Below are 57,671 nucleotides of genomic sequence, written 5' to 3'. Positions count from 1 at the left end.
CGCCGCACTGTTCACCTATTACCCGCAGCACCCGGAAATTCCGGTCACCCCGCGCACGCCGAATTGCAGATCGTTGGGATTCACCGAACGTGACCACGCCCGCAGCTGGTTCGCCGCCGAGTTCGCCAACCTGATGGCCCTGATCCGCCACGCACCCGTTGTAGGACAGCACATTGTCGGTTGGCAACTGCCTAACGCTGTCGACGGATATGAAGAACGTCCTGACGCAGATCGGATCGAGATGCACCAGCTCGGACTCGCCGCCGCCCAGCACCTAGGCGACAAGCTCGGTGAACGATGGGCCTACGGCCACCTCGGTGAAGCACTCAACGGCGCCCGTCGATTCGACGAGGCCATCACCTGCCATCAGCAAGCGTTGCAGATTGCAGCACTGATCGGCGACAAATTCGGAGAAGGTGCCGCTCTAGGCGCACTCGCCAGAACCTTCAACGACCTTGGCCGCTTCACAGAAGCGGCGGACCACAGCAAGCAAGCTCTGACCAGATACCGGGCCATAAGCCACCAGCGCAACGAAGGACTCATGCTGATCGAACTCGGGCGTGCCCGTCATGGAATGGGGCAACTCGACCAAGCTATCACTTGCTTCAAACAAGGATTGGATATTGTCAGCTCCATTGGCGCGATAGAACTAAAGGCCATCGGCCTGCGTTTTCTGGCGAAAGCCTACCATCAGCGAGGGCACAGCGACGACGCAATAAGCCACCTTAATCAGGCCGCCGCTCTCCTCCGAAACCATCACACGGACCGCGCTAACGCAGAGGTTCTGAACGATCTCGGGACGATCTTCCACGACGTCAACTTGCCGGACAGAGCACAGGAAACGTGGCGCGAAGCCCACATCGTCCTAGCGGATCTCGATCCCCACCTGGCAGCCCAGATCCGCAGGCAGCTCGAGCTTCTCGACTCGTCAAGCTCTGATGAACGCGACGCTCGTGCCGATCGAAATGACTTCGCCTAGGGCGCAAGGCTTCAACGGCGGCCCTGAAATATCCTTGGCAACAGCCCGCCCAGCACAACCACACTCCACGCTGGGCATTCGGAGACTTCTTTCGCCGGGAGAAAATGGACCCGAGAAGCATCTACGTCCGATAGAGCCCATGAACGATGTCCTCCCCAGCAAGCGACTTGCGACTCTACGATGTCGTGATGACTTTCCGCTGGAACGACGTGCAGACTTGGGTTGCCGCGCTCGGCGGCTCTGGGGCAGCCGCCGCCGCGTTACGGCAACTGGCGTTGCAACGCAAACAGCTTGCTAACCAGCAAAGGCCGTCTCGGCCGAGACCGAGCGAAACCGCAAACGCGACGAACTCGTGGAGCGCCATCTCCGCGAGTTCGACCAGCGAGCACAAATATGGGAGCGAAGGCAGGCAGAAAAGATCATCGCCGAGTTCGACGCCTCCGCGATGCCGCCACACGAGGTCGCCATCGGCGAAAGTGACCGTGTGTTCGCGGCGCTCGTCGCCAACGCTCCGGTAGGCCCATACGCGAGGGCGCCTGCAGCGGTCCTAGCTCGGATGCGTGCCCTCGATCTGCAAGACTGACGGCGTGGAGCTTGAGGATCTGCTGAACGCCATGGACCGGACCGCGGCCAATCTCACCAAGCTTGAGGACGTATGGCGGCGTGCCCAGCCGTTCGTGCCCACCTCGCCCGCACGGGGCTCGGATCCCGAGTACGACGACCTTCGGCGCGCGTGGTCAGACCTGCTGGCCGGCCTGCCGCAGATCGACGGCTGGACCATCACCGACGAGCTGCCCGACATCGACGAACTCGGGCAGGCGTACATCGACTATTTCGAGATCAGTGAACCCCCGATCCGTGCGGACGAGGCCGGGGAGAAGCCGGCCAAGGACCTCGCCGAGTACCGGTATCTGCTCAACCGCGCCCGCCGCCGTGCTGCCCGTGAACGGCTCGCCCAACTCACGACGGTCATCGATACCTCGCTGCCTCGCATCATCGCTGGCGTGGCGCGCGACTCCATGACACCGCTCGCAGGTCCCGAGGTCGATAACGTCACCGCCGCTGTTGATGAGATCGAGCGGCTGCTCGGCGACACGGCTCAGCGCCGGGGTCGCTGGAGTGACCTCCACCGCCACCTGCACTTCGGGCAGGGACACGACTGGCACGACATCGCCGAGTTCGACTGGCCCAGCATCCGTCCTGACGTCGAAGCGGGTGCACTCGCAGACAGCGACCCGCTCACCGTCCCTGACATCGATCTCGGCCATGCCGCCGGCGGTCGCCTCACGGGAGCCGCCACCACAGCTCTGCCCTGGGAACGCCTCGACGACGACGGTTTCGAACGCCTCCTCTACGACCTGCTCCGCAGCTTTCCCGAACACGAGAACGTGCAATGGCTCATGAAGACCCGAGCCGCCGACCGCGGTCGAGACCTCTCTCTGGACCGCAAACTTCGCGACAGCGCCGGCGGAGTACGCAATGAGCGAGTCATCGTCCAAGCCAAACACTGGCTCGCACGGTCCGTCGGACCCGCCGAGGTATCCGAGACTCTGGCCATCGTGAAGCTGTGGGAACCGCCGCTGATCCGCGGCCTCATCATCGCGACCACCGGCCGCTTCACCGCAGACGCCGTGAGCTTGGCCGAGAAACACAACAACAGCGGTGCCGCACCCCACGTCGACCTCTGGCCCGACAGCAGGCTGGAAACGCTCCTCGCCCAGAAGCCCCACCTGGCAGCAGGCCACGGCCTCCGCTGACCTACTGATCCCGGCACCCACCGCGCTCGGTAGTTATGAGGAATCGTTGGCGTAGCGCGGTTTTTCGACCGGACGTAGCTGTGGGTCCCGTACCGGTGGCTCAAGTTTGAGCAGCTGGTAGAGCTTTTCGCGCAACGCGCCACTGTAGGATGCCGTCGTTGGGTCATCGAGTCGCGGCGTCGAATCACCTCCGGTTTGCGCGGCTCGGACGATCGCGGACTCCAACTGCTCGGACAGATCCCCCGCCGGGTCCAGCGCCCCTGTGGTGTCGAACGCTGGGGCCAAGTCCGTTGCGTGGTTGCCGAGCGTGAGAACGGGGTGTCCCAGGGCTGCTGCGTAATAAGTCATCGCCCCGTGATCGCCGAGCACGCAGTCCGCGGCGACGAGAGTCGCTCGCTCGCCCTGAAGCGGTGGAACCAGCAGCAGGCCGTCAGCAATCGCGTCCCGTAGCCATGACGTGACCTGCCATGCCCCGTGGCCTGTCCACACAGTCGAGTGCAGGATCAACGCCACCCGATACTTCTCGCGCGGCAGTTCGGCGAGCAACTGGTTGACCAACTGCGGGTCCCGCGCGAACAGCGATCTCATTCCCCACGTGGAACACGCGACGATCAGCCGCTGATTCGCGTCAACGCCGAGAACCTGGCGATACGCGGAACGCTCGGGCCAGCTCGCCATCATGCGGTCGAAATACGGATCGCCCACGGTCGCTACGTGATCGGCCAGGCCAGGCAGCCGTTCCGTGATGCGCTGGCGGCCGGTGTCGTCGGCTGCCCCCACGAAATCCGGTCGGCGAAACGCGTGAGGCCGGAGCTGGTTGCCCACGGCCGGCTGTCGGAGTCGCGTGACCGAAGACTGCGCCACACTGGGATTCTCCGCCATTGTCGCGATGAGGGACTTGTCAGCCGACGGCGGCAGGATGACCGCCAACGGCCCGGATACCTGAGCTGCCTCCGCGCTGTAGTGCATGGCCAGCACCAAATCGAACGATCGCCGCCGCGCTTCAGCCCACGGAATCTCCACCATTCCCAGCTCCGCCAAGACACTGGACGTCTGGCGGAAAAACGCGAACCCTCCCTCCACCGTGGTCACGACCTGTGTCCGCAAGTCAGACCCGAACAGCTCGACCACATCCAGCGCCCGAACCACGGACGCAACCGAGCCGACGACCACCAGGACCGTGCGGACCGGCTGCACCGTCAACCAAGTGCTGCCGTCCCGCAACGACTGGGAATACCGCCGCGTCGCGCGCTCAGCCGTCTGGTGCTCGAGCGCGACCTGCTTGGCCACCCACTCCGCTTCGTCGCCGCCCCAGGCGTGCGCGAACGCGGCGACTGTCTCCCGGCTCGGCAACCGGGTTCCCTTCAACGCCGCGTACAACGTCGAACGCGGAATCTTCTCAGCAGCGCTGATCTGGTCGACCGTCGGCGCATCCCGTCCCAACGTTGCGCGCAGGGCGCGCAGCTCAGCAGCGAACTCCGCCAGCGGCCCATTCGCAGGATCAACCGAGGTCGTGCGACGAACCATGCCCGCCCCTCCGGTCGTCCGGGATCTCACGCAGCCGTCCGTCCCAGGACAGCACGGACGGTATGAACACCATACGGCAATCTACATGCTATCTCGCTTAGTCTCGCGTGATGGTAGTCTCTCAGCGCTGCTCAGCCTGTCTCGCTGAACTCCCGTGAAGGAGCCCACCGCCGCATGGACAAGCAAGCACCCCCACGGGTGCTCCTCGTCATCATCGCCGTCCTGCTCGGCGTCATCGTCGCCCTCGTCGCCGGCATCCTCGCCTCCGCCAGCGGAGCCACCATCACCGCCGCGATCACCAGCGGCGGCATCGCTTTCGCCGGCACCGTCACCCTGACCCTGCTGATCATGAACGCCCTGCGCGCCCTCTGACCCGAGCAAAGCGTCAGAACGCCTTTGCAGCCGGGGAGCAGATACAGCTCAACGATTGGCTCAGCGTCGCATCGGGCACTATCGCGGCGAGGTCGTCGCTGCTGCCGCGTTCCGCTCACGCCGGGATCGTGCATCTCCCACTGGGAGCGGATGTCGATGGCCAAGCGTGCCGAACACTGTCGCAGGCTAGTTCGCAGTTGAGCACGGTGCTGCATCCAGGGCCGCCAGGTCGCGTTGGATCGTGGTCACCCGGCGTGCTGCGGCGTCGGCCTTCGTCTTCGCACGGTCACGCTCCGGCTGGGCTTGCTCTAACTCCCTCATCAACCGCTCCTGGTGGTCGCGACGCCGTATCTCGCTGGCGGGCAGTTTCTCTTTCTCTACGATGCCGCGGGTCTGCTGGCAGTCCTCGCACGTTGCCGTGCTCCCGATCCAGTAGCTGTTCGAGCGATGCTGCTGCTTCTCCACCGCGTGGCCGCAGGTGAACGTCAGCCGCCACGTGTCCAGGTCCCCTGGTCGCGGCTGCGGCATGTTCCGAACGGCTGCCGACAGCCTTTCGAGAACACGGTCGCTGACCGGCAGCGGTGGACAGCAGTACCTGCAGTGCGACACCCGAGAGCCCTGCAAGCTACGGCAAGCACGCTCCGTCACGCAGCGTCTGAGGCCGCCTCCAAGCAGAGCTGTCTGCACCGCACTACAGCGCAGAGACCCTGACCAGCCCTTCTACCAGTTCCCCGAGTATCGATCAGATGGCATGATCGATATCAACTGGTGACGCGCAGGGGGGCGTATGCACACAGAGTGGGTCAGCTGGGCGTCGGTCGCGATCGCGCTCGTGTCGGTGCTCTACGCCCGGAGGAGCGCTCGCACAGGCATCCGATCACTCGACGTTGCCAGCACCATCGGCCAAGTCAACTACGAAGACGCCCGCGCGAACCACACACCAATTGCGACGCTCACGCTTACCGAGGTAGAGCACCGAACAGCGACCGCACAGTATCATGACGGGCTCCTCGGAGCCGAAGCACACAGCTGGGCTGAACGACACGAGTCGGACAACCTGGAGGTCGTCGCGCGCGGCAAACTGGTCAACAACACCGACCACGAACTGCTCCTGACCCTCCATGATCACCCCCAGGCCCGCCGCCGCAGCTGGGCTTTCCATCGCAACCAATCCATCATGGTTCTGGACGGCGCTCCAGCCGACCTCAATCGGGCTGTTCTGCCAGCCGGCGCTACGACTTCATTCGACTGGATAGACCGGCGCACTCAGCAAGAATGGATATCCATTCAAGAACTGGACGGCGCCCACGACGGGACCAGCTCACCATTCCAGCGACCCCTGTCGTGGCGCGACTATATTAAAGCCCCTTTCGACCTTCATTCCACCAGGCGCATAAAGGAACGCAAGATATCCCGGTCAGGCTTTTATTTGGTTTGCGAGTCACGTGCCAACGAACGAGTCGCCACCATCTGGTATGCCGAAGTCGTCGAAGCCCCGGTCGCCGTAGACGAATACTTGGACGTTGATCGGACGAGCTACAAGCCGATGCTCCGGACCATCCCCGGCCCCATCGACGACGACATCATCCGCTACCGGGTCACCTTCGACCCCGTGCTTGCCCTCCTCCGTCCGCCCAAGCTGCGGCGACTTCGAGGCCGAAACTAGCCAGGATGCCACGACAAAACATCTTAACTCCGCATCACGGCCGAACACCGAAAGTCACCTCGCAACCCGACGTCATCCCCATCGAGTACCGCCGATTTAGACGGACAGACAAGATCAATCTGCGACCCTCCTATTTGATGATTTCCGCTCATCGTCGACCAGGCGCTATACTGGTGTAGCACTGCGCTTAGCCGTTCCCGCTTTGGGAGCGGAGGGTCGCAGGTTCAAATCCTGTCATCCCGACTCGCGTTGAGGGGCTGGACCTGCGGGTTCAGCCCCTTTTTCGTGCCGTGGGGCGCGGGGCGGGTGCTGGGGCGGAGCTTGGGGGGCTCCTGGTTGAGGATTTTCGCCTGCGCGCGCGAGCACTGACTTTGACTCCGCCAGCCTGGCAGGTCTTGAGCAACGAGTGGGCTATGTCACTCAAGACTGAGACAAGAGCCCGCGCACGATCCGCGACTGCTGCAACTCCGTGCGCTTCTTCCACATCTGGCTCGCCGACCCGATCGCGCCGCTGGAAGCCGAGGACCCCGACGCGTGGCCGTCTTCGGCTCCCCGAACCGAAGGCTACGAACCGAACCACGTCAAACGACGGACAGCCTATCGGGCTCGCCGCCACCAGTCCCGGCAAAGCGAGCAACAACTACCGGTCTCCGAGCGCCTGACGCAACTGATGTCTGGCAGAAGAAGAGAACGAGCACCACCTGACAGCCCACATGGATCCGTCGCACAACCCGGACCCAGCCGATCCCCCGTCACACCAGTGGAATTCATCAAACAGACGCTCAGGAGCTGCACTCGGTACCAGTCATGCAGGCCGCGGACAGTGCCCGGTGACAACAGGCGTCGTGTTTGGTTTCTTGTTTGACGGGGACAGGGAAGGGGAAAGGCCTCGGTTCAGAAGTCGTCGGCAGTCGCACGGGAGCATATCGACGCCGCACCGGCAGCGGAACGGACTGCGGCGTCGTCGGATTTATCGCCAGCCTAGCTATTCTCTCTTCTAAAGAAGAAGCTTGCCGCCTGGGCGATCGCGGCGACGAAAAATCCAATTCCAACATACTGCATGAATTCTGCGCCGGGTACGGAAAGGGCTATCACAACTGCGACGGCTGCGAACGCCACGAGTATCGCAAACGGCAACCACGCGAACTTCTTCGCTCCTGGCATGGGATCGCCCTCCTACGGGATCATTGTAGTGCGCGGCGGGTGTGCTGTCGTGAGTGCCAGCACACCCGCCGCCGAGCCATGGTCAACTTATTTGTTGAAAGGTGATTTCAGTGCCTTGGACCAACTGCCGAATCCCTTGCCGATGACTCCTGTGGCGACGCCGATCCCGCATCCCGCTGCCAAGTTCGCGTGGTCGAGAGCTGCGGTGACCAGTCCGCCGACACAGCCTCCGACGACGGCGCCACCCCACGGTCCCAACGGGCTCGCGCTGACGATAAGAGTGACGGCGCCGCCGATGAGCGCCCCGGCGAGTGCGTGCCCGAGGCTCAAACCTCCGGTGGGGTCTGCGTTGTTGATGGGGTCGTTGTGGGCGTAGGCGTAGTGGTTGGTTTCTTGTCCGGTGGGGTCGGGGGTGAGGAAGCGGCCCCAGCCGGGAAAGTACCAGCGGTAGCCCAGGAGCAGGTCGACGCCGTATTGGTAGTGGCCGAGGTAGTGGAATGGGTTGTCGGCGGCGTTGGGGCCGGTGGCGGTGGTGCCGCCGTAGGGGTCGTAGCGGTAGGTCGCGGCGACGGTGCCGGTGGTGGAGATGAGGGCGACGACGCTGCCCTGGTAGTCGGTGACGACGTTGTAGCGTGCGCCGGTCCCGGTCTTCTCGGTGACGATCGCCCCCTTCGGCTCTCGGGTCAGGCTCGTGCGTGCCCCGTTGTGGACGGCCTGGGTCATGCCCAGCGCCGTCGTGGTGAACCGGTTGGTGGTGGTTCCGCTGCTGGTCGTGTATTTCAACTGGTGGGGTTGGGTTTGGTCGAGGGTGTCGTAGGTGGCGGTGAAGCTGTTGCCGGCGGCGTCGCTGCCGGAGACGAACTGGCCGGTGTCGCTGTAGTTGTTGGTTTCGTCGGGGTTGGTCGAGCCGGTGAGGTTGCCGGCGGTGTCGTAACTGCGGGTGCGGCCGTCGTTGACGAGCTGGTCGGCGGCGTTGTAGGTCAAGGTGGCGGCGCCGAGTTTGGTCATGTTGCCGGCGTTGTCGTACTCGTAGCCGGTGGGACCGGCGGTCTTCAGGCGTTGCAGTGCGTCGTAGGCGTAGTTGGTGGTGCCGGTGGCGTCGGTTGTGGACTGCATCTGGTCGGAGTCCGCGCCGCCGCTGCGGGTGAAGCTGTAGGTGGTCTGCAGCAGCTGGGTTCCGGCGGCGTTTTTTACCGTCAGGCTGGTTTGGCGGCCGGAGTTGTCGTAGGCGTTGGTCTGGGTTCCGGCTCCGGGCCAGGTGGTGCTGGTGCGGCGGTCGGCGTTGTCGTAGCCGAACGTCGTGGTCTGCCCGAACGGGTCCGCCAGCGAGGTGAGCCGGTTCGCCGCGTCGTAGCCGTAGACGCTCTGGCCGCCGGGATCAGTGACGGAGGTGAGGTTCCCAGCGAGGTCGTACCCGTACGCGAGGTGCTCGTCGGGGCTGCTGTCGTCGGTGCGGGTGTCGGTGAGCAGCTGCCCGCCGGTGTCGTAGCCGAAGACATGGGTGGCGGTGGCGGTGTCGCGGCGAGTGAGGCTGCCGTTGTTGTCGTAAGCCGCGGCCTGCAGCACAACGCCGTCGCTGTGCCTCGTGACGGACACGACGCGGTCGAGTTTGTCGTAGCCGTAGTCCAGCCGGATCCCGCGCCCATCGGTCACCGAGGACACCCGCGACAGCGAGTCGTAGGTGTAGCGGGTGGCGCCGAGCGGGGTGGGCGGGGTGACGGTGGTGAGGTTTCCGGCATTGTCGTAGCTGTAGCGGGTGACGTGGCCGTTGCCGTCGACGCTGGTCGACACCAGTCCCAGCGGCTGGGTGTAGGTCAGCGTCTGCAGATCCGTGTTCAGGCCGTCGGAGTGGATCTTCGTGACGTTCCCGGCGTTGTCGTAGCTGCGGGAGATCTTGTCCCCGGCCGGGTTCGTGACAGTCGTGGGCAGATGCGGGTGGGCGGCGTCGGTGTAACCGACGCTGGCTTTCGCAGTCGTGGGCAGCTGAGTGCCGATCAGGTTGTTGAGCGGGTCGTAGCTGTTGGTGGTGGTGTTGTTGAGCCCGTCGACGGAGGTCTGCAGGTCGCTGTTGGCGGTCCAAGTCTGCGCGAGGGTGTGCCCGAGCGCGTCGGTGGCCGAGGTCTGCCGCCCCTGGGTGTCGTATTTGTAGGTCGCGGAGTGCGAGTTGGGGTCGGTTTCGGTGGTCTGCCCGCTGCCGTAACCGAACATGGTCTTGACCTGTCCGGTCTGGCGGGGGAATTTCACTTCGGTGCCCCGGTGCGCACCGTCGTAGGCGAAGCTGTAGGTGGTGCCGTTGGGGTCCTGAATCGAGGCGAGATCCCCGGTGCCGGTCCACGTGAGGTGCATCGACGTGCCGGACCGGTCAGTGAAGTCGGTCAGTTGTCCGGCGTTGTTGTAGCGGTAGGTCGCTGCGGTGGTGCCGGTCGGGTCGGTGATCGCCGAGACCAGCCCGTTGCTGTAGCCGAAGGTGGTGACGCGGCCTTGGGTGTCGGTGATCGAGGCGGTGGTGCCGTCGGAGTTGTAGCGCGGGGTGACGGTGTTGCCGTTGCGGTCGGCCTCCGACAGCAGCCAGCCCGCCGGGCTGAACGTCCAGCGCTCGTTGGAACTGTCGAAGATCAGGCTGTGCTTGCCGTCGGAGCCCTTGCTCAACGCGGCGTGCACGCCGGGGGCTGGGGTGTAGCTGCCGTCGGCTTTGCGCGTGAAGGTGGCGCAGTAGCCCGAATCGCCGTGCAGGACCACGTCTGCGCCGGTGAAGGTCAGGCCGACGTCCTGGCCGTGGCTGAGCGTCCAGCCGGTGCCGAAGCTGCCGTTGCCCGGACGCTGGTTGTTGTACACCTGCGACAGCGACAGGTTCTCGCCGGCGCCCTTGACCGTCAGCTGCCGTTGCGTGATGGTCAGGTTTCCGTCGTGAGTGTTGACCAGCGCTTCCATCCGGTCCGAAATCTTGAACCGCTCCAACGGATACTGCGGCAGCAACCCCGTCTCGTTCGCCCCGCACGAGGACACCGCGGCGATCCCCGGCTTGTAACCTGGCTGCCACGCCGCAGCCGGAGGCTGGCCGCCGGTCGGAGTTTTGTTCACTGTCGCCGGTGGAGTCCACACCGTGGTCGGCGGTGCCACTCTGTGCGGCGCGGCGGACGCGGTGTGCGGTACTGCGACCACCAGCGCCCCTAACGTCACGGCGGAGACCGCCAACGCAGATCTGTGCCTCATATTCTTCCCCTCGAACGAACTGAGTGCAGCACGAACCGCGCCGGAAACACTCGGACCCGAGGTCTACAGGCCCTGGACGACACCAGACGGCGCGGCAGAACACGATCATGCAAACAGCTTCATCGCCGACAACGCCTGCTTTGTAACAACAACCAGCCCGAAAGCCCGAAAAACCTCTTCAGGTCACCCTGGTGGCGCAACGACAGCGGACTGGACCTATCCGGCCGGTGAAACACCCACGAACCGGGACGGTGTCGACGTGGCTAAGGATTCCGCATGAGAAAGAGGATTTCGCTGCTTTTGCCGCCGGTTCAGAGACGAGGACCGGCATCGGCCGGACGGAACCGGGCTCCGCCGGGGGCCACCGATGCCGAGCTTGGATTCGGCGGTGGTTCAGTCGGCCAGCATGGCCTTCTGGGCCGTGGCCAGGGTGGCCTTCTTAGCACACACGGCCTTCTTCATTGCGTTCTCGACCGAGTCCTTGCTGGCGGAGTTCTCGTTGCCGGATTCCGGTTCGGGCCAGAGGTTCTTCCGGGTATTTCAGCGCGGAAACACGCAGCAGCCGCAAGCGAAAGTCGCCGCCGCAACACACCGCTCTCGCCGAACTGCATAAAGATCATGCTCCGCCGGCTTCCGGACCGAAGCTCCGACGGGAGGGCACTCTCGCCAGGCGGATCCGCGGAAACAAGCGCAAACCGGCCGCGAATCCATTCTGACGGGGCCGACAAGCGCGAATGTCAGCGCGGATGAATGCGCGCAGGTGAGACATGCTAAATCGTCACGGCTCCCCGAAATCGGTTCTCCAAGCAGTTTCTCTTCTGGTTTTTGACTGACTGTCCCGCGCGCGACGGACCGATTCGAAACAGCCGACGAACGGCCGCGATGTTCACTCGTCTATGGTGCGCCGACCATCCTTGCGCCGGTCATGGCAGTTGTGGAAATGTCAGGGTCGCAGAGCTTGGTCGGGAGAATCAGCTGCATGCAGGGGGGATTTATTCGCCTCACCGCTGCGAATATGCGGTGTCAGCGTCACCGCAGGGGCGTGGATCGGCGCACGCCATCCGGTGCTTCGCGCCCGCTCGCATGTACTCGATTCCTTGAGCAATGGGGAGAATAGCTGTGATCGGAACAATTATCGGCGAAGAGCCACCCTGGCGGCGCTCGCTGGCCGCGGCGCTTGCGGCATCGCTTGCGCACGGCACCGTGTCCGCGCAGGAATTACGTGGCTGACACCAGCGAGGATTTTTTCGACATCGGTTTTTCCTTGAGAGGGCCGGAAACTGCGCATCGACCATCAGTCCGCGGCATCGGCAGATGCCCCTCACCCCGGCCTCAGACCAAATGCTCCCCCGCGCGCCGGAGAGCGGGCAGACTGACGCCGCGCACCGGCGGCTGCGCTCGTTCCTGAACCTGCCCGCCGCCAGATGATTTCAAGCGACCGCCGTGCGACCGGAATGGGGACAGGAGCATCGCAAGAACTCCTGCCGACGCGGGATCAGTTAGGCCCGCCCAGGGTCACGACGTTGATCTGATCATTCGCCCGGGAGAACAGACGGACACCTGCCCGGAAAACTGGTGTCCAACCGGTCAGGGAGAATTGCGCCATGACTGATGACGTCACGTTCGAATTCCGCTCGGCTTGGTGCAGGCTGACGATGGGCTCCGGCACTCAACGGCAAACCTTCCACGCAACGGGGCTCAACGACGCCTTCGGAGACCTCGCGCAGGCCGTCGCGAACCTCGCACGCCCGAGACCGGTGGTGGAGTTGCAGTCCGTGCTGTGGGGCGATGAACCAGGCGGAGTTTTCCTGGACTTCGCCTCGCCAGTAGCGGATCACCTCGCGCTGGTGGTGCACGCGGTGGCGATCCGCACCTGGATCACCGCGCCGGACTGGACGCCCGAACGAGGCGAAGTGCTGCTACGACAGGTCGCGCCGCGCCATGAACTCGCCAGCGCCTTCCTGCGCGGCTTCGAGACCGTCAGCGCGGCAACGAAACCGGGAGGCATCGTCCCGGGCTGGCCGCACCCATTCCCAGACACAGCTGTCACCGAACTCCGCCGCGCGCTCAGCTGACATCCCCCGGAAACCGCAATGCTTCGTCCACGTTGCCAGGAAGGATTCGGGAAATATCATGAGATCGCCGGGCTTTGCCGACATTTTCAGATGCCTCGGAATGCTGGCCATCATCACGACAGGGGCGCTGCTCGCAGCGAACACCGCCGCGACCGCGGCCGCGCCGATCAAGGGATATCAGGACTGCTTCAAATCTGCCGCCTGATGTGTGAAGCTCCGTTGAAGCAGATCACGCAGTAGGTCGAGATCTGCAGGTGCTTGCCTGGCAGGGCGGGGCGTCAACGACGGTGCCAAGGTCGGCCAATGCGTGTGCCGGGCCAGTGGTTCCTCATGTGTGGCAGGGTCCTCTACGCGGGCACATTCGACGAAGCTCTTTCGGCGGAGCACAAGAACCCGCGAGCCAGCGGACGGTCTGTCGGTATTCCCGCAGCCCACGTAGAAAGCGCTGGTCTTCTGTGCGCTCACGAACCTTCCGACTGCCGATGTCCGTCCAAACGCTCCGCCAATCTCGGGTACAAGGTGAGGGCGTTGTGACCGATTGCCTCGCGCTCAGCCACCGACAGATGCTCGTATCCGAGAACGGCCGCGAGGTTGGCGTCCATCGTGGCGTCGGTCGTGCACGGCACACCGCAGTCGGACCCGTAGATCAGGTGGTCCGCGCCGACCATGGCAACCGCCGGCCCCAGCGCCGTCGGCGCGGTCGCCGCTGTATCGACGTAGAGCCGCTTCAGATGGCGGTCCATTTCGTCGGCGGTCAGGTGCTGCGGGTTCGGAACCCATTGTTCGAGACCGAGCAGGCGAAGGCGGCCGGAGAGCACTGGTAGCGCTCCGCCGCAGTGGGCGATCACAAAAGTGATGCCGGGGTAACGGCGGAACACGGCCCGGTAGAGCATGTCCGTCACTGTGCGCGCGGTCTCGAAGGCGACGTCGATGATCACCGGCGGCCGCCCCATTTCGCCCATGGCATAGGCGTCCGGATGGACGAAAACGGTGGCCCGCCGCCGATCGAGTTCGGCCCACAGCGGCTCGAGCGACGGATCGCTCAAATACACGCCGTTGTAGTGGCAGGTCACCGCGTAGCCGTCCGCGTGGAGGTCGGTGTCGGCTCGCTCCACTTCGGACAGAGCTGCGTCGCAGTCGTCGGTGGGAAGCGCGGCCAGGAGACCGAACCGGGTCGGATACCGGTTGACCAGCGAAGCGCCGTAATCGTTCGAGAGCCGAAGCGCTGCCGTGGATTTGGGGATATTGCTCAGCAGTTGCGTCGCGATACCGGTTCGATCCATGTACGCGAGCGTGCTGTCCGGGTCCCACTCCGGCGGCGCCGGTGTCTGCCAATCGGCCTGTTTCATCAGTTCCCAGCGCGCCGAACGCTGCTGCGGGTTTTCCGGGGGATAGAAATGGGCGTGGGTGTCAATCCATCCGTCGACGAGCATGGTCGTCCTTTCGGTACTGTTCTGCCGGATCCTCGCCCAGCTGACGGCGAAGGTTGGCCACGAGGATCCGGTCGAGGGCTTCGACCGAATCGATCCCGGCCGCGGTGACCGCGGCCTGCTGGCGCCGGAGCAAACCGGAGCACATCCGGAGTTCCTCGCCGAACCAGAGCACGTCCCCGGTCGATTCGTCGAACCGGGCCCAGTCCGCGCCTGGCTCGCCGTGGTGGATGAACCGGCGGTAATGCTCTCCCATCTCACGCGAGACGCGGCCCAGCCGGGCCCGGTCGATGCCTTCGAAGGCCGGCCAGCGGGCCAGATCGGCTTCGCTGTAGTTGCGGAACAGGAACGGCGTGTCACCCGTGTGCACCGCCCGCAGCTCCCCCTGCAATCCGGGCAGGTCCCAGGAGAACTGGAACACCCAGACCGGAATCTCCGCCCGGGCCAGGTTTGCGGCGATCGCCAGCGACGACATCGCGAAGAACTCGAACGACATGAGATCCGACAACGTCACCCCTGGCACCGTGCCGGGTGGCCGGAGAGCCTGGAACTCCTCGAGAACGCCGCCGGCCCGGTCGCCGAAGACCTGTTCCGCCACCGCGTGAACAGCCTGCTCGGTGCCGTGCCGAGCGGTCGGCGAGTGGCCTCGGAAGAACTGCCACTCGTCGCGGGCGAAGCCGACGATGACCTCCAGCGACTTCTCCGCGCCGATCCGGTCGAGCTCGGACTGGGGCGTGGACAAGTAGGAGGCTGGCTGTTCGTGGACCCACGCACCGTCGACGACCGCACCGAGCGGGCGCCAGGCGACGTTGGCGTCCGCGGGCACGTACCGGGTCATGATGTTCTGGACGGCGAGCAGGCGCTCGACCTCCACCGTCGCCAGAGCGCCCGGGTCGTCTATGCCGAGCAGATCGAGGTACAGGCGAGCCACCTGCTCGGCTTCCGGCCGCCACTGGGTGCACCAGTTGTTGAACGGCGACAGCGACTGCAGCACCGCCCGGCGGATGAGCGGCCTGGTGCCGGGGTTGGCCAGCAGGTGCGAGACCGCGGTCGCGCCCGCCGATTCCCCCGCGGCCGTGATCCGGTCCGGGTCACCGCCGAACGCCGCGATGTTGTCGTGCACCCACCGCAGGGCCGCAATTTGGTCCTGGAGCCCAAGATTCACCGCCTCGCCGAGGGAGCCGCCCAGCAGTCCGAAATGGACCCAGCCGAGCGCGCCCATCCGATAGTTGGGGCGGACGACGACAACCTGCGCTTCGCGCGCGAGGTTCGCCCCGCGTTCGAGGTGGAACGACCCGGAACTGACCGCATTGGCCCCGCCGTGGAAGTACAGGTAGACGGGCATCGGTCCCTCGACGCCGGCGGGAACCCAGATGTCGAGGTAGAGGCAGTCCTCGCTCGCGTTCGGCTGGTCGTAGGTGGCCGGGGTGTACGGCGGCCAGGACACGATTCCGGGCACCCCGGGATCGAGTTCGGCGATCAGCTGCCGGACGCGGTCCGCGTTCGACGAATTGATCTGCGCCGACGCGGGTCCGGAGCGGGAGGCATCTCGCACCCCCGGCCAGCTCGGCACAGGCGCCGGAGGCCGGAACCTCAGCTCGCCGACTGGCGGCGCGGCGAACGGCACGCCCCGGTAGACGTAGTTCCCCTCTTCGCAGACGCCCTGCAGCGTTCCGAAACGGGTTTCGACCACAGCGCGCCGATCGGCGAAATCCGCGGCCGGAGAAGTCATGCGGCCCTGGTTGAGTTCGATGAAACCGCTGCTACGCCTGGCATCCATGCGTGACTCTTCTCTTCGCGGCCAACCTGTTCGACCTTACTTTGCACTGCACTGTGCAGTGCAATCAAGGATCGCGGCGATGACGTGGACTAGGTCACATCGCGACGCGGGACCGACGCCGCGAGCGCCACCCGCTCCGCGTACCGCCGTCTAGCGGCCCAGCGCAGCCCCGCGCTGGGCCATCTCGCCGATCGTTGCCGTATCCCGTGCAGCGGAGCGCGTGCCGGATCTCGCGCTCGTCGGCGCAGGGTTCTCCGAGAGCAGCTGCCGCCCCGCCCTCCTCGAGCCTGCTACGGTGCACTACACAGTGCAGTGCACCGTTCGGGCGAACCGGGGAACGCGGGGACAACATGGCAGAGGCAGGTGCGGCCGTGTCGCCGGCCAGGCAAAAGGTGCTGGACGCGGCGGTGACCGTCTTCCTCGAGTGCGGCTTCGAACAGTCCTCGATGGAACAGATCGGTGCGGCCGCCGGAGTTGTCCGGCGGACCGTGTTCAATCTGTTCGAGTCCAAGGAGGCGCTGTTCCGGGCGGCCGTCGAACAGGCATGGGCTTCCATGCCGATCGCCGAGATCGGCATGGACGAGGAGGCGTTCACCGATCCCGTGGCCGGTTTGACCAGGATGGGCTTGGCCATCAGCGACTTCTGGGCCCCGCCTGAGGCGGTAGCCATGGTGCGCCTCGTCATCAGCGAGAGCAGGCGCTTCCCACAGCTGGCCGAGGACTACCTGTCGCTCGGCAAGCTGCCCGCGCTGAGCGCGTTGATCGAATACCTCGGAGAGTGGAACCGGCGCGGGGAACTGGCCGTGCCCGACCCGGATCTGGCCGCCCGGCAATTCGTGGGGATGATCAACGAGCCGTTGCTGTGGTTTCGCGTGCTCGGACAGCCGGGCGTCCCGACCAAGAAACGACGGGCCCATACCGTGGACGAGGCCGTGAACACGTTCCTGGCCCGGTATCGGCCGCACTGAGCCATGGCGGGTCGCAGCGAGCGTGACCGCGAACCCGGGACTTGGACCGCGCCGGGGAACGCCACTTTCCAGTGACCGGCGGTGAGTCCTCGGTGGCGGATCGTCCCGCTCCCCCATCCGGCCGGACGCGATCACATGCGCGGATCGGCAACCCGCCGTTGTTCACGATGCTCCGCGTCTTTCCCTGCCTTGCTGCGGAGTTCGAACTTCTGGATCTTGCCCGCTGACATGTTCGGCAGTTCGCCGAAGGCCGCGGTCTTTGGGCCTTTGAACCACGCCGACCGGCTCTTCACGTGCTCGATGACCCGCCGTCCGAGGCGTAGCCGCGCAGTCGCCAGCGGGACGGCGCAGGCCGATGTCGTGATGCGCCAAGCGGTCGAGCACGAGCAGTGGGAACCACAGAACTGGAGCACGGTCGTTGACTCGCCAGCCTGCTCAATGCGGGCCAGAAGCCGGACGCGAACATCGCGTCGCACTCGCATAACAACAAACCCGCCTGATGCCGGCGAAAACCTGCCCGGCAGCTTGATCGTGACCGGTTTCCGCCTTCCGGCCGACAAAATCATCGGTCGGCACCAGGCAACGGGACACCTCCATCGGGAACGCCGAGCACCACGACAACCTCAGCAGGCTCTGCAGCGTCGTCTCCATAGACCGATATCGCGTTGAAGTCGCGTTCCACGGGAAATTCCAGACGAAGCTGACCATTCGGGTCATAGATCAATATCGACGCTCGAGCCAACTCGATCACGCCACGATGCAGCAGTTCACGGCCCTCCGGAAGGAAAGGATGTTCGGCACAAGCGACAGCTACCGCACCGCTAGCCGACTGGCGGACGGCCACATGCAATGAGTCCCTGCCAGCGTGCACACTTTCACGCGCGGGATCCCAATCCGAGTGGTCGTCGACACTGTCCGGGGAAGAAACCACCAGCAGACCGAACGAAAACCGAGCTACTCCACCTCCGCAGAAGAGATCCCCATAGCTGTCGAAATCCGAAAAGCTAGTCAATTTCAGTACCACTCCCGGCCCAGTTCGTTGACGAAGCCGCCCCGTCGGAGGGAGCAGGCTCGACAATGAGGATAGAGCACTCAGGGGCAATTCGGGGCGAGCCTGTACGACGGGTTGTGATCGCCGGTCCAGCGGCCGTCCCGATACCCTGTGGCAGCACCTTGTCACCGCGTTGCACCGAAACTCCTTCTATTCGACATCAGACTGCCGACTCGCTCGCTGTTTCCAGGCTTCAAAAAGGGCGAGCGCCAGCCAGTGACCGTAGCTCCGAGCCATCTCCTCTGCCGTCACCTGTTCAAAATCAGTGGTCCGACGAAGCGGGTCGGCTCCACGAGCGAGCAGGTAAGCCGTGAGATCGACATGCAACGGATTACCTGTCTGCACATGACCATCGCCTTCGACATCAATGGCATGATGCAAGAGCGTCATGCCATTGCACTCTTCGTCGACATCGACACCTTGATCCAGAAGGTCCCGAAGAGCGGAGAGATCACTCATCTCGACCGCAATATGCGCAGGCGTCATATACTCGACCACAACAACACCCCATCTGCCGCTCGTGACATCTGCTTTAATTCCGGAAATTCTTCACCGAACTGCGGCAACCCAGGATGCAGACTGACCGCACTCCCGGATTTTAGCAGAGGGAACCCCTAGCCGATCGGCGACACAGGTCCGGCTTTTTAAGCCCGGCATCCGGTTCCCAATCGTTTTCCCGGCTGGGAATGCCAATTCATCTGCACCCGGTGCGGGAACCAGCGTGCCCGAAGATGCTGGCTCCGAGCGACCGGTTCCGCGGAACGTCCTGGTCAAGAACGCACGCAACGTTGCTTGTCGACGTCCCAGCTCCCACCGCTGCCCAAGCAATCGGTGAACTCGCGCTGACCTTCCACCCACGCCTTATGCCCCGCGCAGACCTCGTACTTCAGCTCGTCACCGTCCCGGCATTGGTACCCGTACTGGGGAGGTTTTCGCGTCGGGGTCTTTCGCGTCGGGACAGTCTTGGTAGTCGCGGGGATTCGCACAGCCGGTGCCTTCGCCGAGGTGCTAGGCGGTGTCGTTGTTGTCGCCAGTGGGCTGGACGGTCCAGGAGGGGACGTGGAGCTGGTTGCGGCAGGCGAATTCGCCGGTGTCGGCGAAGAGGGCGCCGACGGCGTGCCGCCGCAGCCGGTCACCGCCAAGCCCGCAGCAAGCAGGATTCCGCATAACCGCGACCTTGTCATGGTGCGACCTCGAACAACTCGACAACAGAACTGACCGGTGAGTCGTCCACGGCACGAGCAGTGCAACAGCACCGAGTGCTACGTCACCCGACCGCAATCAAGACGACAGCGTTACGGAACCGACTATCGCCGCCTCACGGTTCGACAGGTTCGGGACGATGAAGTTTCTCGGTGAGCCCTTCGGCCGGCTTGGCGAGGTACGGGTCGCGTTCAATCCACCGCTTTCCCTCCGCGGCAATGCCCTCCAGGATGTGCAGCGTGTGCGTGAAGCCGGTGACTTCGAGGTTCATTTTCGCGATCGCGTCGAGGTTCTCGCCGGGATCGATCTTGTCGCCGGTGGCGTCGGTGACGTGGATGCCTCGGGGTTCTCCGTTCATGAGAGTCAGTTCGAGGTCGCAGCTGAGATCGGTTGGTGTCGCGACGTAGACCGAGGAGACCGCGTCGAAGCGGAAGTTGTTGCGTTCGATGTCGGTGAGGGTCATGTGCTCGAAGTCGATCGAGGTGCCCAGCTCGCGTACTCCGTCGAGGGTGATGAGAAAGAGCCGGGCGTCGTACTGCGAGTAACGCAGCGGGCCGCCGCGGACCCGCGCGTACTTGCTGCCCTTGCGTGGTGTTTGGAGGAGCGCGTGAGCGAGCACGTCGCGCCAGGCGAGGCGGTAGTGGCGCAGCGCCCGCTCGACGACGACCGTCCGGTCGGCGGCCAGCCACGTCTCCATTTCGGTCTCCGATGGCCGGATCGCGTTCAGTTTGCCCGTCCAACGCTCGTATTCGCGTCGACGCGCTTCCTCGGCCCGCACAAACTCTCGCTTGTCTTCCTTTGCCCGCAAGCGTTCGCCGAGGATGTCCGACCAGCATCGGAGCGCGTATAACGCTCCGAGAAGCATGACCGCGGCCGCGGCTGCGGTCATGAGGCTTTCGGCTTCGAACGCCGCCGTTACCACCCACGATGCGAACACTAGGAAGGCCATTGTGGTCAGTACACAGAGGAGCTTCGTCGAGGCGGCGACCCGATACTTCGCGCGGTACGCGAACAGTTCGCCGCTGCTCCACTTGTCGCGCGTGTCTCGCGCGAGGAAACGGACCAGCCATTTGACCCGCCCGGACGAGATCCGGCTTTCGCGGTACAGTTCGACGATTTCGTTGCGCAGTGATGCTCGGACACCTGCGGATGCGCTCGTCCACTGGGCGGGGTCCATGCCGGCTGGCGGATAACGGTTGAAGTAGTAATCGAATTGCCGTGTCACGCTGGCTGCGAAGCCTTTGTCGGTCGCTTCGGCATTCCCGACCCGGCCCGAGTACCGCAGCTCTCGGTCGACGAGGCACCTGGTGAGGACGCGCCACCGGACCCCTGTCCGAGTCGCGTAAACCGCTGCGAGGGCAGCGAGCAGGCAAGCCACCATCGGCAGCGGTTTCGCAGTGAGGATGGCTTCCTTGACAAGGTATCCGGCGGCAAGCGCCGCCACCACCGAAGCCAGGCCGGCCCGGACTCGGTCTCCCGCGGCAGTCGTATCGGGCAGCGGCTGGCGGGTCCGCGGGCCGCTCGGATACGGCTCGAAGTAAGCCCACACACGCTGATGCCGATCGTGGCTTGTGCGGGTTTCGTGCGCGTGCCGGCGGATGTCCGCCCAGAACCGGTCCTTCAGCCCGCCGGTCAGCACCAGGTCGAGATGGTGGACGATCTGCTCTCGTTGCGCTGTCGGCAACTCGGCCAGCTGGGCGAGCGCGCGCTCGGGATCCTTGTCGGTGCCGCCGAGGTAGTCGAGCAGATCGTGCACCGCCGAGAGCGCGCGGCCCCACGCGTCGGGTCGCCGGTCGTCGCACCGGTACACCTCGCTGGCCAGCCGCTTCCGCTCGTCCGGGGCGAGATCGCGGTAGGAACGCTTGCTGAGCATCGCGAGCGCCCAGTAAAACCTGACTTCAGCGTTGTCGTGTCCATGGGCTCTGGCCTCGTCGATGAGTTCGCGAGCGCGGGTCGGCACGCCGTCCCGCAGGTACGCGAGACCGACCTCGTACTTCTTCTCGGGCGGAGAGCCGGGCAGGACTTGGTAGACCGTCGAGTTGTGGATTTCCCCCGCCTGCATACCGACGGTCGAGCCGGATTCCGCTGTATTCGACGTATGCTCCGGCGGTATCACAGGAGCCCCTTCGCCGCCGCCACGAGCGCGGCGAGCTTCGCCGCGAAACCGGCCAGGTCCGCGACCAATCCGCCGAGCCGCTTGAGTGCCAGGACGAAAGTCTTTCGCCCCTCCGGCGTGTCGGATGCCAGTGCCTTGTCCGCGACATCGAGTTCGCTGCGGGCGGCGTCATAGGTGTCGTCGTCGAGCCTTCCGAGCGAATGTTCCCGTTCCAGATCGCGACGCAGCCTCGACAGTTCGGCGGCGAAGTCCTGGGGCTCTCCGGGACGGGAGGAGATGTTCTGCACAACAGTGCTGTCGGAGATGGTCCCGGCTTGCATCCCGATCGTGCCGGCCCCTCTGATGTGGACGGTGTTGCGATCTGAGGCGCTCGCGTTGCGCATGACGGTTTGTCCCCCTTCTTTGAGCAGCTCGATGGCGAGGTGGGTCGCGAAGGCCGCGGCGTTCGCGGCGGCGCGCGGCTGCCAGTCCCGGTCCGCGGCGGTGTTCTTCGTTCCGTCAGCCTTGTCGCTGATGCCGCGCACGATCGCGACGTGGGTGCCGTTGAGATGTCCGGCCTGTGCGACGCCCGCGGCCTCCATCTCGATCGCCAACGCGTCGTTGAAATGGTCGCGGATCCACCGTGCCTCGGCGGAAATGGTCGAGTTCTGCACGATTTCGCCGGCGGCGATGAGTCCGAAGTGGACGTTCGTCTCCGCGCGAACATTCTCCTTCCATTTTCCGCTTCGTGCGACATGTTGCGCGATCTGCGCCACCTCGTGCGCGGTTTCCCACGCCCGCGGGCGTGCTTTGAGCCCGTCGTCCTCGCTCGTACCGCCGTGATAGGCGTAGACATGAGTCGCGAAGACCACGTCGCCGAGCGGCGTGTCCCACAACGCTCCGGCGACGCCGACGAACATCAGCGCAGCTGGGGAGAAAAGAGAGATGGCACGTTCGGCCAGTATCCCGGCCGAGTGATTTCCCTTGCCAGTGAGTCCCAGCGCGACGCGACACGACGTGCCGCGGATTGTGCCGATCTCGAAGCGGGTCCCCCGTTCACGCTTAACTGGCTGCACGTCGTCGAGCAGGCTGCTGACCGCTTGATATTCGTCGTTGAAGGCGGTCAGCATCACCACCACCGGCTGGTCTGTCATGAGTTCCCCTCTCGTGTTTCCGCGGCAGGTCGTACCAGCGGAGGATTTATCGTGGTGCTGTCGCCTGCCTTGAACAGCCGGGCCGGACGGCCCCTGCCCGCGCGGCGTTCGGCACCGGCAGGCGCGAGGAAACCCGCCGCGGCCTGGACTTTCCGGTAGAAGTTCCGCGGATCCAGCCGGAGCCCCCACACCGCCTCGTAAACCTGCTGCAGCTCGTTGATAGTGAAGGTTTCCCGGCAGAACGCCGTAGCGAGCGCGGACCGTTCGAGTTTCGAACGAGCCCGCTCCAGCCCGTCGCCGAAGATCTTGCGATGGTCGAACGCCAGCCGGACGCGCCCGCCCAGGATGTCCGGCACCGGCGTCCAGGTCGCGCGAGCGGCGTCGGTGCCGGCCTGCGGCTCGGGCAGGCCGGGAGCGATGGCCAGGTACGCCACTGAGAGCACCCGGCCTCGCGGATCCCGGTCCGGCTCGCCGTAAGCCCCCAGCTGCTCCAGGTGCAGACGGGACGCGTCGAGGTCCGCTTCTTCCTTCAGCTCGCGATGGGCGGCGGCGAGCACGTCTTCCCTGTCGTCGGCCAAGAAACCGCCGGGCAGCGCCCAGGAGCCCTGGAACGGCTCGATGCCGCGTTCGACGAGCAGCACGTGGAGCACCGAGTCGCGCAACGTGAAGATCACGAGGTCAACAGCCACCAGTACGGGCGGTGGAGTCCAGTCGTCGTCCGGCATGTCCGCGACTCTATTTACTGTCTATCTGACAGTAAATAGAGCGTTCAGGTGACTTGCGATCGCGGCGCGCGACCATTGGCGCGCCAGTGGCGTCCGGCCTCCGAGCCGAGCGGCGAGACAATCGACGTCGTCACGGCGTACGGCAAGAGGTTGAAGGTGCATCTCGATGGATGAGCAGACGCAGGAACTGCGCGAGATCGAACAAGTCGTGGCCCCGACGATCGAGGATGGACTCGACGACTGGGTCCCGGTCGATTCGCTGATCTGGAACGCCTCCCAGGTCGTCCCCAAAGACAGCGACCGCTTCGCTGGCTTCTTCGCCTCCGTGCTCGGCTACCTGCTCCGGGAAGGGCTGATGGCCGCCGGAGAGATCGGCGGCACAGGATTCGAGCCGTGGACCACCTCGTCCGTCGAGGACACCGTCGAACGCGTTGTCCGCGACTGCCAGGCGGTCGACTGGTTTGCCGGACTGGGTTTGTGCTGGCTGTCGAACACCCCGGAAGGAGACCGCCGGGCCCAGTGAACTGGTTCATCGCCGCACGAGACGCCAAAAGGCCCCTTGAGGGGATCCAGCTCCCTCAAGGGGCCCTTCACAGCCGAGGTCCGGGCGGACTCGCGCTCCCGCGTCAGTCGGTGGCGAGAGCCCGGGTGGCCGGGCCGATTCCCGCCCAGCCGGACTGGGCGGTCCAGCGGTAGATGCCGCCGCCGTTGACGCCGTAGACGGCGTCGGCGTTGGCCGCGAACGAGTCGCCCGAGCCGCCGATCCGGGTCCAGCCGCTGCTGGTCAGCAGGTTGACGTCCTTGGTGGCCGGTTCGATGCCGAGCAGCGTGTGCGCACCGGCGTACAGCGCGCTCTGCGCCTTGCCGGCGCTGGACCAGGTGCTGCCGGTGCCGGTCCAGTGGTACACACCGCCGCCGTTGGCGCCGTAGATGCCGTCGTCGTTGATCGCGAAGCCGGTGCCGGCGGTGCCGATCTTGGCCCAGGTGCCGGGCGCGGTCATCAGGTACAGGTCGCCGGAGCCGGGAACGGTGCGGGCGAGCAGATGGCCGGCGGCGTAGAACGCGGTACCGGCGGGGCCGACCGTTTCCCAGCCGGCGCCGGTGCCGGTCCAGCGCAGGACACCGCCGCCGTTGTAGCCGTAGACGCCGTCGGCGTTGACCACGAAACCGTCGCCAGGGCCGCCGATTTTCGCCCACTGGCCGGGAGTGCCGGTGTAGCGGTAGACGTCGTGGGTGTCGGCGCGAGTCGCGACCAGCGCGCTTTCGCCGGCGTAGATCCGGTCGAAACCGGTGCCGAGCGTCGTCCAGGTGCTGCCGGTGCCGGAGTAGGCCGAAACCGCTCCGTTGGCGTCGACCCGGTACAGGCCGTGGTGGCCCGCGACGGTGTGCGCCGCGGTCCAGTCGCCGAGGTCGTCCACGCGGGCGGCGGACACCGCGGGATTGGCCGAGGTCTCGCCGAGGCAGTTGTGCTGATACGAACCGGTGACGACGCCGGCGATCCGGCCGTCGGCGGTGAACACCGGTGCGCCGGCGTCGCCGCGGCACACCCCGCTCGTGCCGGTCGCTTCGAGGGCCAGTCCGTGCTCCGGCGCGCCGGCCGCGATGGTGAGCGGAGCCGACTGCGGAGCGTCCGGGATCCATTCGGTCGCCGTGCGGCCGAAACCGGCCACTGTCACCTGTCCGCTCGACGGCGGCGGGGTGGCGGCGAGAGTCCCCACGCTGGCCCCGAGAACCGGCGCGACCAGCCGCAGCAGCACGACGTCGCGGTCGGTCCGCGTCGCCACCCGGTCCACGGCGATCTGCCGGGCCGGCTTCCCGGTCTCAGTCACCGAGGCGGCTACCGAGACAGCGGGCGGCGCACCGTCGACCAGGCCGTCGGCGGCGTGCGCCCCGGACTTGCCGGTCAGGCACGACGCGGTCGTCAGAATCCATTGCGAGGAAACCAGCGTTCCCGTGCAGGCGTGGCCGCCGCTGGCCGCGTCGCCGCCGACCGCGAGCCGGACCAGCGCGGACGCCGCCGCACCGGTGACCGGCGCGCCCCCGGCCACCGCGCTCGCCGGCGCCGCGGCGGTCAGCAGCCCCGCGGCGGTCACCCCCGCGACGCAGCCGGCCCAGCGCGCAGCTTTCCGGTTGAATCCCATCAAGAAAACCCTTTCGTTCAGCACATCGCCGCCGTCCCTGGCGAATTGTTCCGGGACGGCGGGCTCGGCTAGTTCGACGACGAATTCAGCGGGCGCGGTCCGGGATAGGCCGGTGGCGGAAACAATGGCTCGGCCGCTTCGTTCCGTAGGCCGAATGGACCAGCGACCGCATTTGTCCGGATTGACGTCCACCGTGGAATAGCGCCTTGGCCCACGGCGATCCCGGTCACCGGGACAGCGAACGCCGACGGCAGCTCACCGCATTACCGACGACAGAACAGCGAGACTTCGCTGCGCCCGTTGACCTCGGCCGAAGCGCCGCGGCGAATCCGCCGCAGCGCGCGAACTCGCTCGTCCTTGTACCGCACATCCCCTCCCCCGTTGCCGACACGTCCGTTTTACGGGCGCACCGCAGGTACCATCGTGCGCACACCGTGCAACCATTACCGCAATATGCAGTGATGTACACCACATTCCACCGGCTCTGTTTATCCGGTTAGGGTGTGAAGTTGCGCCGTCGCCCGCGATGACAAGAATTGTCCGGCATTACCCCGGGAATTTCCCGGGTTTTACATTTCCGCACGGGAATTGCGCATCCGGCGTCAGGCCGCTCAGCGGCTCCCCGGCCCCGCGAACACCACCAGGCCGTCCGCGAGCACAAGAGTCCCGTCCGAGGCCCGCACGTCGAACACGACCGAGCCGTCATCCGTCCGGCCCGCGTGCACCGCCAGCGTCATCCCCGGGAAAACCGGGCTGGTGAAACGACACTCGACCCCGGCGACCTCCGCACCGCCCGGATGCGCGCGGGTCACCGCTGAAACCGCCCGCGCCAACATTTCCGTACCGTGCAGTACAGTATTGGGAAGCCCCGCGGCCCGAGCGACACGGATGTCCGTGTGGATGGGGTTCCAGATCTTCGCGCATTCGCTGTAGACGACCGCATTGGCCGCGCTGGCCTCGAACGTTTCGATCCGGACGAGGTCCGCCGCGCCGCGGCTTTTCCGTACTGGCGCAGCGGCTTCTCCGCCCTCGAGCCGCACTCCGCGATAAAGCGTGCTCACCTGCGTGGTGACGACCGGGATCCCGTCGAGAGTGCTCGTGCGGAACTCCGTGACGATGCGCGCGGCCGTGGCCCGCGCTTCGGCGAGGTGCAACCGGGCTTCGGTGCGCACTCGCTGACCGGGCCGCAGCGGGGCGTGCAGCCGCATCCGGTGCCCGGCGTGCAGGCCCAGCCGCAGGGTTTCCTCCGACAATTCGATTCCCGGGGCCCCGTGCTCGATGAGCGGCCATTCGAAGCACACCGGGAAGACCGGGTGGCCGACGATGCCGCGATCGAGGTCGAAGAACTCGTCCCGGGTGTCGCCGACGGCCGCGGCGAAGGCGCGGAGCCAGCGGTCCTCGATCCGGCATTCGGCCGTCCGGACCAGCCCGGCGGTGCCGGGCGGCAGTACTCGAATCACGTGCTCGGCGACCATCAGCCATCCGTCCTTGCTTGCTAAAAACTGAACAGTCGGTACAGTAACAGAATCTTGCCGGGCCGGACCTCGCCGCCCGGCACTCCGACTTTGAGGGAGCACAGTGCGCGCGATCCGGATTTCCTCGCTCGACGGTCCTGCCGCGGTGGAGCTGGCGGAGGTGCCCGAACCCGAACCCACCGCCGGCGACATCGTCATCGAGGTCAAGGCGGTCGGCGTCAGCTTCGTCGACGCCCTGATGACCCGCGGCCGCTACCAGGTGCGGCCGGAGCTGCCGTTCGTTCCCGGGGTGGAGGTGGCCGGGATCGTCCGGTCGGCCCCCGCGGGCGCGTCGGTGAAGGCGGGCGACCGGTGTGCCGCCTACGTGCCGAACGGCGGGTACGCCGAGGTGGTCGCCGCCAAGCCCGCGGTGACGTTCCCGCTGCCCGACGAGCTGTCGTTCCACCAGGGCGCGGCGTTCGCGATGAACTTCCAGACCGTCCACTTCGCACTGGTCCGCCGCGGCAGGCTCCGGGCGGGCGAGCACGTGCTGGTGCACGGCGCCGCCGGAGGGGTCGGCACGGCGGCGATCCAGGTGGCCAAAGGGCTCGGGGCCACAGTCACCGCGGTGGTCGATTCGGCAGGCACAGTCGCCGTCGCCGAGGGCGCGGGCGCCGATCACGTCGTGGTCGCCGCGGACGGCTGGGCCGACGCGGTGCGGGCGCACGCCCCGGCCGGGATCGACGTCACGGTGGACCCGGTCGGCGGCGAGTATTTCGCGGATTCGCTCCGGCTGCTGCGCCCGGAAGGACGGCATCTGGTGATCGGCTTCGCGGCGGGCGGGATCCCGGAGGTCGCGGTGAACCGGTTGCTGCTCAAGAACATCGAGGTCGTCGGCGTGTACTGGGGCGGCTTCGTCGAGCGGGACGACACGATCGCGGCCGCGTCGGCGGCGGAGCTCACGCGGCTCGCCCGCGAGGGTTTCGTCCGGCCGGTGGTGGGCGGCGTCTACCCGCTGGCCGACGCCGCGAAGGCGCTGCAGGCCATCGAAGACCGCGCCACGTCCGGGAAGGTCGTACTCGACGTCGCTACCATCGGCTAGCCTCGTCCCCCGGCCCGTCGACCAGTGAAGGAAGCGCCCCCATGGCTGTGAAGCCCGGCAGGACAGCACGGCGCTCGAACCGGGCGGGCGTGGAAGCCAGGCAGCGCATCATGGCGTCCGCTGTCCGGCTGTTCGCCGAGAACGGCTACCACGCCACCGGAATCGAGATGATCTCCCACGACACGGGGATCGGCCGCGGGGCGATGTACCACCACATCGGCAGCAAAGAGACGCTGCTGTTCGAAATCTGCCACACGCGGCTGTCCGACCTGCTCACCCAGTCCGGCCGGATCGTGGCGACGGAAACGACTTTCGAGGACCAGTTCCGCGAGCTGATGCGGTCCACGATGCGCAATCTCGCCGAGCACGCGCTGGAGTGGACCGTCGCGTTCCAGGAGTTCAAGGCGCTCACCGGGCAACGGCGCGCGGTCATCCAGGACGCCCGCGACCGGTACGAGGCGATGGTCGCGGGCATCCTGCGCGGCGGGGCCGAAGCGGGCGAGTTCCGGGAGCTGGATCCGCTGGTGGTCAAAGGCATTCTCGGGCAATACAACTATTCGTACGCGTGGATCCGGCCGGACGGCGAACGCACTCCGGAGGAGATCGCCGACCTGTTCACCGACACGCTTCTCAACGGAGTGCTGCGGGCCCCGCGGTGACGAACGCCGAAAGCGGGGACCAGCGCTCACCGGTCCCCGCTTTCGCGTTTCCAGGTCTTACCAGACCGCTTCGAGCAGTTCGCGGATCACCGCTTCGTCGACCGTCCGCGGCGATTCGCGGACCACGATGTCGCCCAGCGCGGCCCGCGCGACTCCGTTCAGCTTCTCGCGCCCGACGCCGAACTCCGACACCCGCCGGGGCACCGCGAGTTCGTCGAGGATCCGCTCCAGCCGGTCCGCCGCGGACAGCTCTTCGGCGTCGCCCTGCACCCGCCGCAACGACTGCGCCATCCGGGCCTGCTCCGCGGACGTCACCGGCTCCAGGAACCGCATAACGTGCGGAAGCATGATGCAGGACGTGACCCCGTGCGGGATCCCGACCGCGCCGAGCTGATGGCCGATGGCGTGGGAGAGGCCGAGCGAAACGTTGTGCACTCCGATGATGGACATCCACGCGGCCTGCAGGCAGTTGAGCGCGGACTCGTAGTCCTGCGGATCGCGGACCGACCGCGGGAGGTGTTCGGCGAGCATCGTCAGCGCGCCGTCGGCCAGCGCCGTCGTGAACGGATGCGCGTTCTTGGCGTAGGCGGTCTCGACCGCGTGGTCCAGCGCCCGGACTCCGGTGGTGGCCCACAGGTCTCGCGGAGTGCCCGCGCAGAACTCCGGGTCGAGGAAGACCACTTGAGGCGTCGCTTCGAGGTAGACCGTCAGGTCCTTGGTGTCGCGGGATTCGTCGACCGAGCCCGCGAAGCCGTCCCATTCGGCGGCCGACAACGTGGTCGGCACCGCGAAGACCGGAACCGGCGTGCCGGTGAGCGGGCGCTGCCGGATCGTGTTCGGGTACTCGAACTCCAGATAGTTGCGCGCGACGTCCTCGGCCGAAACTGAACCCTCGCAGATGCCGATCGCGGCCAGCTTCGCCGCGTCGCACGGCGAACCGCCGCCCACCGCTACGAAGGCGTCGGCGCCGCTTTCCCGCGCCAGCCCGATCAGCTCCACGATCAGTTCGACCGGGTTGTGCGCTTTGACCCGGTCGAAGGTTCCCGCCACCCGGTCGCCCAGGTTCGCCGCCAGCTCCGCGAAGGCGTCGCTGCCGCCGACCGACTTGCCGGTCACGAGGAACACCCTCCGCAGCCCCCGGCGGTCCAGCTCGGCGCCGATCTCGCGCACCGCCCCGGCGCCTTGCACGACAGTCTCGACCCGGGGCATTTCGAACTTCAGGATCTCGGGCAAGGGTCAACCTCCGGGTTCGCACGACGGTGTGGGCAGCCCGACCGGGCAGTGCGCAGGACTGTACCGTCCATTCGGTTTATAGTCCAGGTAAGCTCGGCCGTTGAGCGCGCTTGACGTGGTCAATCCGGATATGTAACTGTACCGGTCAGTCAAGAAGTAATGCCGGGCGGAAGGAGAGCGGCGTGTCTGTGGATCCGAGGGTCCCGCCCCGCGAGGATCTGGTGCTGCGGTACCTGCTCGAACGCCGCGCGGCCGAGGAGCCGGACAAGGTCTTCGCGCTCTTCGACGACGGTCCCGTCTGGACGCGGGCGGACCTGCTGCGCGAGGTGCGGCAGACGGCGGCGGCCCTGGAAGCGCTGGGCGTGCGGCAGTTCGACAACGTCGTGTGCTGGCTGCCGAACGGACCGGACGTCGTGCGGTTCTGGTTCGCGATCAACTATCTCGGCGCGGTGTTCGTCCCGATCAACACGGCCTACCGCGGCGGGCTCCTCTCGCACGTGCTGGCCAACGCCGACGCCGAGATCATCGTGGCGGACGCCGAACTGCTGCCCCGCCTGGCCGACGTCGAGCAGCGCGGCCGCGTCCGCCTCGCGGTGCAGGTCGGCGGCGGCGACCGGCTCGAAGTCGACGGCCTGTCGGTCCGGCGAGCCCAGGAACTCCCGAACCTCGACGGCGAAGCGGCCGAACCGCCCGTCCCGATCGAACCGTGGCACACCCAGGCGATCCTCTACACGTCCGGCACGACCGGCCCGTCCAAAGGCGTTCTGACGTCGTACATGCAGGCGTGGTCGGCTTTCGGCCCGGTGTCGATGCCGATCCTGACGGCCGACGACCGGTTTCTCATCAACATGCCGGCTTTCCACGCGGGCGGTTCGACCCTGCTCTACGCGATGCTGCTCAACGGCGGCTCGGTCGCCGTCGTGGACCGGTTCAGCGGCGAACAGTTCTGGCGGCAGATCCGCCAGACCGGGAGCACCGTCGTTTTCCTGCTCGGAGTGATGGCCAATTTCGTGAACCGGCGTCCGCCGGACCCCGAGGACGCCGGCAATCCGCTGACGAAGGTTTTCGTCGTTCCGCTCCTCGACGACATCGCCGCGTTTTCGCAACGGTTCGGCGTGGACGTCTACACGATCTACAACATGACCGAACTGTCCGCGCCGATTGTTTCCGGGCCGAATCCGGCCCAGAAAGGCACCTGCGGAAAGGCCCGACCCGGGGTCGAAATCCGGCTGCTCGACGAGGCCGACCGGGAGGTTCCGGACGGCGAGGTCGGCGAGATCGCGGTCCGCACCGACGCCCCGTGGGCGTTGTCCCACGGGTACTTCCGGATGCCGGAGGCGACCGCGAAGGCGTGGCGCAACGGCTGGTTCCACACCGGGGACACCGCCCGCAAAGACGCGGAAGGGAACTATTATTTCGCCGACCGGCTCAAGGACGCGATCCGCAGGCGCGGCGAGAACATTTCGTCGATGGAGGTCGAGGCGGAGATCATGGCGCATCCGAGCGTGCGCGAGGCCGCGGTCGTCCCGGTGCCGAGCGAGATTTCCGAGGACGAGGTCATGGCGGTGATCGCGACCGTTCCGGGAACGCGTCTCGACCCCGTCGAGCTGATCCGGTTCCTCGAACCGCGAATGGCTTACTACATGGTCCCCCGGTATCTCCGGTTCGTGCCGGAATTGCCCAAGACGCCGACCGCCAAAGTGCAGAAAGCGCTCTTGCGGGAAGCCGCGGTCACCGCCGACACCTGGGATCGCGAAGCCGCGGGCATCAAGGTCGGACGGTGACTTCCGTCCGGGAAACACTGGCAGGAAAGGCTGATTCGTGAAGGCAGTGGTCTACCGCAGGACCGGCGGCCCGGAAGTGCTCCGGCTCGTCGACCGGGAAGTTCCGGCCGCGGCCCCGGGACACGTCCGGGTCCGCGTCGTCGTCTCCGGGGCGAACCCGACCGATGGGCGCAGCCGGTCGGGCCAATCGTCGGGAATGCGGTTCGAGGAGCAAGTCCCGCACCAGGACGGCGCCGGGGTCGTCGACGCGGTCGGCGAAGGCGTCCGGGATTTCTCGCCGGGCCAACGGGTCTGGCTGTGGGACGTCGCGTTCGAGAAGCCGACCGGCACGGCACAGGAGTTCGTTTCGGTGCCCGCTCGCCATGTGGTGCCACTCCCGGACGGAGTGAGTTTCGACGTCGGAGCCAGCCTTGGCATTCCCGCCTTGACCGCTTTCCGCACCCTGACCACCGCGGCCCGGGGACCGCGCCGTCTCGGCCCCGGGTCGATGGCCGGACGGACCGTGCTGGTCCAAGGCGGAGCCGGAGCCGTCGGGCACGCCGCGATCCAGCTGGCGGCCTGGTCGGACGCGACCGTCGTGACCACAGTCAGCAGCCCGGAAAAAGCAGAACTCGCACGCAAAGCCGGTGCCCGCCACGTGATCGACTACCGCACCGAGGACGTCGTCGCCCGGGTGTCCCAGCTGGCGCCGGACGGGGTCGACCACGTCGTCGAGGTCGACCTGGCCGCCAATCTCGCCGTCGACGTCGCCGTGCTGGCCCACGGCGGCAACATCAACGTCTACAGCTACGGCGGCGACGACCGGCTTCCGATCCCGTCCCGGGAAATGCTGGTCAAAAACGTGCAGCTGGATTTCACCTTCACCTACACGACCAGCCCGGACCTCAAGGACGACGCGCTGTCCGATGTGCACGACGCCGCCGCGGCCGGGGCGCTGGAGGTGGGCGACGCGCACGGGCTGCCGGTCCACCGGTACCGCCTCGACCAGATCGCGGAAGCCCACGCGGCGCTCGAACGAGGCGTCCTGGGAAAGATCCTGGTCGACGTGGCGTCGGCATAACGTGGGGTCGTCAGGCGGCGAGCCGGTCCGCGGCGGTGCGGGGCTCGCGGCCGAGGAGCTCGGCCAGCAGCGGCCCGGTTTCGGCGAAGTAGCCCGCGTGGGCTGCCTGGTACCAGCTGAGCAGGAGCCGGGCCACCTGCTCCGGCATACCGGCCGCGATCTGCTCGGAGACCCATTGTTCGTCGTCCAGGAGGACGCGCTTGATCGTGCGGCCGGTGAGGTCGGACGCGATCTTGGCGAGATCGTCGAAGGTGAGGGCGTTCGAAGCGGTGAGGGTGACGGGACCGTCGAAAACGCGGTCACCGGCGAGGATGACCGCAATGGCCTCGGCGATGTCGGTGCGGTCCGTATACGGGACGGGGCCGTCTTGCGGCTGCGCGATCACGCCGGTCCGCTGCCACGGGCCGAGGACCTGGTCGAGCGGGCCGTAAGCGCCGTTGCGCAGTGCGGTCCAGCTGACTCCGGAGCCGGCGAGGATTTTCTCGGTGGCGACGTGGAACTCCGACGGGCGGTACGGGTTTCCGGGAACGGCGCCGTGCTGGCTCGTGTAGAGGATCCGCCGGGCACCGGCCGCGACCGCGGCTTCGATGCCGTTGCGGTGCAGGCTGACCAGGTCGGCGGCCGGGTCGTTGCCGGACACCAGAATGACCTGCTCGGCACCGGCGAACGAGTCGCGCAGCGCGGCGGGGTCTTCGTAGGAACCCTGCCGCACGCGCACGCCCCGGTCGGCTAGGTGCTGCGCCTTGGCGGTATCGCGGACGCTGACGCCGATCTGGCCAGCGGGTACGCGCTTGAGGAGGTGCTCGACGGTGGCACCGCCCAGCCCTCCGGTCGCGCCGGTGACAACGATCATCTTCCCGGTCTCTTTTCCGCCATAAGTTGACCAGGCTTGTCAACTTCCACTGCCGCCGACTGTAGGTAAGCTGACCAAGGTAGTCAAGTTACGCCTCGGGGCGACAGCGAGAGACGGTGAGACAGTGCCCGCGGAACCCCGGCTTCGCGCCGACGCCAAGCGCAATTCCGAGCAGATCCGCTCCGCCGCGATCGGGGCCTTCCAGGGACGCGGCCTGACGGTCCCGCTGGAGGAAGTCGCCGAGGCGGCCGGGGTGAGCAAGGCGACGATCTTCAACCGGTTCGGCGGGCGGATCGGCCTCATCGAGGCCGTCATCGAGGAGGTCGTCGCGAGCGAACTCTTCGCCGTCATCGACCGCACGCGCGCCATCGACGACATCGGCGAGCGGGTCGCCTACTACCTCACCGCGCTGCGCGATCTTCAGTACCGCCAGCCCGCCGTCAACGACGTCCTGCTGCAGACCTATCCGAACTCACCGCAACTGATGGAGATCTGCCGGGCCGGGAGCGAGGCCAACAACGAACTCGTCGCGGCGGCGCGGGCCGCCGGGGCGCTGCGGCCGGAATTCACGGCGGGCGACCTCCACGCGCTCGTCCACGACAACGCCCTCGCCCTCAAACACGGCGAACGGCCGCCCCGGGACGACTACGACCGCCGCACCAAGTACCTCCTGGACGGAATTCGCGGAAGCACTTCCGGCGGAGGATAAAACGGAACAGTCCTCACCGCGGCGAGATGCGGGAACGCAGGCTGCCGCGGTGAAGCCCCTTCGCCCGGGGTCCGTCTCGACTCAGCCGTTGTCGGAACCGCCGCCAAACTTGGTCCAGACCTTGCTCGCGGCCCCGGCGACCGATTCGCCGACCTCGCTGAAGACCTTCGTCAGCGGATCGGCCGAAGACGTCCAGGAATCCTTGTACGACTTCGCCGCGGACTTGAGGTCTTCCTTCCAGTCCGTCGTCGGCGCGTCGTCGTCCCGCCGGGGGTAGTCGCCGGTCAGGATCGCCCGGTATTCCTCGGACGCGGCCCATTTCTGCAGCTGCGTCGCCCGGACCACGGCGAACGGGTGGGTCTCGGTTTCGACGTACTTCAGCTTCAGCAGGCTGTCCCGGATGTCCTCGCCCGATTCGTATTCCGCTCCCTGCTGGAGGAAGGACGGGACGTCGATGCGGGACGGGTCGACCCCGCCGGCGAGCTGGATCTGCGCGCGCAGCGCCGCGGTCGGGTCCTGGCCGCAGAGCAGGCCCGCGCGGTCGCAGGACAGTTCGGCTTTCCGGTACCACTCGCTCAGCGCCGCGATGATCGCCCGGATGCCGAGTGCGCTGACCGGCGTCCAGGACATCGACATCTGAAGGTTGATCAGGCGCACCATGATCGTGCGGTAGACCGCGTGCCCGGACAGCACGTGCCCCATTTCGTGCCCGACGGCGAACCGCAGCGATTCGTGGCTCATCTTCTCGACGAGCCCGGTGCTGATCCGGATGAACGGCTCGTCCATGCCCAGCGCGGACGCCTGCAGCCGCGGGTCCTGGTAGACGAACAGGTTCGGCACGGCCGGAAGATCCAGCGTCTCGGCGCATTCGTGGCGCAGCCGGTCGAGTTCCGGGTACTGCCGCGGCCCCACGCGGATCGACGACGCCAGCGCCATCAGCCGCTCACCGCGTTCGTTGTAGAAACCGGAGACGGCCTTGATCACCTGGGCGAATCCGGGGACCGCGCGCAGCGTGGCGAGCGCGCCGCGATCCACCGGGTGTTCGTAGGCGCGCGGGCTGATCCCCGGAAAACGGACGGCGGCCCGGCGCGCGGTTTCGATTTCTTCAGTCATCGCTCCCCCGTGAAGTCGTTGGCAGCAGCCTACTCAAGAATGATCACCGCATCGTTTCGCGCCGCTTCTGTTGGCTATTAACGAAAAACCCGGCAAGCGGGAACCCTGTTGTCCAGACCAGTGCCCAGTGCCGCGCCAGGGCGAGCACAGCAGGCTGTCGCGCGGGGGAAGCCTGGCCGACAATCCGGCAGCGCTCGACGCCAGCACACCCCCGCGCCGTGCCCGTCCGGCACGATCCCCCGGATTGGATACGCTGGTCCGAGACTGCGGGGGAGGCAGCGTGGCGCAAGGACCGGAGGAGCCCATCCCGGGCGTGGACCTCGACCGCCCCAGCGTGGCGCGGGTTTACGACTGGTATCTCGGCGGCACGGCCAACTGGGCCATCGACCGCGAGTTCGGCAAAATGGTCCTGTCGGCGTTCCCCGCCGGCAAATACTGCGCCAGAGCCAACCGCGCCTTTCTGCACCGCGCGGTGCGGCACCTCGCGGGGCTGGGCGTCCGCCAGTTCGTCGACATCGGCTCCGGCGTACCCACGATGGGCAACGTGCACCAGATCGCGGACGAGGTCGCGCCGGACGCCCGCGTCGTCTACATCGACAACGAGCCCGTCGCGGTCGCGCACTCCCGCATCCTGCTGGAGCGCCACGGCGATCCCGCACGCCACGCGGTGATCCAGGGCGATCTTCGCGAACCGGACGCACTGTGGCAGACGGTCGAGGACACCGGCGTCGTCGACCTCGGCGAGCCGCTGGCGCTGCTGGTCACCGCGGTCCTGCACATCCAGCAGCCCGGCCCGGACGGCCGCGACCTCGGGCCGGAGGCCATCGCGCGGTACCGGGAACTGCTGCCCTCGGGTTCCTATCTGGTGCTCTCCCAGATCACCCACGAGGGACTGCCCGAGGACATCGCCGGCCAGCTGCACGCGGTCGTCCAGATGTACGACAGCAACGTCAGCAAGCACGTGCTGCGCTCGAAAGCGGAAATCCGCGCCCTGTTCGGCGACTTCGCGCTGCTGGACCCCGGCGTCACGTGGACGGCGGCCTGGCATCCCGAGGAAAGCGGACCCAACACCCCGGTGATCGACTTAGCGGATCCGAGCGAGGCCGCGATGCTGGCCGGGGTCGCGCGCAAACCCTGATCCGCTCGCTGGAGCCAGGGAAACCGGTGCTTCGCAACGGGAAACGCTCGCCGCGGCGATTCGGCGCCCGGCAATTCTGTGGACGGCGAGCCCCGGCCAGGGCGGATGGCGCCCGGCGAGCCGATCGTCCACAAAGGTCTGGTCCGGACGCGATACCCGGCTTACGGTCACGGGCACCATAGTCGAGGACAACCGACCAGGAGCCGACATGCGTTCCCTGAGCCGCAGGCGCGTTCTCGCGGCGACCGCAGCCATGGCTGCCGCCGCCGCGCTGGCACCGCCCTCCGCTATCGCAGTCGCCGCGCCGTCGTACGGTGCCGCAGCGACCGCTCGCGACTACGAAAAGGACGGGCCGCACGGGTCCGTCAAAGCCGCCGGCGACGCCGCCCACACCCTCTACTACCCCGCCGACCTGGCCTCGAGCACTGCCCGGCACCCGGTGCTGATCTGGGGCAACGGCACCGGGGCGACCGTCGAGCAGTACGAGGCCCTGTTCACCCACCTGGCGAGCTGGGGCTACGTCGTCGCCGCGGCCAACACCGGACAGTCCGGCTCCGGACAGGAAATGCTCGACGGCGCGAAGTATCTGATCGCCGAAAACGCCCGCAAGGGAAGCCTTTTCCACGACCGCATCGATTCCTCCGCGATCGCCGCCGCCGGCCATTCCCAGGGCGGCGGCGGGGCGATCGCTGCCGGAGCCGACCCGCTCGTGAAGACCACGATCCCGGTCATGCCCGGCCCGTTCGGCTCCGACAAAGCGTTGCACGGCCCCGCTTTCTACGTCTCCGGCCAAGCCGACATCATCGTGCCCGCGCTGTACGTCCGGACGCGGTTCGCCGCCGCCAGTCAGGTGCCCGCGGTCTACGGACAACTCGCCGGAGCGACGCACTTCCTGCAGGGCCAGACCCGCTACCGCCTGATCGGCGCCATCACCGCCTGGCTGCAATACCACCTGGCCGGAGACCAGGCGGCGAAGAGCGTCTTCTACGGCCCGGAGCCCGGGCTGCGGCAGGACACTGAAGCCTGGTCGGACTTCGCCCGCAACAGCCGGGCCGACGGGGTGTAGCGCGAAGACGAGCAGCCGGAGCACTGTCGGCGGGAAACGTCGCCGCCCGGACGGTCCAGCGGCAAGCCTCCCCTTCACGATCCGGTGCGCGGAAACAGTTCGGCCCGCAGCAGCATGGCGTTGCGGAAGATCCCGTCCGGCGGGGCGGTCGTGCCGCCGTCCGTGGTCACGTAGAGGACCCGGCCCTCCTCGCCGGGCGCCCAGACGGCGCTGGACGGCCCGGTCAGGAGTTCGTCGAACGGCTCGCCCGCGACGTGCCGGACTTCGCTGCCGTGGCGCGGGGCGAGCGGCACCCGGTCGATCGTGTTGGCGCGATGCCTGGTGACGTAAGCGAATCCGGCCTGCTCGTCGAGGGCGAAGTCGTCGGCGTTGTCGATCGCGGCGACGAATTCCGGGGTGCCGGCCGGGTCGAGCGTGCCGGGATCGACCGGCACTCGCATGAAGACTTTCTGCGCGGTCGACGTGTAGTAGAGGTAGCCGGTCCGCGCGCTGTACCGGACGCCGTTGACGCCCGGCTGGCGCGGCGGAGCGACCTCGGCGTCCGGGTCGTCGGCCATGGTGTCGTGGGCCAGCCAGACCCGGGCCTGTGCGCCGCGGACGTCGGCGTCGAGGTCGACGCGCCAGATCAACCCGGCGAAGCAGTCGGCGACGGCCAGCACTCCGCTGCCGAGGAGGCAACTGCCGTTGAGTGCGCGCACGCGGTCGTCGAAAGTGAAGACGACCTCCGGCGAGACCGGTTCGCCTGGCGCCCAGCCGGTGAGGTCGAGCCGCACCAGATGCGATTCGTGGGTGGTGTACCCCTCGGTCAGGCTGAGCACGAACACGTCCGGCCGGACTTCGGCGATCCCCGTGACGGGATGGTCGAAGCGGTGCACGAGAACCGGGCGCTGCGGTTCCGGCACGATCCACAGCTCCCGCTGCAGGAGGACGGTGACCAGCACCGAACCGTCGGCGCGGACGGCGAGGTTTTCCGGGAAGTACTTCTCCGGGAAGGACGCGACCGGGGTCAGCACGACGTCGGGGACGGGGGTCATGGGCATGCCGGTGCTCCGATCCGGGCTCAAAAGAGGACGGACATTCGCTTTTCTTTCACGCTAAGCTGACGGCACCAGAGGTGTCAAGGCGAGGGAGCGGGCGTTGCCGAGGGTGAGCCAGCAGTACAAGGACGACCAGCGGGGAGAAATCCTGGCAGCCGCGCGCCGCTGCTTCCTCCGCAACGGCTTCCACCGCACGTCGATGCAGGACGTCTTCGCCGAGGCGGGCAAGTCCGCGGGCGCGGTCTATCGGTACTTCCCCAAAAAAGAGGACATGATCGTCGCCGTCGCCGCGCAGAACCTCGACGACGTCTCCGAGGTCTTGCGCACCGCGCTCGCCCGCGACACCGGCGGGAACGGCGTCGGCGAGGTGATGGCGGAACTGCTGGAGGCCGTGACCGGCCTGCACCGCGATCGGCGGCTGGCGGACATGGCGGTGCTGGTCTGGTCGGAAGCCCAGCGCAACCCGGAACTCGCCGAACGCCTCACCGCCGCGACGGCCGAGATGAGCACCGGAATGGCCGGTTTCGTCCGCGAACGGCAGCAGGCCGGGACCTGGACCGGAGCACCGGCGGAGGCCCTCGCGCAAGCGATTCTGTCGCTCCTGCCTGGGTTTCTCTTCCATCTGGCACTGTCCGGCCCGGACGGTGTGACCGGTTTCCCCGACGCGGTCCGCACGCTTTTGCCGCAGTGAACTCGTTTAACGCCTGGAGGACTGGGGAGACAGTGCGGACGCGCGAGCGGCCAGGTTTGCGTCTGTCAGCGAAACCGAGTGAGATGCACTGATGCTGAACCCGTCCGAAGTCACCCCGGTCCCCTGGCGCAACGGAGCAGGCACCACCCGGGAATTGGCCGTCGGCACCGATCGCTCGGGCGAAACGCAGTGGCGGATCAGCGTCGCGGATCTTCTCGAAGACGCGCCGTTCTCGGCTTTCCCCGGAATCGACCGGCTTTTCACCGCGCTGGGACCGCTCCGGCTGACCGTCAACGGAACAACCACGGACCTCGAACGCGGCGGGCAGCTCCGCTTCGCCGGCGAGGACACGGTGACTGTCGCCCTCGATCAGCCGACCCGGGCGCTCAACGTGATGACCCGGCGCGGCCGGTACCGAGCCGAAGTCGTCCTTCGCGACCCGCACACGGACGGACCCGGCGGAGCAGTCGCGACGGTCGATCTCGGAGAACAATTCGCCGATGTCCTCCTTACGCCCGTTTCCGCTGGCATGATGCAGCGATGACCCGCATCGCCCGGCGCATGCACGGGCTCCTGGAGCCGATCTGCCTCGTCACTTTCTTCGCTGACGAGTGCAACGAGGAACTGGCCGCACTCGGTCACCGCACCTACTGGGACGGTTATTTCGCCAGCCGCGCCGCACCGCTGGGGCGGGTGCCCGCGGAGGTCGTGCACGCGGCTTTCTACAACTTCGCCGACGGGGAGGCCGCGCGGCACATCCCCAGCGCGTGGGAGACGATCCCGCCCGAGGCGTCCGTCGCCGCGCGGGAACGAGGCAGCGCGGCCTCGCTGCGCCGGATCCTCGGCGAGGAAATGGCCGGTTCGCCGGGATTGGCGCGGGCAGCCGACCTGACCGCCAAAGCCGCGACGAGCGCACCCGTCGAGGGCCGGATGATGTTCGCCGGGATGCGCGCCCTTCCGGCGCCGGGCGACCCGGTCGCCCGGCTGTGGCATTTCGCGACCACGCTGCGCGAGCACCGAGGGGACGGGCACATCGCCGCGCTGGTCGGCGCGCGCATCGGCGGCGCGGAGGCGCACATCCTGTCCGCGCTGGACATGGGGATCCATCCGCCGGAGTCGTTCGGGCGCGTGCACCACCTGCCGAAGAAGCGGCTGGCCGAGGTCATGAACGGCTTGCGCGAACGAGGAATCGTCGACGCCGAGGGCCGGTTCACCGACGCCGGCCGCGAGGTCAAACAGCGCATCGAAGCCTTGACCGACGAACTCGCCGAGGCGCCGTATGAAGGTCTGTCGGCCGCCGAACTCGACGAGCTGATCACCGAACTCGAACCGATCACCGCGCGGCTGGAGGCGGCGGGCTCGAAGTGACGCGCCCGCAGCGTGTCTCGAGTGGACCGGCGATCGGCGGCGCGGCGCTGAACCCCGGTGCCATCGCGCGTTCCGGCTTGTTTCCGATTCATGCCCGCTCGGCAATGCTCTAGCCTCTTTCGGTGGTGGACCGGGGAGGCGGAAAGAATGGCGCTGGGGTTCCGGGTGCTGGGCGAGGTCGGCGCGATCGCGGACGGCGAGGTGCTGGCCGTCGGGCACGCGCGGCAGCGGCTGGTGCTGGCCGCGCTGCTGCTCGACGCCGGCCGGGCCGTCCCGGCCGACCAGCTCGTGAACCGAGTGTGGGGCGAGCATCCGCCGTCCCGCGTCGCGAACGCTCTGCAGACCTACATCGCCCGCCTCCGCCGGGTCCTGCAGCCGCACGGCGGGGGCATCGAGCGCCGGTCCGGCGGATACGCCCTCCCGTTGCCGGATCCGGACGCGCTCGACCTGCACCAGTTCATCCGCCTCGTCGGCGAGGCCCGCGCCACCGCCGACGACGGCGAGGCCGCGGCGCTTTACCAGCGTGCCCTGGACACCTGGCAGGGCGACGCCTTGCTCGGGCTCGATTCGGAGTGGGCCGATCTCGTCCGCCACTCCCTCGCCCGCCAGCGGACTGCCACCGAACTCGACTACGCGGACCGGCAGCTGCGCTGCGGCCGCCACGGCGACGTCCTCGGTCTTCTGGCCCGGCGCGCGGACGAACACCCGCTGGACGAACGCATCGCCGCTGCCTTGATGCGCGCCCTGCACCACAGCGGTCGCACCGACGAGGCCCTCGCCCGCTATCAGCGCACCCGCACGACGCTCCTCGACGAACTCGGCGCCGACCCTTCGCCGCATCTTCGCGCGGTGCACAAGGACATTCTCGCCGCCCAAACTCCCGCGCCCGCCCCGAAGCGGGCGTGGGCCGCGCCGGTCCCCCAGCAGCTCCCGTCCCCGCCGCCTCGGTTCACGGGCCGCGACGACGAACTCCGTCAGCTCGACACTCTCGCCGGACAGCACGCCACCGTCCCGATCACCGTTCTGCACGGCGGCGGAGGAATGGGCAAGACCGCCCTCGCTCTGCACTGGGCCCACCGGCAGCCGAACGTGTTCCCGGACGGCCGGCTTTACGTCGACCTGCGCGGCTTCAGCCCGGACGGAGACCCGACCGCACCCGACGTCGCGCTACGGGGTTTTCTGCACGCGCTCGGCGTCACCGGCAACGCCATCCCTGCCGAACCCGACGCGCAGACCGCGCTCTACCGCACCTTGCTCGCCGGGAAGCGCGTCCTCGTCGTTCTCGACAACGCCCGCGACTCCAGTCAGATCACGCCGCTGCTGCCGGGTGATCCGGGTTGCGCCGTCGTCGTCACCAGCCGCAACCGCATGACCAGCCTGACAACCACGCACGGCGCCACGCCGCTCGCGGTCCGGCCGTTGCCCGCGTCGCACGCCCGAAGCGTCCTGATCGCCCGGCTCGGCCCAGACTGCCTCGACGCCGACCCGGACGCCGCCGAGCAGCTCGTCACGCGCTGCGCCGGTTCTCCACTGGCGCTCGGGATTCTCGCCGCCCGCGCCGCCGAACACCCGGACTTCCCGTTGGCCGCACTGGCCGCCGAGCTCACCGACGTGAGCGCACTCGACGACGGCGACGCCAGTGTCGCCGCGGTGCTGTCGTGGTCCCTGCGTGCGCTCCCGACCCAGCACGCCGAGGTGTTCGAACTGCTCGGTCTCGCGCCCGGACCGGACATCAGCGTCCGCGCGGCCGCCAACCTCACCGGGCGCTCCCCGGACGCCATCGCGGCGATTCTCCGTGCGCTGGAACGGGTTTCGCTGGTGGAGCAGGACGCGCCCGGCCGCTACCGGATGCACGACCTGGTCCGCCTTTTCGCGAAAACCCACACCGGCCTTCCCGCCGAGACCCGGCACGCGGCGCTGCTTCGCGTGACCGGCTACTACACCGGCACCGCGCTGGCCGGAAACCGGGTCCTGCATCCGCACGGCGTTCTCCCGCAGGGCATCGACACCGGACACGACCATCCCTATCCGCACGAACTTTCGGACGCGGACGAAGCCCTCAGCTGGTTCGACGCCGACCACGACTGTCTCCTCGACACCCAGCGGACCGCCGCCGCGCAAAACTGGCACCGTCCCGTATGGCACATCGCCTGGGCATTGACCGCCTACCACTACCGGCGCGGATTCCTCCCCGAAGACCTGGCAGTCTGGACCGCCGCGGTCGCAGCCGCCGACACCCTCGGCGAACCGGAAACCCGCGTCCTCGCCCATCGGCGCTACGGCCTCGTCAGTGCACGCAACGCCCGGCACGAAGACGCGCTCGAACACCTCGCCAAGGCCCTGGAACTGGCCGACCGGGGCGATGTGCGCGTCCGGGCGATCATCGAACACGATCTGGCGCAGGCCTGGGGACTGCGCGGCGACCAGAGCGCCGCGCTCCGGCACGCCGAGCGGTCGCTCGACCTGTTCCTGCCGCTCGGCAATCCGGTCTGGGAAGCGCAGGCGCGCAACGGCGTCGGCTGGCATCTGACCTTGCTCGGGCGGCACGACGAGGCCCGGCCCCACTGCGAACGGGCACTGGAGCTGTACCGGAAGGAGAACCATCCGGCGGTCGCCGACGTGCTCGACAGCCTCGCCCACATCGACCACCACACCGGCAGGCACGCCGACGCGGTGAAGCACTACCGTGAGGCGCTCACGCTGTACCGCGAAGCCGGCAACGCCTATCTGGAAGCCGACACCCTCGAACACCTCGGCCACACTCACCGCGAGATGGGCGAGGACGGCAAGGCTCAGACCGTTTGGCAGCTCGCGCTCGATCTGTTCCGCGCGCAGGGCCGGTTCGCCGAGGTCAACTCGGTGGAAACCGCGCTGGCCCGGCTCAACGCCGGGAAAACCCGGTCCGCGCCGCGCTGAACCGCTCCTTACGGCACCGTTCCGGGGCCGATCGGCACGGCCGCAAGAGAATTTCAGTGCAGTGACCCGGCTCAGCGCCGCCGACAGTGCGGTGCCCCTAGCGGCCGCGCTGCAGGAGCGCGCGGCCGGTGAGTTTCCGTTCCGCGGCAAGCAAATACGCTACCGGCGACTTCGCCACCTGCTGCCGCCGCGCCTTCGCCTTCCCGGCCAGATAAGGCACGAGTGTCACCGCGACCGCCGCTCCCGCCACCGCCAGCTGCCCGCCCGCCGCGGCGACACTGCCGAGAACCGTGCCCGCCGCCGCGTTGAGGTCGATCTTCTGCACCAGCGTGCCCGCAGACGCCTCGACGCCGATTCCGCGCAGCGCCTTGCGTAGTTCGTCCAGCTGCGGCCGGGTCTGGGTTTCGTACCGCGCCCGCAAATGCGCCGCCGCCAGTTCCAGGTTCTCCGCCTCGGCGGCGGCCCGCAGTTCCGGGCCGAGGCTCGCCACGTGCGCCTGGAACGCGGCGAGTTCGGCCCGGTGCTTTTCCCGGAAACCGATCAGCTTTTCCGCGGGCACCCGGTCCACATGGGACGGTTCGAGCACCGTCTCCAGCGCTAGCTGCAGGTAGGCGCTGGAGACGTTTTCCACCGCCGGCACCGAAACCTGATCGTCGAACACCAGCGACACCAACCGGTCCAGCGCACCGGTCGCGTGGTGCATGCGCGGGTCGTCGGTGACCGGGGACAGCCCTTCCCGCTGGCTCATCGTGTCGGCCAGCACCGCGAGATAGATCGAGGCCAGCTTCGGCTTGAGCGCGACCCACGGTCCGTCCATCGGCACCGCGAGGCCGATGCCGACGAGCGAGTCCCCGAGACCGGCGGTCATTTTCGCGCCCGGACCGCCGACCGGGACCGCGGTCAGCGTTTTGGCCGGGGGCACCCATATCGCCGCGTGCTGTGTGATCGGCGGCGCGTAGCCGCGCCATTCCGGCTGCCGCAGCGAGCCGTCGCGCAGCAGGACCTCCTTCGGAAAGTCCAGTCCGTACCGTTCGAGCAGGGAATCGGGATCGGCGTCGAAGATCTCGCCGAACGACTCGGCGACGGCGTCGAGCACGGCGGGGCCCGGCGCGGTCTCCACCAGGAAATCGGTCTCGGCGCGGAGCCGGCGGACGAGTTCCCCGTCACGGTCCGGTGCGGCCGGCGGACGCATCCGGGCGAGATGGTCCCAGGTCAGCAGGGCCAGTTTGAGCCAGTTGTCGTCCTGGACGTGCGTCCACGGGTAGTAAAGGGCGAGCGACGGCATCCTTCTCCTTCACCTGGCTCCGAAGATCCGGCAAGCTGGACCGGTGTCCATGGAATCAGTGATCGACAGTCCCGCCAAAGACCAGTTCGGCTCGTTCATCGACGAGCACCGCGAAGCCCTCCGGCATTGCCTCGACGGGCTCACCGAGGAGCAGGCCCGCCGGTCGCTCGTGCCGTCGAAGACCACCCTGCTCGGCCTCGTCAAACACGCCACAGTCGTGGAGAAGGTCTGGTTCGACGAAGCCGTCACCGGCCGTTCGCGCGCCGAGATCGGGATCCCGGAGACGCCGGACGAATCGTTCGTTCTGACCGACGACGACACCATCGAATCCGTCCAGCGGGCGCACCGCGAGGCGTGCGAAGACGCGCGCCGGGCCACCGCGGCGCTCGAACTGACCGACATCCTGCCCGGCAACCGGCGCGGCCCGCTGCCACTGCGGTTCGTCTACCTGCACGTTCTGCGCGAACTGGCGCAGCACTGCGGGCACGCGGACATCCTCCGCGAGCAAATCCTCGCGAAGGACGGCGCGCCGCAGCAAGAGCGACCTACTTCTTGACCGGGTACGCCTTGGGCGAGCCGTCCTTGTCGACACCGGCCGCGGCGTACTTGCTGACCCAGTCCGGCACGAAGCCCACGCTGGTGGACAGGTCCTTGCCGGTTTTGGCGTCGAGGACGATCGGCTGCTTTCCGTTGGTGTAGCCGTACAGCGCGCCGTGCCAGGCGACGGTCAGGCCGCCCGGCGCGACGCGGTTCGCGGCCTGGTCCGGCAGGCTCCACAGCTTGGTCCCGGCCTTGGAGTCGTAGGCGGTCAGCACGCCGGAGTCGGTGCAGGCGAGCACCGACTGCTCGTCGTACAGGCAGTCGCCGTACGAGTCGGGACCCAGGTTCCGGGTGCCTTCCACGGAGAACTTCTCCGCGCCCGTCACCGGGTCGAGGAACTTCAGGAAGGCGTGACCGGTGCTGTATTCGTTCGCCTTCAGCACCACCATCGCGGGGTCGGCGGGCAGGATCTCGACCGCGCTCGACTGGGCGACGGCGACCCACTTCTGCTGTCCGGTGGCGACGTCGAGGGCGACCGCCTGGACCTGGGACGAGTCCGGGACCACCTTCGACGCGACGCCGACCACGACGTCGCCGTTCAGGCTGCCCGCGACGTAGTCCTTGCGCTCCCACAGCTGTTTCCCGGTCGCCGGGTCCAGAGCGACGGTGATGGGGCCGTCCGACTGCGAGTAGGTGGCGACGACCGCCTTGCCGGTGGCCGCGACGACCTGCGTGACGGAACGGCTGCCGCTGATCCCGTACTGGTCGTCCGCGATCTTGGTGTTCGTCTGCCAGGCCTTGGCCCCGGTTTCCGGGTTCACCGCGATGACAGCGAGCGCGAGATAGCCCGGCGTCGTGCCCTGCTCGGGCATCCGCAGCGGGACGGCTCCGACGGCGAGTTTGTCGGTCACGACCGGCGGACGCGGTCCGCTCTGCTCGACGAACGGGCCCTTGTGCGCGTTCGGGTCGGCGGCCGGGCCTTCGATCCTGGTGTTCCACTTCTCCTTGCCGGTGAGCACGTCGACCGCGCTGAGCGATTCGGGGGCGATGATGTAGCCGGTGCGGTCGCGCAGCGTCATGAACTTGGACGTCACGGAGCCGCCCAGATTGGCTTGCAGCGCGGTGCTGGGCAGCGTGACGCCCTTGCCGGTGTCGAACGCCAGCGGCGGGTCGGCGGTCACCGCCTCGGGCTCGGCGGACGCGGCGGGCGGCTGCTCGCCGGGCTTTTCGCCGGGCAGGCCGGTCGGGAGGGACCCGCCTCCGCACGCGGCCGTGGCGGCGAGCATCCCCAGGCAGACCGCAGTGAGCAACGTTCGCCGCATCGGTGTCCCCATTCTCCCGGATCACTGCTCCATTCGGAGTCGTCGGAGGAACTTAGCCGACCGGACGGCCGCGTGCGCACGAGATCGCGCAAATGCGACGGAAAAGGTGTTCCCGCCTTCTCCCGGCGCTAACCCGGACGAGTGACGAACGCCGACCCATCCGCCAGCCCTCCGGCCGCGAATGCCTGGCATGACCTTCCGTCTGCGGTTCCTTCCGGCAGCGCTGTGCGGCGTGCTCGCTTTGCTCGCGGCGCTGGCCGCCGGGCATCTGGCCGCGTCGTTCGGCAACGTCAACGCTTCGCCGTACCTCGCGGTCGGGAACGGGGCCATCGACCTGACGCCGCTGCCGGTGAAGGACTTCGCGGTGCGGACCTTCGGCACCTACGACAAAGCTGTCCTGCTCGGCGGGATGGCGGCGGTGCTGCTGGTCGTGTCCGCGGCGGCCGGGCTGTTGTCCCGGCGGTCGCCGTGGCCGGGAGCTGCGATCATTGTCGCGTTCGGACTGGTCGGCGGCGTCGCCGTGGCCGCGCGGCCGGATCTGACCGCCGTCGCCCTGCTGGCTCCGCTCGCCAGTTTGCTCGTGGGGGTGGCGGTCTTCCTTCTGCTGCACCGGATCGCGACACGACAGCAAACGACGGATTCCTCGCGACGGTCATTCCTGCTCGGCAGTGTCGGCACCGTCGTCGGGGCCGGGGTTCTCGGCGGCGCCGGGCAGGCGATCAGCGGAACCCGCGACGCGACCGCTTCCCGCGCCGCGATCGGGCCGCTGGTGCCCGCGGTTTCGGCCCCGCCGATTCCGGCCGACGCGGACTTCGCCAAGCTCGGGACGCCGGCGTTCCTCACGCCGAACCGGAACTTCTACCGCGTCGACACCGCGTTGTCGGTTCCGCAGGTTCGCGCCGAGGACTGGAGCCTGCGGATCCACGGGATGGTCGAGCGGGAAGTCCGCTACCGCTATCGCGATCTCCGCGACCGGCCGCTGGTCGAGCGCACCGTCACGATGACCTGTGTGTCCAATGAGGTCGGTGGCGACTATGTGTCCACTTCGAACTTCATCGGCGTCGATCTCGCCGATCTGCTGGCCGAAGCCGGAGTACGGCCGGGCGCGGAGCAGCTGTTCTGTTCCAGTGTGGACGGTTGGACGTCCGGAACCCCGGTCGCCGCCGCGCTGGACCGTTCGCGCGGCGCGATGCTGGCGATCGGGATGAACCGGGAACCGCTGCCGCTGGAGCACGGTTTTCCCGCACGGCTGGTCACTCCCGGGCTCTACGGATATGTCTCGGCGGTCAAATGGGTGGTGGACATCGAGGTCACCACTTGGAAAGCCAAACAGGCGTACTGGCTCCGCCGCGGCTGGGGCGAGCAGGCTCCGATCAAGACCGAATCGCGGATCGACACGCCCAAGGGCTTCGAGAACGTTCCGTCCGGGGCGGTGCGGATCGCCGGAGTCGCCTGGGCGCAGCACACCGGGATCGCCAAGGTCGAGATCAAAGTGGACAGCGGAACCTGGCAGCCCGCGACGTTGTCCGCCGAGGTGAATCCGAACACCTGGCGGATGTGGTGGACCCAGATTTCGGTGAAACCCGGCACGCACCAGGTTTTCGTGCGCGCGACCGACAAATCCGGCTACACCCAGACCGAAGCCCGCGCCGGCACGGTGCCCGACGGGGCGACCGGATGGCATTCCTCGACTTTTATCGCTTCCTGACCAATCCGCTTCCGCACCAGCTTCGAATCCCTGATGAAAAGTCCACTGTGAACGGAGAATTCCCGTGAAGACCCTTCGCCTCGCCGGTATCGGCGCCGCTGCCGCCCTCGCCCTCACCGCGTGCGGCACCAGCACCGACAACAACGCCTCCAGCGGCAGCAGCCCGTCGGCGATGCCGTCCCCGGCGCCGTCGTCGGCGCCGATGTCCGGCAGCGGTTCCGGCGTCACGACCAACGACCAGGTCTTCGGACCCGCCTGTTCCCAGCTCCCGCAGGGCAGCGCGCCGGGTTCGCTCGACTCGATGGGCCCGCAGCCGGTCGCGTCCGCCGCCTCGACGAACCCGCTGCTCACGAAGCTGGTCGCGGCGGTCAAGGCCACCAACCTGGTCGACACGCTCAACAGCCAGCAGGCCATCACCGTCTTCGCCCCGGCCGACCCGGCGTTCAACGCGCTCGGCGACGCGAAGTTCAAGGAACTGGCGGCCAACCCGAACCAGCTCGCGCCGATCCTGCAGTACCACGTCGCCGGCAAGCGCTACGACGCCAAGGGCCTCGAACAGGCCGGCACCGTCACCTCGCTGAACACGGCGGGCGGCCCGCTGAAGATCGAGGGCTCGGGCGAGAACATGACCGTGAACGGCGCGAAGATCCTGTGCGGGAACATCCCGACCAAGAACGCGACCGTCTTCGTCATCGACAAGGTGCTCACCCCGGGCACGAACAAGAACTGAGCCCGCCGGGCCCGGCGCGCCTCCCCCGCGCCGGGCCCGGTTTCCCGCTCAGCTGAGCGAAGAAGCCACGTGCAGATCGACGTTCTTGGTCTCCGGGGCCATGAAAGCGCTCACGAGCGCGCCCAGCGCGGCGATCCCGGCGGCGATGTACATCGTGGCCGACAGCCCGAGATTGGCGAGCGACCACGGCGTCGCGAACGTGCCGACCGCCGCGCCGATCCGGCTGATCCCGGTGCACAGCCCCACCGCCGACGCGCGGACCTCGGTCGGGAACAGTTCGTTCGGATAGATCCATTCCAGAATGGACGGTCCGCCGTTGAAGACCGCGTACACCGCGAAGGCGAGCGCGATCAGCCACAGCGCGGCACCCGGTTGCAAGCCAAGGTAGAACAATCCGGCGGCCGAAATCGCGAAGCCCCAGATCAAGACCGGACGACGGCCGAGCCGGTCCACCAGCAGCAGCGCGGCGACGTTCCCGGCGAAGAAGAAGAAATTGATCAGGCCGTAGCCGAGGTGCGACAGATTGCCGCCGCCGAGGTTGAACAGTTCGAGGATCTGCGGGCCGAACGCGTAGATCGCGAACAGCGGGACCACCGTGCAGGTCCAGAAGATCGAGATGAACACGACCCGTTTGAGGTATCCGCCGCGCCACAACGCGGACATCGGGGTTTTGGTCTCAGCCTCCGGAAGATCGTCCAGCGTCGCGTGCTCTCCGATCGTCGCGCGCAACACCTCCAGCGCTTCGGTGTCGCGGCCCTTGCTGTGCAGCCAGCGCGGCGATTCCGGGATGCTGGTGCGGGCGATGACGATCAGCAGCGCGGGCACCGCCGACGACAGCAGCATCCACTTCCAGCCCTCGGGCACGTTCAGCAGGAAGAACCCGACGAACGCGGCGACCGTCGCGCCGACGAACCACATCGCGTTCAGCCCGCCGACCAGCCGCGCCCGCCACGCCTTCGGCGCGAACTCGGTGACCAGCGCGGTGGCGATCGGATAGTCCGCGCCGACCGCGATGCCGATCAGCAGCCGCAGCACGAAAAGCTGGGCGGCGTCGGCCACGAAGAACTGCAGCACCGAGCACACGATGATCGCGATCAGGTCGATCGTGTACATCAATTTTCGGCCGATGCGGTCGGTGAGCGGCCCGAACACCGCTCCCCCGATGAACACGCCGACCAGTGCGGATGCGCCGATCAGGCCGGACCACAGCGAATCCATCTGCCACTGCGGGCCGATCTGGACCAGCGCGATCCCGATGATGCTGAGGATGTAGCCGTCCAGGAACGGGCCGCCGGAGGAGTACAGCGCGAGCTTGCGGTGAAACCCGTTGAGGCGGGCCGAATCCAGGGTCGCCCGAACAGCGTTGTCCGGTGCGCGGTCAGTCTTCATGTCGATTGGTCTCCTCGCTGCCGACCGCCGCCACGGCGTCGATCTCGATGCGTTTGGTCCCCCGGAATCCGGCGACCTGGACCGTGGTCCGCGGCGGCAGGTCGATGCCGGCGAAACGGTCGAGGTAAGCCTGGTGGTAGGCGTCGAACTCGCCGAGATCGGCGAGGTACACCGTCAGTTTGAGCAGCGTGCGCAGGTTCCCTCCCGCGGCCCGCAAGGTGTCCTCGAGGTTGTCGAGGGCGACCCGCACCTGCTCGTCGATTTCTTCCGGGACGCTGCCGTCCCGCCGTGCCGGCACCTGCCCGCACGCCCAGATCACTCCGCCGAAGACGGCGGCCCCGGCGTAGGGACGAGGCCCGTGCGGATGAGCTACCAGCTCGCGCGAGGTCATCGGCCCTCCCGGTGGTCCGGAATCAGGAACCCGCGCGAGATCGAGTACGCGAGAGTCCACAGTGAATTTTCTGCCGCTACTCCCTCGGCAACCGCTTCGCGATGCCGGGCTTTTCGTTCTGCCGCAGTGGAAATCGCCTGACCGGCAGGCACCTCGGACAGCGGGCGGATCACCAGGCCCGCCACCGGCGGACGCGGCTCAGCTTCGGCGGGAAGCCGGAGCAGGTCGCCGTCCGGAGTCACCACAGCGCGGTCTCCACCGTCCGAAAGGGACAGTGCCCGGCCAGCCCGTTCGGCGATATCCAGCGCCGCCCAGTCCAGCACCGGAGTTCTGGCGAGCCCGGGCACCACCAGCGTGCCCACGACCGCAGCCGTTTCACATGCCGGTACGAACGCCTGCAACGGTCCGCGAGAAGCCGGATCGTGTGCTACGGCGTAACCGTCGCAATGCTCCAGCCGCAGACCGACTCGCCCGGCGGGAACCCGCGCCGTCTCGGTGGCCAAGGCGTCGAGACCGATTCCCTCGTGGATCTCGGCGGACGCGATGACCTCGGCCAGGTACTCCGACTCGCCGCTGCTGAGCCCCGAAGCCCGCAGCGCGCGCAGGGCAACCTCGTGGATCTCGCGCACGGACACCCGGGTACGCACGGTTTCGGCGGCCGAAACGCGCTCGGCCCTCGCCGCGGTCATTGCCCCGCTCCGGCGAACACCGTGTCGAACAACCGGAGCCAGTTGCCGCCGAGCACCTGCGCCACCACGGTCTCCGGCAGCCCTGCTTCCAGCAGTCCCTCGGTGAGAACGGGGAAATCGGCCGGTCCGCCGAACCAGTTCGGCCACACCGGCCACTGCGGTTCCACCGGCGCCGCGGACGCGGGCCGCCACCGGCCGTTGCGCAGCCACGCGACGTAGTCCTGCGACCAGTTCCGCGTGCAGTCGCTGCCGAGCGCGACGTGGTCCGGCCCGATCCGCTCGACCAGTCCCGCGACCATCTCGCAGAACTGCCGCCGGGTTGTCTTCTCGCCGCCGATCACGTTGGGGTACAGGCAGCAGCCGAGCACTCCGCCGCGCGCGGCGAGGGCGTCGATGACGTCGTCCGGCTTGTTGCGCGGCGAATCCGCGAACGACAGCGGGTTCGCGTGCGTGATCGCGACCGGCCCGGCCGAGGCGTCGATCGCGTCGCGGCTGGTCCGGTTCCCGACGTGCGACAGGTCGACCAGCATCCCGACGCGGTTCATTTCCGCGACGACGAACCGGCCGTAGGCGGTGAGCCCGGAATCGTGCTCGTCGTAGCAGGCGCCGCCGACGAGGTTCTGGATGTTGTAGGTCAGCTGCGCGACGCGGACGCCGAGCCGGTGGAACACCTCGACCATCCGGTAGTCGTCGCCGAACGGCGAGGTGTTCTGGAAGCCGAGCAGCACGGCGAGCCTGCCGTCGCGCTTCGCCTGCCGGATGTCGTCGGCGCTTTCGGCGAGGACGACCAGATCCGCGTTGTCCCGCGCGAGTTCGTACCAGTCCGCCACCGCGCGCAGCGTTTCCGGCGTGCCTTCCCAGACCGCGCACGTCGCGTTGACGCCGGTGACGCCGCCCGCTTTCAGTTCCTCCAGTACTTTGCGGTCCCAGTTGTTGATCTGCAGTCCGTCGACGACAGTGAGGTCGCCGTGCTCCAGGGCGTCCACTCAGGACTCCTTTCCGGGCTTGCGGGTGAACAGCCAGTCGTCGTCCACTCCGGACTCGACGTCGCGCGCCCGGGGCGCGCCCGAGAACAGCGTGACGCGCAACCAGTCGGTCGACTGCGGGCTGTAGTTCTCCATGCCGTAGAGGGCGAGCTGGAACCGCTGCAGGTGCAGCGGCAGGAAATCGTCGGCGAGCAGGTTCGCCCGGACCTCGCCGTAACGGAGCCCGGCGACGGACTGCACGCGCGCGACGATCCCGCGATGCCACGGGAATTCCAGCAGGAACTCGGCCACCGAACGTCCCGCGTCAGCCGCTGCCAAATCGTGCCGGAGGGCGTGCACGGCGCGGGCGATGTCGATCGGGTGCTCCATCGACTCGCCGGGGTCCTGTCCGCGTTTGCCGCGGCGCGGTTCTTCGTTGTCCTCCGCCGAGAACCAGAACCTCGCCTGTTCGCTGGGATCGGTGAAGTCGAACTCGCGGGTCCAGTCGTACCGGTCGGCCAGCACCTCGCGCAGCTGCCCGCAGGTTTGGCCGATCTCGACTCGCCGACGCTGGTCGCAGGTCAGCAGGTCCTCGATCTCCGAGTCGAGCGAGTCGTCCAGCTCGACCAGGACGGTGTGCAGCACGGCCTGTGCCTCGGCTCCGAACTGCGCGGCCCGGTCGTCGAGGTCCCGCCACCGGAAACCGCCGTCCGGGAATTCGGCCAAGAGACAAGCGATTCCGTCGAGCCGCCCGGCCAGTTCGGGGCCGGTCAGGTAGGGCGCGGTTGTCAGGGTGTCGCGTTCGAGGAAGTACCGGCGGGCGCGGTCGAGCAGTTCGCCCGCGCGCCGGACCGTACCGGGGTCCGCCTCGGCGTCGAGGGCTCGGGCCAGCGGCAGTTCCCGTGCCGAGCACCAGGCGTCGAGGATGTGCGGATGGTTCACCACGAACGGGACCATGCCGAGCCCGGTCGCGTTTCCCAGCCCGAGGAATCGCCGCCATTCACCGGAAAGCTTCGCCGCGGCGGGGTTTCGCCGCGCGGCGCAGTGCTCGGCCAGGTCGTAGCTGAACTCGCGCAGGAGCCACGCGGCCAGCATCTGCGCGCGATACGGCACCTGCAACGGCGGGATCTCGGCAAGCCGGTCGAAGTCGGCGAGGCCGAACTTTCCGTTGCTGTAGAAGGCTGTGCTGCGCAGGATGTAGCAGGCGTCGCCCATTGTGGCGCAGTCTGGCTGTTCACCAGCCGCGAGTTGAGATACCACGTAGTCGAAGAACCGCTCGCTGCGGTTGGCCCGGGTCCACACCAGCGTCGCGGCGTCCGCCCGGCCAGCCTCCTGCCGGGGCACTTCACGGCGCAGCTCTGCCATCCGAGAGTCCGGAACTGGACCTTCCACCAAGGCAGCGGTGACATCCCAGCGCTTCGCGATCACTCGGTCAGTGCGCTCGTTTTCCTGCAGCACCGTGGAAAACACCGCGAAGTGCAACAGGGTTCCGTCGGCATCGATCCGGTAGACCGCCTCGCCGTGCCCGGCGTCGTCGAACTCCCAGCGCACGCTCGACACCGTCCAGCGCTCCCGAGCCGCCTGCCGGAGGAACGAACGCGCGAAGCTGTGCCGGGTGTAGCGGGCAGCGCCCAGTTCCGCCGGAGCGAGCGCGGTGTCCGCCGGCCGGGTCACGATTCTTCCCGGGGTGCGGACGTCCGCAGGTACGCGGTTTTGGTCCAGGTGAAGAACTCCGCAGCGGATTCGCCGTTCTGCTCTCGGGGCGCGGGGAACGAGGAGTCCTTGAGCCCGCCGAACGGAGCGTGCACCTCGGACCCGGTGTTCGGCGCGTTGACCTTCACGATGCCCGCGTCCAGGTCGCGCAGGCACCGCCGCACGGCGCGCTCGTCGTCGGTGAACACCGCCGCGGTGAGCCCGAACCGGGTGCCGTTCGCGAGCCGGATCGCCTCGTCCAGATCGGCAGCGCGCAGCACGGTGGCGACCGGGCCGAACACTTCCTCCTGGCTGATCGCCAGCTCGGGCGTCCCGGCCAGCAGCGTCGGCGCGACGAAGGCACCGCCCTGCGGGCAATCCGCGCGGGCGAGCACCGTCGCGCCCTCGTCGACCGCCTGCTGGATCGCGCCCTCGACCTCTTCCGCCGCGCGAGCGGACACCAGCGGCCCGATCTCGACGCCCGGCGTCGTCCCCGGCCCGACCACGAGGCCCTTGACCCGGGCGGACAGCTCAGCGATCAGCCGGTCGCAGGCGTCGCCGACCGCGATGATCCGGCGGGCCGCCGTGCACTTCTGCCCGGTCCCGCTCATCGACGCGGTGACCAGCGCCGCCGCGGCCGCGGCCGGGTCGGCGTCGGGCAGGACGATCGCCGCGCTGTGCCCGCCGAGTTCCAGCTGCACCTTCGCCCCGCGCGGCACGACCGCCGCCTGGATCGCGCGGCCGACCGGCACCGACCCGGTGAAGGTGACGCCGGACAGCTCCGGCCGTTCCACCAGCGCCGCACCGAGCGAACCGGGCGCGAGCAGCAGGTTGAGCACGCCGGCCGGGACCCCCGCCTCGACGAAGATCTCGGCGAACGCCACCGCCAGCGCGACGGTGTCGCTGGCCGGTTTCCACACCACGGAGTTGCCCCACAGCAGTGCGGGCGCGAGCTTCCACGCCGGGATCTGCACCGGGAAGTTCCACGGCGTGATCACGCCGACGACGCCGAGCGGACGGCGCACGGTGCGCACGACCTCGTCCGGGTGGCCGGAGGGGTAGAGCACGCCGTCGGCACTGCGCGCCCGGCCGGCGTGATAGTGCAGCGTCTCGACCGAGGCGGCCACCTCGCCCCGCGACTCCGCGAGCGTCTTGCCCTGCTCGCGGGTCATCAACGCAGCCACCGATTCGGCGCGCTGGGCGAGCAGTTCAGCGGCCCGCCGCAGCACGAGGCCGCGCGCGATGGTGCCCTGACGGTCCCACTCCGGCTGCGCCGCCACCGCCGCGCGCACCGCCTCGTCGAGCAATTCCGGACCGGCCGTCCGGTACTCGGCCACGATCTGCGCGGGATCCGCCGGGTCGGCACTCTGCGCGACCGGTCCGTCGCCGGGAACCCACCGTCCCGCTACGAAGTGCTGCAACGACAATGCGTGATCCACGGGTGCTCCTCGACGTTCGCGACGGTGCTTGTCGTCCTTGACGCTAAGTCGCGCGGAACACAGAGTGAAGTATCTATTGCCTACGCACTGATAAGGAACCATTATCACCGGCGTGGAACTCCGCCAGCTTCGCTACTTCGTCGCGGTCGCCGAGGAACGCAGTTTCCGCCGCGCGGCCGAACGGCTGCACCTCGCCCAGCCAGCAGATCGCGAAGCTGGAGAAAGAGCTGTCCGTGCGGCTGCTCCTGCGGACCACCCGCAGTGTCGAGCTGACCGAACCGGGCCGGGTGCTGCTGACCGAGGGCCGCCGCGTGCTCGCGGACAGCCAGCACGCCCTCACCGCGGTCGCGCACGCCGCGCGCGGCGAACTCGGGCTGCTGCGGATCGGGTTCGTCAGCTCGGCCGCCCTCGAAATCGTGCCCGCCACGGTACTGGAGATGCGCCGGCAATGGCCGGATGTCCGGTTCGAACTGACCGAATCGACCACCGACGCCCAAATCGCCGCGCTCGGCGACGGCCAGCTCGACGTCGGCATCGCGCGCGAGGTCGGCGAAGCCGCCGGGCTGACCGTGCACCCGCTGGGCCGCGAACGGCTGATCGTGGCCGTTTCCGAGACGCATCCGTTGGCGGACAAGGAAACCGTGGAGATGGCGGAGCTGGCCGACGAGCCTTTTCTCGCCTTCCCGCGCACCCGCGTTTCGCGGCTGCACGACCACATCGAGACGCTGTGCCTGCGCGCCGGGTTCCGGATGCGCGTGGTCCAGGAGGCCGTCCAGTTCCCCACCATGCTCGGCCTCGTCGCGGCCGACACCGGCATCGCGATCGTGCCGAACGCCTTGCGCGCCTTGCAGTTGCCCGGCCTCCGCTACCTCGCCCTCACCGACCCCGGCGCGTTCTCGGCAGTCTCGGCGATCTCGCGCACCGACCACGAGAACAACCCGGTGGTCGACCGTTTTCTCAGCGTCGCCCGTGCCGGATGATGGCCCGGTGGACTTCGAAGCGCACCGCGGCGAGCTGGCCGCCTACTGCTACCGGATGGCCGGCTCCTTCCACGAGGCCGAGGATCTGGTGCAGGAAACGTTGCTGCGCGCGTGGAAGGCCCGCGACCGGTACGACCCGGCCCGCGCTTCGGTCCGGACCTGGCTGTACCGGATCGCGACCAACGTCTGCCTGACCGCGCTCGAAGGCGGGGCCCGGCGCCCGTTGCCGTCCGGCCTCGGCGCCGCCAGCGACGACCCGGGCGCACCGCTGCGACCGTCGGTGGACATCCCCTGGCTGCAACCGTTTCCCGACGCGCGTTGCGAAGCCGACACCCGCGCCGGGCTGCGGCTGGTGTGGATCGCCGCGACGCAAGTCCTCCCCGCCCGGCAGCGGGCGGTCGTCGTGCTCCGGTCGGTGCTCGAATTCAGCGCGGCCGAGGTCGCCACGCAGCTGGAGACGACCGTGCCCGCGGTGAACAGCGCGCTGCAACGAGCCCGAGCCACACTGGCCGGCACGGGCGGAATGGACGAGATCGCCGAACCGGACGACGCCGAGACCCAGGCGGTGATCGACCGGTACGCGCGAGCCTTCGAAGCCGCCGACGTCGAAGCGCTCGTCCGGCTGCTCACCGACGACGCGATCCTGGAAATGCCGCCGGTCCCGCTCTGGTTCCGCGGCAGCGGCGACTACGGCCGGTTCATGCACCGGGTGTTCGAGATGCGCGGAACCGGCTGGAGCGTCCGCGGCCTCACCGCCAACGGGCAGCCCGCGCTCGCCGCCTACACACCCGACCGGAAGCTGCACACGCTGCAGGTCTTCACCGTGACCGGCGGGCGGGTTTCGCACAACGTCGTCTTCGCCGATCCGCGCGTGTTCGAGGCGTTCGAGCTGCCGCCGAACATTTTTTAGCCTTCGCCGATGAGTTCGGCCGGCGCCGCCGGTAAGTACCGGCGACACCGAGTGAAGGGAATCTCAATGATCGTGTCAAGCGGCCGAGGTGATCGGCTGTGGGGCGGTCGGGGTGAAGCGCCGTCCGTCGCGCAGCAAGGCCCAGAGC

The 57,671-nt window shown here is 67.8% G+C and carries 49 protein-coding genes and 1 pseudogene (1 of these 50 running past the window's edge); 25 read left to right on the top strand and 25 right to left on the bottom strand.

Annotated elements, in window-relative coordinates; translation table 11 throughout:
• Nucleotides 1-979, top strand: partial view of an ATP-binding protein gene (locus tag ACWGIC_RS13505; protein ID WP_452076197.1) — the final stretch only. It extends 1,208 nt beyond the left edge of the window; 979 of the gene's 2,187 nt are visible here — the last part of the coding sequence; its start codon lies beyond the left edge, outside the window; the stop codon is at nt 977-979.
• A gap of 587 nt (nt 980-1,566) precedes the next feature.
• On the top strand, nt 1,567-2,736 hold the full coding sequence (locus ACWGIC_RS13500) for a restriction endonuclease (RefSeq protein WP_452076196.1): 1,170 nt from the start codon (nt 1,567-1,569) through the stop codon (nt 2,734-2,736).
• A 33-nt stretch (nt 2,737-2,769) separates the two neighbouring features.
• Here ACWGIC_RS13500 and ACWGIC_RS13495 read toward each other — a convergent pair whose 3' ends face one another.
• Nucleotides 2,770-4,263, bottom strand: a complete 1,494-nt coding sequence (locus tag ACWGIC_RS13495) for a hypothetical protein (RefSeq protein ID WP_452076195.1) — start codon at nt 4,261-4,263, stop codon at nt 2,770-2,772.
• A gap of 174 nt (nt 4,264-4,437) precedes the next feature.
• Between ACWGIC_RS13495 and ACWGIC_RS13490 the strand changes: the two genes are divergently transcribed.
• Both ACWGIC_RS13490 and ACWGIC_RS13485 read left to right on the top strand, forming a co-directional pair.
• Entirely contained in the window at nt 4,438-4,635 is a 198-nt protein-coding gene (locus ACWGIC_RS13490; RefSeq protein ID WP_452076194.1) for a hypothetical protein, read from the top strand.
• 787 nt (nt 4,636-5,422) lie between these two features.
• On the top strand, nt 5,423-6,301 hold the full coding sequence (locus tag ACWGIC_RS13485; protein WP_452076193.1) for a hypothetical protein: 879 nt from the start codon (nt 5,423-5,425) through the stop codon (nt 6,299-6,301).
• Between the two features lie 1,251 nt (nt 6,302-7,552).
• Here the strand turns inward: ACWGIC_RS13485 and ACWGIC_RS13480 are convergent.
• Nucleotides 7,553-10,546 carry an RHS repeat-associated core domain-containing protein gene (locus ACWGIC_RS13480; RefSeq protein WP_452076192.1) on the bottom strand — a complete coding sequence of 998 codons (2,994 nt, stop codon included), beginning with the start codon at nt 10,544-10,546 and terminating at the stop codon, nt 7,553-7,555.
• A 22-nt stretch (nt 10,547-10,568) separates the two neighbouring features.
• On the opposite strand from ACWGIC_RS13480, the gene ACWGIC_RS13475 reads away from it, so the two are divergent.
• Complete coding sequence (locus ACWGIC_RS13475) at nt 10,569-10,958, top strand: hypothetical protein (protein WP_452076191.1); 390 nt, start codon at nt 10,569-10,571, stop codon at nt 10,956-10,958.
• A gap of 1,324 nt (nt 10,959-12,282) precedes the next feature.
• Nucleotides 12,283-12,753 (top strand): hypothetical protein, encoded by a 471-nt coding sequence (locus ACWGIC_RS13470; RefSeq protein WP_452076190.1) that lies wholly within the window; start codon nt 12,283-12,285, stop codon nt 12,751-12,753.
• Between the two features lie 461 nt (nt 12,754-13,214).
• Here ACWGIC_RS13470 and ACWGIC_RS13465 read toward each other — a convergent pair whose 3' ends face one another.
• Nucleotides 13,215-14,186, bottom strand: coding sequence for an amidohydrolase family protein (locus ACWGIC_RS13465; protein WP_452076189.1), 972 nt, complete (start codon nt 14,184-14,186; stop codon nt 13,215-13,217).
• The gene (locus ACWGIC_RS13460; RefSeq protein WP_452076188.1) at nt 14,164-15,963 is read right to left on the bottom strand and encodes a carboxylesterase/lipase family protein; all 1,800 of its coding nucleotides are present in this window, start codon (nt 15,961-15,963) and stop codon (nt 14,164-14,166) included. The genes ACWGIC_RS13465 and ACWGIC_RS13460 overlap by 23 nt, the downstream gene beginning before the upstream one ends.
• Before the next feature lie 350 nt (nt 15,964-16,313).
• On the opposite strand from ACWGIC_RS13460, the gene ACWGIC_RS13455 reads away from it, so the two are divergent.
• Complete coding sequence (locus ACWGIC_RS13455; protein ID WP_452076187.1) at nt 16,314-16,931, top strand: TetR/AcrR family transcriptional regulator; 618 nt, start codon at nt 16,314-16,316, stop codon at nt 16,929-16,931.
• A 131-nt stretch (nt 16,932-17,062) separates the two neighbouring features.
• Here ACWGIC_RS13455 and ACWGIC_RS13450 read toward each other — a convergent pair whose 3' ends face one another.
• From ACWGIC_RS13450 to ACWGIC_RS13420, 7 genes are all read right to left on the bottom strand, one after another.
• Entirely contained in the window at nt 17,063-17,497 is a 435-nt protein-coding gene (locus ACWGIC_RS13450) for a hypothetical protein (protein WP_452076186.1), read from the bottom strand.
• Nucleotides 17,494-17,955: a hypothetical protein gene (locus tag ACWGIC_RS13445; RefSeq protein ID WP_452076185.1), complete on the bottom strand. Its 462-nt coding sequence runs from the start codon at nt 17,953-17,955 to the stop codon at nt 17,494-17,496. Before ACWGIC_RS13445 ends, ACWGIC_RS13450 begins: the two co-directional genes overlap by 4 nt.
• 177 nt (nt 17,956-18,132) lie before the next feature.
• Entirely contained in the window at nt 18,133-18,480 is a 348-nt protein-coding gene (locus ACWGIC_RS13440; protein WP_452076184.1) for an ankyrin repeat domain-containing protein, read from the bottom strand.
• Nucleotides 18,481-18,990: 510 nt separating this feature from the next.
• Nucleotides 18,991-19,149, bottom strand: a complete 159-nt coding sequence (locus tag ACWGIC_RS13435) for a hypothetical protein (protein ID WP_452076183.1) — start codon at nt 19,147-19,149, stop codon at nt 18,991-18,993.
• A 151-nt stretch (nt 19,150-19,300) separates the two neighbouring features.
• The gene (locus ACWGIC_RS13430; protein WP_452076182.1) at nt 19,301-21,301 is read right to left on the bottom strand and encodes a hypothetical protein; all 2,001 of its coding nucleotides are present in this window, start codon (nt 21,299-21,301) and stop codon (nt 19,301-19,303) included.
• On the bottom strand, nt 21,298-22,434 hold the full coding sequence (locus tag ACWGIC_RS13425) for a 5'-methylthioadenosine/S-adenosylhomocysteine nucleosidase family protein (protein ID WP_452076181.1): 1,137 nt from the start codon (nt 22,432-22,434) through the stop codon (nt 21,298-21,300). Before ACWGIC_RS13425 ends, ACWGIC_RS13430 begins: the two co-directional genes overlap by 4 nt.
• Nucleotides 22,431-23,159: an NUDIX hydrolase gene (locus ACWGIC_RS13420; protein ID WP_452076180.1), complete on the bottom strand. Its 729-nt coding sequence runs from the start codon at nt 23,157-23,159 to the stop codon at nt 22,431-22,433. Before ACWGIC_RS13420 ends, ACWGIC_RS13425 begins: the two co-directional genes overlap by 4 nt.
• A gap of 166 nt (nt 23,160-23,325) precedes the next feature.
• Between ACWGIC_RS13420 and ACWGIC_RS13415 the strand changes: the two genes are divergently transcribed.
• A complete protein-coding gene (locus tag ACWGIC_RS13415; RefSeq protein WP_452076179.1) occupies nt 23,326-23,682 on the top strand; it encodes a hypothetical protein in 357 nt (118 codons plus the stop codon).
• Between the two features lie 103 nt (nt 23,683-23,785).
• Here ACWGIC_RS13415 and ACWGIC_RS13410 read toward each other — a convergent pair whose 3' ends face one another.
• On the bottom strand, nt 23,786-25,300 hold the full coding sequence (locus tag ACWGIC_RS13410; protein ID WP_452076178.1) for a S1 family peptidase: 1,515 nt from the start codon (nt 25,298-25,300) through the stop codon (nt 23,786-23,788).
• A 611-nt stretch (nt 25,301-25,911) separates the two neighbouring features.
• Nucleotides 25,912-26,775, bottom strand: a complete 864-nt coding sequence (locus tag ACWGIC_RS13405) for a MaoC/PaaZ C-terminal domain-containing protein (RefSeq protein WP_452076177.1) — start codon at nt 26,773-26,775, stop codon at nt 25,912-25,914.
• Between the two features lie 103 nt (nt 26,776-26,878).
• Here ACWGIC_RS13405 and ACWGIC_RS13400 point away from each other — a divergent pair, with 103 nt between their 5' ends.
• Together ACWGIC_RS13400 and ACWGIC_RS13395 are read left to right on the top strand one after the other, a co-directional pair.
• Nucleotides 26,879-27,856 carry an NADPH:quinone oxidoreductase family protein gene (locus tag ACWGIC_RS13400; protein WP_452076176.1) on the top strand — a complete coding sequence of 326 codons (978 nt, stop codon included), beginning with the start codon at nt 26,879-26,881 and terminating at the stop codon, nt 27,854-27,856.
• A gap of 41 nt (nt 27,857-27,897) precedes the next feature.
• Nucleotides 27,898-28,515: a TetR family transcriptional regulator gene (locus tag ACWGIC_RS13395; RefSeq protein WP_452076175.1), complete on the top strand. Its 618-nt coding sequence runs from the start codon at nt 27,898-27,900 to the stop codon at nt 28,513-28,515.
• A 57-nt stretch (nt 28,516-28,572) separates the two neighbouring features.
• Here the strand turns inward: ACWGIC_RS13395 and ACWGIC_RS13390 are convergent, their stop codons facing one another.
• A complete protein-coding gene (locus tag ACWGIC_RS13390; protein WP_452076174.1) occupies nt 28,573-29,748 on the bottom strand; it encodes an iron-containing alcohol dehydrogenase in 1,176 nt (391 codons plus the stop codon).
• Nucleotides 29,749-29,930: 182 nt separating this feature from the next.
• Between ACWGIC_RS13390 and ACWGIC_RS13385 the strand changes: the two genes are divergently transcribed.
• Complete coding sequence (locus ACWGIC_RS13385) at nt 29,931-31,532, top strand: AMP-binding protein (RefSeq protein ID WP_452076173.1); 1,602 nt, start codon at nt 29,931-29,933, stop codon at nt 31,530-31,532.
• Between the two features lie 37 nt (nt 31,533-31,569).
• Entirely contained in the window at nt 31,570-32,592 is a 1,023-nt protein-coding gene (locus tag ACWGIC_RS13380; RefSeq protein ID WP_452076172.1) for an NADPH:quinone reductase, read from the top strand.
• 10 nt (nt 32,593-32,602) lie between these two features.
• Here the strand turns inward: ACWGIC_RS13380 and ACWGIC_RS13375 are convergent, their stop codons facing one another.
• Nucleotides 32,603-33,445, bottom strand: a complete 843-nt coding sequence (locus ACWGIC_RS13375; RefSeq protein WP_452076171.1) for an NmrA family NAD(P)-binding protein — start codon at nt 33,443-33,445, stop codon at nt 32,603-32,605.
• A gap of 124 nt (nt 33,446-33,569) precedes the next feature.
• Here ACWGIC_RS13375 and ACWGIC_RS13370 point away from each other — a divergent pair, with 124 nt between their 5' ends.
• Nucleotides 33,570-34,154: a TetR/AcrR family transcriptional regulator gene (locus tag ACWGIC_RS13370; RefSeq protein WP_452076170.1), complete on the top strand. Its 585-nt coding sequence runs from the start codon at nt 33,570-33,572 to the stop codon at nt 34,152-34,154.
• Between the two features lie 81 nt (nt 34,155-34,235).
• Here the strand turns inward: ACWGIC_RS13370 and ACWGIC_RS13365 are convergent, their stop codons facing one another.
• On the bottom strand, nt 34,236-35,267 hold the full coding sequence (locus ACWGIC_RS13365) for a M48 family metallopeptidase (RefSeq protein WP_452076169.1): 1,032 nt from the start codon (nt 35,265-35,267) through the stop codon (nt 34,236-34,238).
• Between the two features lie 313 nt (nt 35,268-35,580).
• Between ACWGIC_RS13365 and ACWGIC_RS13360 the strand changes: the two genes are divergently transcribed.
• On the top strand, nt 35,581-36,405 hold the full coding sequence (locus ACWGIC_RS13360) for an SAM-dependent methyltransferase (RefSeq protein ID WP_452076256.1): 825 nt from the start codon (nt 35,581-35,583) through the stop codon (nt 36,403-36,405).
• A 208-nt stretch (nt 36,406-36,613) separates the two neighbouring features.
• Complete coding sequence (locus ACWGIC_RS13355; protein WP_452076168.1) at nt 36,614-37,471, top strand: poly(ethylene terephthalate) hydrolase family protein; 858 nt, start codon at nt 36,614-36,616, stop codon at nt 37,469-37,471.
• Between the two features lie 74 nt (nt 37,472-37,545).
• Here ACWGIC_RS13355 and ACWGIC_RS13350 read toward each other — a convergent pair whose 3' ends face one another.
• Nucleotides 37,546-38,511 (bottom strand): hypothetical protein, encoded by a 966-nt coding sequence (locus ACWGIC_RS13350; RefSeq protein WP_452076167.1) that lies wholly within the window; start codon nt 38,509-38,511, stop codon nt 37,546-37,548.
• A gap of 106 nt (nt 38,512-38,617) precedes the next feature.
• On the opposite strand from ACWGIC_RS13350, the gene ACWGIC_RS13345 reads away from it, so the two are divergent.
• From ACWGIC_RS13345 to ACWGIC_RS13330, 4 genes are all read left to right on the top strand, one after another.
• Nucleotides 38,618-39,199, top strand: coding sequence for a TetR/AcrR family transcriptional regulator (locus ACWGIC_RS13345; RefSeq protein WP_452076255.1), 582 nt, complete (start codon nt 38,618-38,620; stop codon nt 39,197-39,199).
• Between the two features lie 91 nt (nt 39,200-39,290).
• Nucleotides 39,291-39,743 carry a HutD/Ves family protein gene (locus ACWGIC_RS13340; protein ID WP_452076166.1) on the top strand — a complete coding sequence of 151 codons (453 nt, stop codon included), beginning with the start codon at nt 39,291-39,293 and terminating at the stop codon, nt 39,741-39,743.
• Complete coding sequence (locus ACWGIC_RS13335; RefSeq protein ID WP_452076165.1) at nt 39,740-40,567, top strand: SCO6745 family protein; 828 nt, start codon at nt 39,740-39,742, stop codon at nt 40,565-40,567. Before ACWGIC_RS13340 ends, ACWGIC_RS13335 begins: the two co-directional genes overlap by 4 nt.
• A gap of 147 nt (nt 40,568-40,714) precedes the next feature.
• Nucleotides 40,715-43,483, top strand: coding sequence for a BTAD domain-containing putative transcriptional regulator (locus ACWGIC_RS13330; RefSeq protein ID WP_452076164.1), 2,769 nt, complete (start codon nt 40,715-40,717; stop codon nt 43,481-43,483).
• Between the two features lie 97 nt (nt 43,484-43,580).
• On the opposite strand, the gene ACWGIC_RS13325 is transcribed toward ACWGIC_RS13330, so the two are convergent.
• A complete protein-coding gene (locus ACWGIC_RS13325; protein ID WP_452076163.1) occupies nt 43,581-44,768 on the bottom strand; it encodes a DUF6236 family protein in 1,188 nt (395 codons plus the stop codon).
• Between the two features lie 49 nt (nt 44,769-44,817).
• Between ACWGIC_RS13325 and ACWGIC_RS13320 the strand changes: the two genes are divergently transcribed.
• Complete coding sequence (locus tag ACWGIC_RS13320; protein ID WP_452076254.1) at nt 44,818-45,324, top strand: DinB family protein; 507 nt, start codon at nt 44,818-44,820, stop codon at nt 45,322-45,324.
• Here ACWGIC_RS13320 and ACWGIC_RS13315 read toward each other — a convergent pair.
• Complete coding sequence (locus tag ACWGIC_RS13315) at nt 45,314-46,630, bottom strand: outer membrane protein assembly factor BamB family protein (RefSeq protein ID WP_452076162.1); 1,317 nt, start codon at nt 46,628-46,630, stop codon at nt 45,314-45,316. The two genes, ACWGIC_RS13320 and ACWGIC_RS13315, sit on opposite strands and share 11 nt — an antisense overlap.
• Before the next feature lie 190 nt (nt 46,631-46,820).
• On the opposite strand from ACWGIC_RS13315, the gene ACWGIC_RS13310 reads away from it, so the two are divergent.
• Both ACWGIC_RS13310 and ACWGIC_RS13305 read left to right on the top strand, forming a co-directional pair.
• A complete protein-coding gene (locus ACWGIC_RS13310; RefSeq protein WP_452076161.1) occupies nt 46,821-48,338 on the top strand; it encodes a molybdopterin-dependent oxidoreductase in 1,518 nt (505 codons plus the stop codon).
• 64 nt (nt 48,339-48,402) lie between these two features.
• Entirely contained in the window at nt 48,403-49,068 is a 666-nt protein-coding gene (locus tag ACWGIC_RS13305; RefSeq protein WP_452076160.1) for a fasciclin domain-containing protein, read from the top strand.
• Between the two features lie 48 nt (nt 49,069-49,116).
• On the opposite strand, the gene ACWGIC_RS13300 is transcribed toward ACWGIC_RS13305, so the two are convergent.
• Genes ACWGIC_RS13300 through ACWGIC_RS13275 form a run of 6 tightly spaced genes read right to left on the bottom strand, consistent with a single transcriptional unit; the run spans nt 49,117 to nt 55,633 of the window.
• Nucleotides 49,117-50,457 carry an MFS transporter gene (locus tag ACWGIC_RS13300; RefSeq protein ID WP_452076159.1) on the bottom strand — a complete coding sequence of 447 codons (1,341 nt, stop codon included), beginning with the start codon at nt 50,455-50,457 and terminating at the stop codon, nt 49,117-49,119.
• Entirely contained in the window at nt 50,447-50,848 is a 402-nt protein-coding gene (locus ACWGIC_RS13295; RefSeq protein ID WP_452076158.1) for a RidA family protein, read from the bottom strand. The genes ACWGIC_RS13300 and ACWGIC_RS13295 overlap by 11 nt, the downstream gene beginning before the upstream one ends.
• Nucleotides 50,845-51,537, bottom strand: coding sequence for a hypothetical protein (locus ACWGIC_RS13290; RefSeq protein WP_452076157.1), 693 nt, complete (start codon nt 51,535-51,537; stop codon nt 50,845-50,847). Before ACWGIC_RS13290 ends, ACWGIC_RS13295 begins: the two co-directional genes overlap by 4 nt.
• Nucleotides 51,534-52,523 carry a membrane dipeptidase gene (locus ACWGIC_RS13285; RefSeq protein WP_452076156.1) on the bottom strand — a complete coding sequence of 330 codons (990 nt, stop codon included), beginning with the start codon at nt 52,521-52,523 and terminating at the stop codon, nt 51,534-51,536. The genes ACWGIC_RS13290 and ACWGIC_RS13285 overlap by 4 nt, the downstream gene beginning before the upstream one ends.
• The gene (locus tag ACWGIC_RS13280) at nt 52,524-54,176 is read right to left on the bottom strand and encodes a hypothetical protein (RefSeq protein WP_452076155.1); all 1,653 of its coding nucleotides are present in this window, start codon (nt 54,174-54,176) and stop codon (nt 52,524-52,526) included. It abuts the gene before it with no gap.
• Nucleotides 54,173-55,633 carry an aldehyde dehydrogenase family protein gene (locus ACWGIC_RS13275; protein ID WP_452076154.1) on the bottom strand — a complete coding sequence of 487 codons (1,461 nt, stop codon included), beginning with the start codon at nt 55,631-55,633 and terminating at the stop codon, nt 54,173-54,175. Before ACWGIC_RS13275 ends, ACWGIC_RS13280 begins: the two co-directional genes overlap by 4 nt.
• Nucleotides 55,634-55,745: 112 nt before the next feature.
• Here ACWGIC_RS13275 and ACWGIC_RS13270 point away from each other — a divergent pair.
• The 3 genes and pseudogenes from ACWGIC_RS13270 to ACWGIC_RS13260 form a co-directional block, all read left to right on the top strand.
• Nucleotides 55,746-55,860, top strand: a pseudogene (locus tag ACWGIC_RS13270) (LysR family transcriptional regulator); the annotation flags it as partial.
• A gap of 6 nt (nt 55,861-55,866) precedes the next feature.
• A complete protein-coding gene (locus ACWGIC_RS13265; protein WP_452076253.1) occupies nt 55,867-56,613 on the top strand; it encodes a LysR substrate-binding domain-containing protein in 747 nt (248 codons plus the stop codon).
• A gap of 7 nt (nt 56,614-56,620) precedes the next feature.
• Nucleotides 56,621-57,523, top strand: coding sequence for an RNA polymerase subunit sigma-70 (locus ACWGIC_RS13260; protein WP_452076153.1), 903 nt, complete (start codon nt 56,621-56,623; stop codon nt 57,521-57,523).
• Nucleotides 57,524-57,671 lie beyond the last annotated feature (148 nt).

The sequence above is a fragment of the Amycolatopsis sp. NPDC054798 genome (assembly GCF_053611505.1).
Note: the sequence above shows the minus strand (reverse complement) of the source record. Positions and strands in the feature narration are given on the sequence as shown.

Coding starts and splice junctions, on each gene's coding strand:
- ACWGIC_RS13355 (WP_452076168.1), top strand. CDS start 36,614: ATGCGTTCCCTGAGCCGCAGGCGCGTTCTCGCGGCGACCGCAGCCATG.
- ACWGIC_RS13330 (WP_452076164.1), top strand. CDS start 40,715: ATGGCGCTGGGGTTCCGGGTGCTGGGCGAGGTCGGCGCGATCGCGGAC.
- ACWGIC_RS13470 (WP_452076190.1), top strand. CDS start 12,283: ATGACTGATGACGTCACGTTCGAATTCCGCTCGGCTTGGTGCAGGCTG.
- ACWGIC_RS13465 (WP_452076189.1), bottom strand. CDS start 14,186: ATGCTCGTCGACGGATGGATTGACACCCACGCCCATTTCTATCCCCCG.
- ACWGIC_RS13325 (WP_452076163.1), bottom strand. CDS start 44,768: ATGCCGTCGCTCGCCCTTTACTACCCGTGGACGCACGTCCAGGACGAC.
- ACWGIC_RS13405 (WP_452076177.1), bottom strand. CDS start 26,775: ATGGTCGCCGAGCACGTGATTCGAGTACTGCCGCCCGGCACCGCCGGG.
- ACWGIC_RS13410 (WP_452076178.1), bottom strand. CDS start 25,300: ATGGGATTCAACCGGAAAGCTGCGCGCTGGGCCGGCTGCGTCGCGGGG.
- ACWGIC_RS13420 (WP_452076180.1), bottom strand. CDS start 23,159: ATGCCGGACGACGACTGGACTCCACCGCCCGTACTGGTGGCTGTTGAC.
- ACWGIC_RS13290 (WP_452076157.1), bottom strand. CDS start 51,537: ATGACCGCGGCGAGGGCCGAGCGCGTTTCGGCCGCCGAAACCGTGCGT.
- ACWGIC_RS13340 (WP_452076166.1), top strand. CDS start 39,291: ATGCTGAACCCGTCCGAAGTCACCCCGGTCCCCTGGCGCAACGGAGCA.
- ACWGIC_RS13335 (WP_452076165.1), top strand. CDS start 39,740: ATGACCCGCATCGCCCGGCGCATGCACGGGCTCCTGGAGCCGATCTGC.
- ACWGIC_RS13415 (WP_452076179.1), top strand. CDS start 23,326: ATGGATGAGCAGACGCAGGAACTGCGCGAGATCGAACAAGTCGTGGCC.
- ACWGIC_RS13365 (WP_452076169.1), bottom strand. CDS start 35,267: ATGACTGAAGAAATCGAAACCGCGCGCCGGGCCGCCGTCCGTTTTCCG.
- ACWGIC_RS13350 (WP_452076167.1), bottom strand. CDS start 38,511: ATGCCCATGACCCCCGTCCCCGACGTCGTGCTGACCCCGGTCGCGTCC.
- ACWGIC_RS13320 (WP_452076254.1), top strand. CDS start 44,818: ATGGAATCAGTGATCGACAGTCCCGCCAAAGACCAGTTCGGCTCGTTC.
- ACWGIC_RS13295 (WP_452076158.1), bottom strand. CDS start 50,848: ATGACCTCGCGCGAGCTGGTAGCTCATCCGCACGGGCCTCGTCCCTAC.
- ACWGIC_RS13495 (WP_452076195.1), bottom strand. CDS start 4,263: ATGGTTCGTCGCACGACCTCGGTTGATCCTGCGAATGGGCCGCTGGCG.
- ACWGIC_RS13450 (WP_452076186.1), bottom strand. CDS start 17,497: ATGATTTTGTCGGCCGGAAGGCGGAAACCGGTCACGATCAAGCTGCCG.
- ACWGIC_RS13315 (WP_452076162.1), bottom strand. CDS start 46,630: ATGCGGCGAACGTTGCTCACTGCGGTCTGCCTGGGGATGCTCGCCGCC.
- ACWGIC_RS13425 (WP_452076181.1), bottom strand. CDS start 22,434: ATGACAGACCAGCCGGTGGTGGTGATGCTGACCGCCTTCAACGACGAA.
- ACWGIC_RS13300 (WP_452076159.1), bottom strand. CDS start 50,457: ATGAAGACTGACCGCGCACCGGACAACGCTGTTCGGGCGACCCTGGAT.
- ACWGIC_RS13490 (WP_452076194.1), top strand. CDS start 4,438: ATGGACAAGCAAGCACCCCCACGGGTGCTCCTCGTCATCATCGCCGTC.
- ACWGIC_RS13460 (WP_452076188.1), bottom strand. CDS start 15,963: ATGGATGCCAGGCGTAGCAGCGGTTTCATCGAACTCAACCAGGGCCGC.
- ACWGIC_RS13310 (WP_452076161.1), top strand. CDS start 46,821: ATGACCTTCCGTCTGCGGTTCCTTCCGGCAGCGCTGTGCGGCGTGCTC.
- ACWGIC_RS13485 (WP_452076193.1), top strand. CDS start 5,423: ATGCACACAGAGTGGGTCAGCTGGGCGTCGGTCGCGATCGCGCTCGTG.
- ACWGIC_RS13375 (WP_452076171.1), bottom strand. CDS start 33,445: ATGATCGTTGTCACCGGCGCGACCGGAGGGCTGGGCGGTGCCACCGTC.
- ACWGIC_RS13395 (WP_452076175.1), top strand. CDS start 27,898: ATGGCTGTGAAGCCCGGCAGGACAGCACGGCGCTCGAACCGGGCGGGC.
- ACWGIC_RS13455 (WP_452076187.1), top strand. CDS start 16,314: ATGGCAGAGGCAGGTGCGGCCGTGTCGCCGGCCAGGCAAAAGGTGCTG.
- ACWGIC_RS13435 (WP_452076183.1), bottom strand. CDS start 19,149: ATGCGGAATCCTGCTTGCTGCGGGCTTGGCGGTGACCGGCTGCGGCGG.